Annotated in this window: 65 protein-coding genes, 4 tRNA genes and 1 pseudogene (2 of these 70 only partly in view); 27 read left to right on the top strand and 43 right to left on the bottom strand. The window is 47.5% G+C overall.

What is annotated here, in order from left to right:
* Positions 1–42 carry the 5' portion of a helix-turn-helix domain-containing protein gene (locus tag LPQ35_RS05555; RefSeq protein WP_193807682.1) on the bottom strand. 693 nt of this gene lie to the left of the window's left edge, so only the first 42 of its 735 coding nucleotides appear in the window; it begins with the start codon at positions 40–42; the stop codon falls past the left edge of the window.
* 175 nt (positions 43–217) lie between these two features.
* Here LPQ35_RS05555 and LPQ35_RS05550 point away from each other — a divergent pair.
* Positions 218–288, top strand: a tRNA-Gly gene (locus tag LPQ35_RS05550).
* A gap of 243 nt (positions 289–531) precedes the next feature.
* Positions 532–1,344: a radical SAM protein gene (locus LPQ35_RS05545; protein WP_346297710.1), complete on the top strand. Its 813-nt coding sequence runs from the start codon at positions 532–534 to the stop codon at positions 1,342–1,344.
* A 126-nt stretch (positions 1,345–1,470) separates the two neighbouring features.
* On the opposite strand, the gene LPQ35_RS05540 is transcribed toward LPQ35_RS05545, so the two are convergent.
* A complete protein-coding gene (locus LPQ35_RS05540; protein WP_193807680.1) occupies positions 1,471–2,211 on the bottom strand; it encodes a ZIP family metal transporter in 741 nt (246 codons plus the stop codon).
* Positions 2,212–2,276: 65 nt separating this feature from the next.
* Positions 2,277–2,717, bottom strand: coding sequence for a rubrerythrin family protein (locus tag LPQ35_RS05535; protein WP_346297709.1), 441 nt, complete (start codon positions 2,715–2,717; stop codon positions 2,277–2,279).
* 159 nt (positions 2,718–2,876) lie between these two features.
* Here LPQ35_RS05535 and LPQ35_RS05530 point away from each other — a divergent pair, with 159 nt between their 5' ends.
* The gene (locus LPQ35_RS05530; RefSeq protein WP_193807679.1) at positions 2,877–3,299 is read left to right on the top strand and encodes an AsnC family transcriptional regulator; all 423 of its coding nucleotides are present in this window, start codon (positions 2,877–2,879) and stop codon (positions 3,297–3,299) included.
* A gap of 65 nt (positions 3,300–3,364) precedes the next feature.
* On the opposite strand, the gene prs is transcribed toward LPQ35_RS05530, so the two are convergent.
* Complete coding sequence (gene prs / locus LPQ35_RS05525; protein ID WP_193807678.1) at positions 3,365–4,204, bottom strand: ribose-phosphate diphosphokinase; 840 nt, start codon at positions 4,202–4,204, stop codon at positions 3,365–3,367.
* A 38-nt stretch (positions 4,205–4,242) separates the two neighbouring features.
* Positions 4,243–4,950, bottom strand: coding sequence for an ATP/GTP-binding protein (locus tag LPQ35_RS05520; RefSeq protein ID WP_346297708.1), 708 nt, complete (start codon positions 4,948–4,950; stop codon positions 4,243–4,245).
* 193 nt (positions 4,951–5,143) lie between these two features.
* Here LPQ35_RS05520 and LPQ35_RS05515 point away from each other — a divergent pair, with 193 nt between their 5' ends.
* The gene (locus LPQ35_RS05515; protein WP_193807677.1) at positions 5,144–5,776 is read left to right on the top strand and encodes a hypothetical protein; all 633 of its coding nucleotides are present in this window, start codon (positions 5,144–5,146) and stop codon (positions 5,774–5,776) included.
* A 1-nt stretch (position 5,777) separates the two neighbouring features.
* Here LPQ35_RS05515 and LPQ35_RS05510 read toward each other — a convergent pair whose 3' ends face one another.
* The 5 genes from LPQ35_RS05510 to LPQ35_RS05490 all read right to left on the bottom strand — a co-directional run bounded on the left by LPQ35_RS05510 (position 5,778) and on the right by LPQ35_RS05490 (position 8,042).
* Positions 5,778–6,329: a TMEM165/GDT1 family protein gene (locus LPQ35_RS05510; RefSeq protein WP_193807676.1), complete on the bottom strand. Its 552-nt coding sequence runs from the start codon at positions 6,327–6,329 to the stop codon at positions 5,778–5,780.
* An 18-nt stretch (positions 6,330–6,347) separates the two neighbouring features.
* Complete coding sequence (locus LPQ35_RS05505) at positions 6,348–6,956, bottom strand: TIGR00296 family protein (protein WP_193807675.1); 609 nt, start codon at positions 6,954–6,956, stop codon at positions 6,348–6,350.
* Positions 6,957–7,121: 165 nt separating this feature from the next.
* Positions 7,122–7,469 (bottom strand): type II toxin-antitoxin system VapC family toxin, encoded by a 348-nt coding sequence (locus tag LPQ35_RS05500; RefSeq protein ID WP_346297707.1) that lies wholly within the window; start codon positions 7,467–7,469, stop codon positions 7,122–7,124.
* A gap of 81 nt (positions 7,470–7,550) precedes the next feature.
* Complete coding sequence (locus LPQ35_RS05495; protein ID WP_193807673.1) at positions 7,551–7,772, bottom strand: antitoxin AF2212-like protein; 222 nt, start codon at positions 7,770–7,772, stop codon at positions 7,551–7,553.
* A 24-nt stretch (positions 7,773–7,796) separates the two neighbouring features.
* Positions 7,797–8,042 (bottom strand): hypothetical protein, encoded by a 246-nt coding sequence (locus tag LPQ35_RS05490; protein ID WP_193807895.1) that lies wholly within the window; start codon positions 8,040–8,042, stop codon positions 7,797–7,799.
* 76 nt (positions 8,043–8,118) lie between these two features.
* Here LPQ35_RS05490 and LPQ35_RS05485 point away from each other — a divergent pair, with 76 nt between their 5' ends.
* The 8 genes and pseudogenes from LPQ35_RS05485 to LPQ35_RS05450 form a co-directional block, all read left to right on the top strand.
* Entirely contained in the window at positions 8,119–8,859 is a 741-nt protein-coding gene (locus tag LPQ35_RS05485; protein ID WP_193807672.1) for an ROK family protein, read from the top strand.
* A complete protein-coding gene (locus LPQ35_RS05480; RefSeq protein ID WP_193807671.1) occupies positions 8,850–9,791 on the top strand; it encodes a ribose 1,5-bisphosphate isomerase in 942 nt (313 codons plus the stop codon). The genes LPQ35_RS05485 and LPQ35_RS05480 overlap by 10 nt, the downstream gene beginning before the upstream one ends.
* Positions 9,792–9,951: 160 nt before the next feature.
* A complete protein-coding gene (locus tag LPQ35_RS05475; RefSeq protein ID WP_193807670.1) occupies positions 9,952–10,548 on the top strand; it encodes a hypothetical protein in 597 nt (198 codons plus the stop codon).
* Entirely contained in the window at positions 10,549–10,842 is a 294-nt protein-coding gene (locus LPQ35_RS05470; RefSeq protein WP_193807669.1) for a transcriptional regulator, read from the top strand. It abuts the gene before it with no gap.
* 196 nt (positions 10,843–11,038) lie between these two features.
* Positions 11,039–11,239 (top strand): DUF2283 domain-containing protein, encoded by a 201-nt coding sequence (locus LPQ35_RS05465; protein ID WP_193807668.1) that lies wholly within the window; start codon positions 11,039–11,041, stop codon positions 11,237–11,239.
* A gap of 38 nt (positions 11,240–11,277) precedes the next feature.
* Positions 11,278–11,508 (top strand): ribbon-helix-helix protein, CopG family, encoded by a 231-nt coding sequence (locus LPQ35_RS05460; protein WP_203218997.1) that lies wholly within the window; start codon positions 11,278–11,280, stop codon positions 11,506–11,508.
* The gene (locus LPQ35_RS05455; protein WP_193807667.1) at positions 11,483–11,935 is read left to right on the top strand and encodes a PIN domain-containing protein; all 453 of its coding nucleotides are present in this window, start codon (positions 11,483–11,485) and stop codon (positions 11,933–11,935) included. The genes LPQ35_RS05460 and LPQ35_RS05455 overlap by 26 nt, the downstream gene beginning before the upstream one ends.
* Before the next feature lie 51 nt (positions 11,936–11,986).
* Positions 11,987–12,034 (top strand): annotated as a pseudogene (locus LPQ35_RS05450) (hypothetical protein); the annotation flags it as partial.
* A gap of 245 nt (positions 12,035–12,279) precedes the next feature.
* Here LPQ35_RS05450 and LPQ35_RS05445 read toward each other — a convergent pair.
* From LPQ35_RS05445 to LPQ35_RS05430, 4 genes are all read right to left on the bottom strand, one after another.
* A tRNA-Gln gene (locus LPQ35_RS05445) sits at positions 12,280–12,352 on the bottom strand.
* A 55-nt stretch (positions 12,353–12,407) separates the two neighbouring features.
* Positions 12,408–13,079 (bottom strand): DNA/RNA nuclease SfsA, encoded by a 672-nt coding sequence (gene sfsA / locus LPQ35_RS05440; RefSeq protein WP_193807666.1) that lies wholly within the window; start codon positions 13,077–13,079, stop codon positions 12,408–12,410.
* Positions 13,080–13,099: 20 nt separating this feature from the next.
* A complete protein-coding gene (locus LPQ35_RS05435) occupies positions 13,100–13,567 on the bottom strand; it encodes a hypothetical protein (protein WP_193807665.1) in 468 nt (155 codons plus the stop codon).
* Positions 13,567–14,391 carry a radical SAM protein gene (locus LPQ35_RS05430; protein WP_193807664.1) on the bottom strand — a complete coding sequence of 275 codons (825 nt, stop codon included), beginning with the start codon at positions 14,389–14,391 and terminating at the stop codon, positions 13,567–13,569. Before LPQ35_RS05430 ends, LPQ35_RS05435 begins: the two co-directional genes overlap by 1 nt.
* A gap of 312 nt (positions 14,392–14,703) precedes the next feature.
* Here LPQ35_RS05430 and LPQ35_RS05425 point away from each other — a divergent pair, with 312 nt between their 5' ends.
* Positions 14,704–14,868 (top strand): hypothetical protein, encoded by a 165-nt coding sequence (locus LPQ35_RS05425; RefSeq protein WP_193807663.1) that lies wholly within the window; start codon positions 14,704–14,706, stop codon positions 14,866–14,868.
* Between the two features lie 110 nt (positions 14,869–14,978).
* On the opposite strand, the gene sdhC is transcribed toward LPQ35_RS05425, so the two are convergent.
* The 8 genes from sdhC to LPQ35_RS05385 all read right to left on the bottom strand — a co-directional run bounded on the left by sdhC (position 14,979) and on the right by LPQ35_RS05385 (position 22,077).
* Positions 14,979–15,329 carry a succinate dehydrogenase, cytochrome b556 subunit gene (gene sdhC, locus LPQ35_RS05420; RefSeq protein WP_193807662.1) on the bottom strand — a complete coding sequence of 117 codons (351 nt, stop codon included), beginning with the start codon at positions 15,327–15,329 and terminating at the stop codon, positions 14,979–14,981.
* A gap of 1 nt (position 15,330) precedes the next feature.
* Complete coding sequence (locus tag LPQ35_RS05415; RefSeq protein ID WP_193807661.1) at positions 15,331–15,708, bottom strand: succinate dehydrogenase; 378 nt, start codon at positions 15,706–15,708, stop codon at positions 15,331–15,333.
* Between the two features lie 5 nt (positions 15,709–15,713).
* Positions 15,714–16,430: a succinate dehydrogenase iron-sulfur subunit gene (locus LPQ35_RS05410; protein WP_193807660.1), complete on the bottom strand. Its 717-nt coding sequence runs from the start codon at positions 16,428–16,430 to the stop codon at positions 15,714–15,716.
* 9 nt (positions 16,431–16,439) lie between these two features.
* Entirely contained in the window at positions 16,440–18,146 is a 1,707-nt protein-coding gene (locus LPQ35_RS05405; protein ID WP_193807659.1) for a succinate dehydrogenase/fumarate reductase flavoprotein subunit, read from the bottom strand.
* Between the two features lie 2 nt (positions 18,147–18,148).
* Entirely contained in the window at positions 18,149–19,021 is an 873-nt protein-coding gene (gene sucD, locus LPQ35_RS05400; RefSeq protein WP_193807658.1) for a succinate--CoA ligase subunit alpha, read from the bottom strand.
* A gap of 2 nt (positions 19,022–19,023) precedes the next feature.
* On the bottom strand, positions 19,024–20,181 hold the full coding sequence (gene sucC, locus LPQ35_RS05395) for an ADP-forming succinate--CoA ligase subunit beta (RefSeq protein WP_193807657.1): 1,158 nt from the start codon (positions 20,179–20,181) through the stop codon (positions 19,024–19,026).
* A 212-nt stretch (positions 20,182–20,393) separates the two neighbouring features.
* Positions 20,394–21,587 carry an acyl-CoA dehydrogenase family protein gene (locus tag LPQ35_RS05390; RefSeq protein ID WP_193807656.1) on the bottom strand — a complete coding sequence of 398 codons (1,194 nt, stop codon included), beginning with the start codon at positions 21,585–21,587 and terminating at the stop codon, positions 20,394–20,396.
* Positions 21,588–21,732: 145 nt separating this feature from the next.
* Positions 21,733–22,077 carry an SCP2 sterol-binding domain-containing protein gene (locus LPQ35_RS05385; protein ID WP_193807655.1) on the bottom strand — a complete coding sequence of 115 codons (345 nt, stop codon included), beginning with the start codon at positions 22,075–22,077 and terminating at the stop codon, positions 21,733–21,735.
* Between the two features lie 133 nt (positions 22,078–22,210).
* Here LPQ35_RS05385 and LPQ35_RS05380 point away from each other — a divergent pair.
* A tRNA-Glu gene (locus LPQ35_RS05380) sits at positions 22,211–22,285 on the top strand.
* 29 nt (positions 22,286–22,314) lie between these two features.
* Positions 22,315–23,367: an SLC13 family permease gene (locus LPQ35_RS05375; RefSeq protein WP_193807654.1), complete on the top strand. Its 1,053-nt coding sequence runs from the start codon at positions 22,315–22,317 to the stop codon at positions 23,365–23,367.
* A 254-nt stretch (positions 23,368–23,621) separates the two neighbouring features.
* On the opposite strand, the gene dnaG is transcribed toward LPQ35_RS05375, so the two are convergent.
* Positions 23,622–24,860, bottom strand: coding sequence for a DNA primase DnaG (gene dnaG / locus LPQ35_RS05370; RefSeq protein ID WP_193807653.1), 1,239 nt, complete (start codon positions 24,858–24,860; stop codon positions 23,622–23,624).
* 82 nt (positions 24,861–24,942) lie between these two features.
* On the opposite strand from dnaG, the gene LPQ35_RS05365 reads away from it, so the two are divergent.
* The gene (locus tag LPQ35_RS05365) at positions 24,943–26,130 is read left to right on the top strand and encodes an MFS transporter (protein WP_193807652.1); all 1,188 of its coding nucleotides are present in this window, start codon (positions 24,943–24,945) and stop codon (positions 26,128–26,130) included.
* Here LPQ35_RS05365 and LPQ35_RS05360 read toward each other — a convergent pair.
* On the bottom strand, positions 26,104–27,105 hold the full coding sequence (locus LPQ35_RS05360; protein ID WP_193807651.1) for a radical SAM protein: 1,002 nt from the start codon (positions 27,103–27,105) through the stop codon (positions 26,104–26,106). The genes LPQ35_RS05365 and LPQ35_RS05360 overlap by 27 nt on opposite strands.
* A gap of 220 nt (positions 27,106–27,325) precedes the next feature.
* Between LPQ35_RS05360 and LPQ35_RS05355 the strand changes: the two genes are divergently transcribed.
* Positions 27,326–27,408, top strand: a tRNA-Leu gene (locus tag LPQ35_RS05355).
* A gap of 5 nt (positions 27,409–27,413) precedes the next feature.
* Here LPQ35_RS05355 and LPQ35_RS05350 read toward each other — a convergent pair.
* The 7 genes from LPQ35_RS05350 to LPQ35_RS05320 all read right to left on the bottom strand — a co-directional run bounded on the left by LPQ35_RS05350 (position 27,414) and on the right by LPQ35_RS05320 (position 36,101).
* Positions 27,414–27,866, bottom strand: a complete 453-nt coding sequence (locus tag LPQ35_RS05350) for a hypothetical protein (protein ID WP_193807650.1) — start codon at positions 27,864–27,866, stop codon at positions 27,414–27,416.
* Positions 27,847–28,545, bottom strand: a complete 699-nt coding sequence (locus LPQ35_RS05345) for an ATP-binding cassette domain-containing protein (protein WP_203218996.1) — start codon at positions 28,543–28,545, stop codon at positions 27,847–27,849. Before LPQ35_RS05345 ends, LPQ35_RS05350 begins: the two co-directional genes overlap by 20 nt.
* A 5-nt stretch (positions 28,546–28,550) precedes the next feature.
* Positions 28,551–29,681, bottom strand: a complete 1,131-nt coding sequence (locus LPQ35_RS05340) for an FtsX-like permease family protein (RefSeq protein WP_193807649.1) — start codon at positions 29,679–29,681, stop codon at positions 28,551–28,553.
* A 12-nt stretch (positions 29,682–29,693) separates the two neighbouring features.
* Positions 29,694–31,133 (bottom strand): hypothetical protein, encoded by a 1,440-nt coding sequence (locus LPQ35_RS05335; protein WP_193807648.1) that lies wholly within the window; start codon positions 31,131–31,133, stop codon positions 29,694–29,696.
* Between the two features lie 75 nt (positions 31,134–31,208).
* Positions 31,209–33,602, bottom strand: coding sequence for a heavy metal translocating P-type ATPase (locus LPQ35_RS05330; RefSeq protein ID WP_203219006.1), 2,394 nt, complete (start codon positions 33,600–33,602; stop codon positions 31,209–31,211).
* A gap of 113 nt (positions 33,603–33,715) precedes the next feature.
* Complete coding sequence (locus LPQ35_RS05325) at positions 33,716–35,761, bottom strand: heavy metal translocating P-type ATPase (protein WP_428832253.1); 2,046 nt, start codon at positions 35,759–35,761, stop codon at positions 33,716–33,718.
* A 16-nt stretch (positions 35,762–35,777) separates the two neighbouring features.
* Entirely contained in the window at positions 35,778–36,101 is a 324-nt protein-coding gene (locus tag LPQ35_RS05320; RefSeq protein WP_193807646.1) for an SHOCT domain-containing protein, read from the bottom strand.
* A 273-nt stretch (positions 36,102–36,374) separates the two neighbouring features.
* On the opposite strand from LPQ35_RS05320, the gene LPQ35_RS05315 reads away from it, so the two are divergent.
* A complete protein-coding gene (locus tag LPQ35_RS05315) occupies positions 36,375–36,770 on the top strand; it encodes a rhodanese-like domain-containing protein (protein WP_193807645.1) in 396 nt (131 codons plus the stop codon).
* Between the two features lie 59 nt (positions 36,771–36,829).
* On the opposite strand, the gene LPQ35_RS05310 is transcribed toward LPQ35_RS05315, so the two are convergent.
* On the bottom strand, positions 36,830–37,303 hold the full coding sequence (locus LPQ35_RS05310; RefSeq protein WP_193807644.1) for a DUF411 domain-containing protein: 474 nt from the start codon (positions 37,301–37,303) through the stop codon (positions 36,830–36,832).
* A gap of 52 nt (positions 37,304–37,355) precedes the next feature.
* On the opposite strand from LPQ35_RS05310, the gene LPQ35_RS05305 reads away from it, so the two are divergent.
* Positions 37,356–37,961 (top strand): class I SAM-dependent methyltransferase, encoded by a 606-nt coding sequence (locus LPQ35_RS05305; protein WP_346297706.1) that lies wholly within the window; start codon positions 37,356–37,358, stop codon positions 37,959–37,961.
* Between the two features lies 1 nt (position 37,962).
* Here the strand turns inward: LPQ35_RS05305 and LPQ35_RS05300 are convergent, their stop codons facing one another.
* On the bottom strand, positions 37,963–38,475 hold the full coding sequence (locus LPQ35_RS05300) for a c-type cytochrome (protein ID WP_193807643.1): 513 nt from the start codon (positions 38,473–38,475) through the stop codon (positions 37,963–37,965).
* A 28-nt stretch (positions 38,476–38,503) separates the two neighbouring features.
* Positions 38,504–39,004: a DUF7343 domain-containing protein gene (locus LPQ35_RS05295; protein WP_193807642.1), complete on the bottom strand. Its 501-nt coding sequence runs from the start codon at positions 39,002–39,004 to the stop codon at positions 38,504–38,506.
* Positions 39,005–39,139: 135 nt separating this feature from the next.
* Here LPQ35_RS05295 and LPQ35_RS05290 point away from each other — a divergent pair, with 135 nt between their 5' ends.
* Genes LPQ35_RS05290 through LPQ35_RS05275 form a run of 4 tightly spaced genes read left to right on the top strand, consistent with a single transcriptional unit; the run spans position 39,140 to position 42,382 of the window.
* Entirely contained in the window at positions 39,140–39,529 is a 390-nt protein-coding gene (locus LPQ35_RS05290; protein ID WP_193807641.1) for a thrombospondin type 3 repeat-containing protein, read from the top strand.
* A gap of 37 nt (positions 39,530–39,566) precedes the next feature.
* Positions 39,567–39,998 carry a cytochrome c-type biogenesis protein gene (locus tag LPQ35_RS05285; RefSeq protein WP_048093193.1) on the top strand — a complete coding sequence of 144 codons (432 nt, stop codon included), beginning with the start codon at positions 39,567–39,569 and terminating at the stop codon, positions 39,996–39,998.
* Positions 39,999–40,010: 12 nt separating this feature from the next.
* A complete protein-coding gene (locus LPQ35_RS05280) occupies positions 40,011–41,966 on the top strand; it encodes a cytochrome c-type biogenesis CcmF C-terminal domain-containing protein (RefSeq protein ID WP_193807640.1) in 1,956 nt (651 codons plus the stop codon).
* Positions 41,963–42,382: a cytochrome c-type biogenesis protein CcmH gene (locus tag LPQ35_RS05275; RefSeq protein ID WP_193807639.1), complete on the top strand. Its 420-nt coding sequence runs from the start codon at positions 41,963–41,965 to the stop codon at positions 42,380–42,382. Before LPQ35_RS05280 ends, LPQ35_RS05275 begins: the two co-directional genes overlap by 4 nt.
* Here LPQ35_RS05275 and LPQ35_RS05270 read toward each other — a convergent pair.
* Entirely contained in the window at positions 42,379–43,026 is a 648-nt protein-coding gene (locus LPQ35_RS05270; RefSeq protein WP_193807638.1) for a hypothetical protein, read from the bottom strand. The genes LPQ35_RS05275 and LPQ35_RS05270 overlap by 4 nt on opposite strands.
* A complete protein-coding gene (locus LPQ35_RS05265) occupies positions 43,023–43,376 on the bottom strand; it encodes a BlaI/MecI/CopY family transcriptional regulator (RefSeq protein ID WP_193807637.1) in 354 nt (117 codons plus the stop codon). The genes LPQ35_RS05270 and LPQ35_RS05265 overlap by 4 nt, the downstream gene beginning before the upstream one ends.
* 104 nt (positions 43,377–43,480) lie before the next feature.
* On the opposite strand from LPQ35_RS05265, the gene LPQ35_RS05260 reads away from it, so the two are divergent.
* From LPQ35_RS05260 to LPQ35_RS05245, 4 genes are all read left to right on the top strand, one after another.
* On the top strand, positions 43,481–44,764 hold the full coding sequence (locus tag LPQ35_RS05260; protein WP_193807636.1) for a bifunctional L-myo-inositol-1-phosphate cytidylyltransferase/CDP-L-myo-inositol myo-inositolphosphotransferase: 1,284 nt from the start codon (positions 43,481–43,483) through the stop codon (positions 44,762–44,764).
* A 69-nt stretch (positions 44,765–44,833) separates the two neighbouring features.
* The gene (locus tag LPQ35_RS05255) at positions 44,834–46,087 is read left to right on the top strand and encodes a hypothetical protein (RefSeq protein WP_193807635.1); all 1,254 of its coding nucleotides are present in this window, start codon (positions 44,834–44,836) and stop codon (positions 46,085–46,087) included.
* Positions 46,084–46,770, top strand: coding sequence for an ATP-binding cassette domain-containing protein (locus tag LPQ35_RS05250; protein ID WP_193807634.1), 687 nt, complete (start codon positions 46,084–46,086; stop codon positions 46,768–46,770). Before LPQ35_RS05255 ends, LPQ35_RS05250 begins: the two co-directional genes overlap by 4 nt.
* On the top strand, positions 46,748–47,863 hold the full coding sequence (locus LPQ35_RS05245; RefSeq protein WP_193807633.1) for an ABC transporter permease: 1,116 nt from the start codon (positions 46,748–46,750) through the stop codon (positions 47,861–47,863). Before LPQ35_RS05250 ends, LPQ35_RS05245 begins: the two co-directional genes overlap by 23 nt.
* On the opposite strand, the gene LPQ35_RS05240 is transcribed toward LPQ35_RS05245, so the two are convergent.
* The 7 genes in view from LPQ35_RS05240 to LPQ35_RS05210 are tightly spaced (at most 35 nt apart) and all read right to left on the bottom strand, a layout consistent with a single transcriptional unit that may run on beyond the window.
* Complete coding sequence (locus LPQ35_RS05240) at positions 47,864–48,262, bottom strand: PspC domain-containing protein (protein ID WP_193807632.1); 399 nt, start codon at positions 48,260–48,262, stop codon at positions 47,864–47,866.
* A gap of 35 nt (positions 48,263–48,297) precedes the next feature.
* Positions 48,298–49,134, bottom strand: coding sequence for a shikimate kinase (locus LPQ35_RS05235; protein WP_193807631.1), 837 nt, complete (start codon positions 49,132–49,134; stop codon positions 48,298–48,300).
* A complete protein-coding gene (cofH, locus tag LPQ35_RS05230; protein ID WP_346297705.1) occupies positions 49,124–50,146 on the bottom strand; it encodes a 5-amino-6-(D-ribitylamino)uracil--L-tyrosine 4-hydroxyphenyl transferase CofH in 1,023 nt (340 codons plus the stop codon). Before cofH ends, LPQ35_RS05235 begins: the two co-directional genes overlap by 11 nt.
* Positions 50,134–51,117, bottom strand: coding sequence for a 7,8-didemethyl-8-hydroxy-5-deazariboflavin synthase subunit CofG (gene cofG, locus LPQ35_RS05225; RefSeq protein WP_346297704.1), 984 nt, complete (start codon positions 51,115–51,117; stop codon positions 50,134–50,136). The genes cofH and cofG overlap by 13 nt, the downstream gene beginning before the upstream one ends.
* Positions 51,114–52,097: a DUF1464 family protein gene (locus tag LPQ35_RS05220; protein ID WP_193807629.1), complete on the bottom strand. Its 984-nt coding sequence runs from the start codon at positions 52,095–52,097 to the stop codon at positions 51,114–51,116. The genes cofG and LPQ35_RS05220 overlap by 4 nt, the downstream gene beginning before the upstream one ends.
* A complete protein-coding gene (locus tag LPQ35_RS05215) occupies positions 52,091–53,233 on the bottom strand; it encodes an RNA ligase (protein ID WP_193807628.1) in 1,143 nt (380 codons plus the stop codon). The genes LPQ35_RS05220 and LPQ35_RS05215 overlap by 7 nt, the downstream gene beginning before the upstream one ends.
* A gap of 4 nt (positions 53,234–53,237) precedes the next feature.
* Positions 53,238–54,026: the 3' portion of a CBS domain-containing protein gene (locus LPQ35_RS05210; protein WP_193807627.1), read on the bottom strand. Its footprint extends 96 nt past the window's final position; the window shows 789 of its 885 coding nt (coding positions 97–885); its start codon lies beyond the right edge, outside the window; it ends in the stop codon at positions 53,238–53,240.

Raw genomic sequence — 54,026 nt, 5'->3', positions numbered from 1 at the left:
ATCTGGATGCCAGAGCCTTAAAATTACCTTCTTCAGATTCATTTTCCCTTCCCCACAAACTTTCTCAAGTATACTATGTTTCTGCAACTATTAATCATTAATTGGTGTCAAATATAAAGCAGCTTTCGACCATGTGCTAACTGCAGCGATCAAAAAAGGACAGGACTCTGAGACCGAAACTTTTTTTAAGCAAATCACTGAAAGGGATTTTGCTGCTGCGCGGGTAGTCTAGTGGTAGGACAACGCCCTTCCGAGGCGTTAGCCCGGGTTCAAATCCCGGCCCGCGCACTGTGCAATTTTGTTTTAATGCCACACAAACGAGTTCTGTTCGGGAGTGGTGCATGAATTACCGCTCAATTTTCAATAAGCTGAAACCGTACAAGGTAAAACATCCCTTAGCTTAAAATATACCTTCTGCGAAAATTACAACCAATGATCGAATTCCCACCATACAGACCACCAAGTGAAGCCCGCAGCACACTAATAAGGGTTACTCGTGGCTGCCCCTGGAACAGGTGCGCATTTTGCGGGATGTACAAAACCGAGAAGTTCTCTATAAGAGATACCGGGGAGATAAAAAAAGATATATCCGTAGCTTCGGAGTTTTCAAAGTCGAGAACAGTATTTTTTGGAGATTCCGACAACCTTGTTCATCCCGACCTCATCGAAATCACAAAGTTTGCAGTAGAAAAGCTAAATCCGGAAAGAATTACAAGCTACGCAAGGCTGAAAACAGCAAGCTCGATGAGCCTGAAGGGTCTCAAAGAAATACGGGAATCGGGTTTGACAAGACTTCATTTCGGCCTTGAGTCCGGAGATGATGAGACCCTCGAGATGATAAAGAAGGGCATAAGCTCTAAAGAGGCTATCGAAGGAGGGAAGAAGGCAAAAAAGGCCGGATTCGAGGTGTCACTGTACATTCTGTCCGGCATAACTGAGAAATGGGAACAGCATGCACTGAACAGTGCCAAGGCGATCAGTAAAATAGAACCCGATTTTGTCAGATTGAGAAGTATCACAGTTATACCCAACACAATCCTCTGGAACAGAATGAAGAAAGGAATTTATAAGCCCCTTGATCCCGTACTCAGGCTGAAAGAAGTGAAGCTCTTAGTCGAGAACGTTGAGTGTGAGACAATGCTGTTCTCAGACCACGTATCAAACTACCTCTGGAGTGAAAACGGACCGCCCTTTTACACGGGAGTTTCAGGAAGGCTACCTGAAGACAGAGAAAGAATTCTGGAAGTACTTGAAAGAGCAATCAAAACTGCTGAAGCTCTGAAGAACAGTGGAAAACTCGTAGATTCCAATATGCTTGCTTCTGCTGGAAAAATTGTCCTTTAAGACGGTATCTGCTTGGTAAAATTTTGAGATATATAAGAGCGTTCCTCGCCTACCAGAACTGCCAGGAAAACCGAAAAGAGAAAATTTTCAGACAATACTCCTGTGCGAAGTTCTCTGAAAGGCTTTTCAGTGTGCATGGAGGTTTCCCATGGCATAAACGAGGAGAAGTCCTGCGATAAAGATGACGAAGCTGAGCAGAGATTTTCCAGAATCCGTTTCCTTATGCAGTTCGGGAATCAGATCACTTGTTGCAATGTATGTGAAATTACCAGCAGCGAAAGCCACAACAATCGGAAGAAATTTCTCCGCCACTGCGAAATATCCAAATACAGCCCCCAGCACCGCCGTAAGAGCCGTAAGAAAATTATAAACAAGCGCTTTCCTTACCGAAAAACCGCCAAAAACGAGTATTCCAAAATCTCCAAGTTCCTGAGGTATTTCATGTGATATGACTGCAATCGTGGTCAGTATCCCGAGATTTATGTCAGTAACGTAGGCCACAGCGATCACAACACCATCTATAAAATTGTGAATGCTGTCTCCAACAAGAGCAAGGTGAGACATGGGGTGGACATCGCATTCATTTTCATGACAGTGCCTCCACCTGAGCACCCGCTCAAGAAGGTAAAAAGACACGAATCCAACAAGGAAATAATCTATCGCACTTTCCACCCCAGAAAGTTCTATCGCCTCTGGCAACAGATGAAGAAAGGATGCTCCGATCAAAACTCCTGCTGCAAAGCTCACAAGAAGAAAAACAAGATTCCAGAACGAATCTCTTTTGAGAATCAATGTAAAAATTCCGACAAGTGAAAGCAGGCTTACAAGGATTGTGCTGGCAATAGAGAGATAGAGAGCATCCTGCATAGGATTAAATCAACTATGCGTAATAAAAAACCTTCCAGCGAATGACAGAGGAGAGATCACCGGAGTCAGAATTTTCTGAACCTTTCAGAGCCTGCACCACAAACTGGACACCTCTCCACTTTCAAATCTGCCATATAGCTATACACCTCGCAAATGTATATTTCTCCGATCTCAATGTCCCTGCCACTCTCCACTGCCCGCTTAGCCCTTGCATAAAATTCCGAGTGGAATTTTTCTGCCTGGAGTGCGAAATCGATACTTCTTATTGCCATGCTTTCATTCTGAAGCTCCGCAACAGCCCGGTAGGCTGGATACATTTCCTCACTTTCCCAGTCCTCTCCATCTATTGCAACCTGCAGATTTTCTGCCGTATCTTTTACACTGCCAAGCGCTTCAAAATGGTTTCTGGCATGCACGAACTCCGCAAAAGCTATTGCCTCGAAAAGTCTTTCAACATTTTCAAAACCCTCTTTTCTTGCCCTGTTTGCAAAAATCAGGTATTTCATGTGAGCCTGACTCTAACCAGAAAAGGCATCGCTCAGGAATTTTTCCGTCATTCTCCCCACATAAACCACCATACAGAACTGGTTCGAAGATGTTAAAAATGTTTTTCTCACAATGTATCTACGGGAAAAGATTTTATACTAAGCCAATAAAATAAACGTATGGATGACAAGGACAGAGTAATAATCGACATGCTCACAAAGGATGCCAGAACACCTCTCACAAAGATAGCCAAAAAGCTTGGAATTACTGAGGCAGCCGTCAGAAAAAGACTGAAAAATCTTGAGGAAAGGAACATAATCACCGGTTATACTGCTCTGGTCAACCCTTCCGCTCTCGGGTATAATACCGTTTCTCTAACAGGAATAGACACGGAGCCGGAAAAACTCCTTGATGTTGCAAGCAAAATGAAGGAGTACGATTTTGCAAAGAACGTTTTCATCACCACTGGAGACCATATGATAATGGTCGAGATATGGGCAAAAGATGGAGACGAGCTTACCAGAATAATTTCAGACGTCATAGGTAAGATTGAGGGTGTAAAGCGAGTCTGTCCAGCAATAGTGCTGGAAAAACTTAAATAATTGGCCCAATCAGGATAAAGAGCTTGAAAGAATTTTATTTACACATTCCAGTGGAAATAAAGGGGTCAGAAATTTACCCTGTCTGCTATGATTTCGGACACAGATACCCTTGAAGTGAAGTTGAGGACAGTATCGGTTGAGATGACGTCTTCAACACCTGCTTTCAGTATGTCTGCATAAACCTGCCTGCTGAAAAGTGCATGAGTTGCTGCAACATAGATTTTTCTCGCACCAAGGCTCTTAAGCTTCTTTGCAGACTGTACAACGGTTGAGCCGGTCGCAACAATATCGTCCGCTATTATCACGTCCCTGCCATTCACATCCGCATTGACCCTGCTGACAACAACATTCTGAGCATCCACCCTGATCTTGGAAATGAATCCATAATCCGACTCAATAATGTTTGCAAAATACCTTATCCATTCCTTGGAAATCTCATCGGGACCGAGAACAACAGGATCAACGAGGTCGCACTCCTCGCTTATGTACTCTGCAAGGAGAGGCATCGCTGAAACGCTCTCGACTTTTTCAGTGTTGCCGTAAAAGTCCACAGCAATTATTCTGTCGTAAACATCAAGAATGTTCATGAGCGTTTCAAAAGTTCTCGCCTCACCAAATATCGAAGCGATGCCTCTTGAATAGGACAGATATGGGGCGATAAGAACGAGTTCTTCTGCTCCCCTTTCCCTCAAAATATCTCCGATCAGCCGGCTCTCAAACAAAATCTCATCGGGGTACGGGAAAAAGGTATTAACAACGTATACCTTCCCCTCTGGTTCAAAAGGGATTCGGACATACTTCTCCCCGTAGGGAAGCTTTTCAACCTGAATGTAGGAGGGAGACACACCAAAAAACCTGGATATTTTCAAGGCCAGCTCTCCATTGGTCCCCGGAATGATGTTCATCAAAAAATGTTCTTGTGGAATTATTTAAACATTTACCTTCAGCTCAAATCCCCGCATGCACAGAAAAGTTCATTCAAAGCTGAAAAGAGGTCATCAAAACCGTATCCGTTTCTGGCCGAAATGAGAACTGGGCGGTAGACCATACTGGTCACCTCAATAAACCTAAGCAGGCATTCAAAAAACTCTCCAAGAACTCCTTCATTTTCAAGGTCGCTTCTATATTTCTCAATACTCTGTGGGACGTGAAGGTCCACTTTGTTGAAAACCGTTAGAGAGGGTATCTCCAGCATCAGAGAGATGGTTGCAGACTGAGAGACCATTGCCGAGAACCTTGCAGCATCCTTAATTCTTGAGGAATCCACGATGAACAGTCCTGCTGTGAATCCCTCAAGCCTTTCAATTAGCTCAATTCCGAAATCCGAAAACAGAAAAAGCTCAAGCTGTCCGGGAGTGTCGTAAAGAACGAAATCATATCCGGAAACAGCAAGTCTGTCCACATAACTGCCTGCAATTTCCATCGATTTAAGCAGGGCGCCATTTATCCCGAGCTGAAATCTGTCCATAACCTCCTCCGTTTTCACGTAATCCCTGATGTCTCGAAAAGCCTCATACCTCGGAGGGGATGCGGTGTCCAGGTTCACGGCAACGCTGCTATAGCCACGATCCCTCAGATATACGAGAAAATTTTCTGTTAGAAGGCTCTTTCCGCTGCCCGCCGGACCGAGAACTATTACGTTCAAGTCCATCCCCGCTCCAATTTTTTATAGTTTCAATTCAAAAAATTCACCCCCAAAATGCCATTGAGTCGGGAAATCAGGTTTGAGTGGTCCGTCCAGTACACGACTTGTGGCACATTTTGCAAGAGGTCAGAAACTCACTCCACCTCCTGAGACATATAAATCACGAAATTTATTTATCTGAAAGCCAGAAACCTAATTCGTGATAAAAATTGGAGACATAACAAGTTTTATATCATGCCCCAGACTCGCCTACTTCAGAATGCATCACGAAAAGGGGGTTGCAAACGAGTATCACGCTGTAAGAGAGATATTTCTCAGTCTGAGAAAAGGCTACGATTATGAATGGGCATACGAAAGGTTCTCCACACTGTACCCCGATTCGAAAGAGACCTTTACTCTCGCAGCCTCAAAGCTCAGATACTCTGAAGAGCTGGAAAGAATAAGACCCAGAGCATGGGAGGTCTACTTTGAATCAGAGAGACTGAGACTGAGGGGTGTGGTGGACGAAATAACAGAGAACGGACGATTCCTCGTGGTTATGCTGAAAAAGATATCCGACAAATTCACATTCAAAGAGAGAATGAGAATGACTGCAATATCAGCGATTTCAGGAATAAAAGAAGGATATGTTTACTACGCATACGACGGGGTTCTCGCAGAGTTTAAGGAGACAAGAAAAGACAGGTACAACCTCCTGAGGATACTCGAAAAACTGAGAAAAATCGAGAAGGGCTTTCTGCCAGAAAGAAGGGAAGGCAAAAGATGCGAAATCTGCGAGTACTCGGACGAGTGCAACACAAAACCCGAAACATTTGCATCGAGGTTTTTCTGAATTATAAGAATGCAAAGCCAATGCCAATAGCGATAAAAACAACTCCAGAAATCGTGGAGATTATTCTCCTTTCGACTCTTTCCGAAATCACCTTTCCGGCATACACTGCAACAGCAGTCAAAAGACCAAGAGATAGCATAACTCCTGCAAAAACAAGCAGGGGATCGTACCTGGTTGCAAGAATACCCGAGGCAATCTGTGTTTTGTCGCCCCACTCAGCGAAAAAGACGAGCGCAAATCCCGAGTAAAATGGATTTGCAAGCGATTTTGCCTCAGCCTCATCTTCATTTCCTTTCAGTAAAATCAAGATACCAAACAACATGAACAGCACGGCAGAAATGTACCTCATCAGATATTCAGGAATTGCATTTCCTGCCAAGTCCCCCACAGCTATGGCTGTACCGTCCACAACCATAAACGCAAGCAATACTCCCAAAATCAGCCGGAACCTATTTTCAGTTCTCGAAGATAATAGCAACACAGATAACTGAGTCTTATCTCCCAGCTCTGCAAGCCCTACTACAGTAAACGGAATTGCCAGGTCTTCAAGCATTGGATCAACCTGCTCAGCTCAGACATTGCATGATTTCATGTCAACCCCGACAACCCTTCCCCGGGGCTCTACCTCCCTGAAAATCTGCCCCTCAAAGGTGTAGACCTCCACTTCCTCCATCAGCCAGCAGTCAGGTGGCAGGCCAGCTTTCAGGCACGTGTGTGTCAAAAATTCTTCCTCATCCATTCCATACTCAACAGCCACCTGAGGCAAGAGCAGACCGCTGTATGGGCCGTAGATGACCATCAGCCCGTGCCTTCCGACCTCTATCGCCTTTGCTCTATCCTCTGGCGAAACTCCGAGCTTCTCAGGAGGGGTCAGCACGGTAACCTCAACCTCGATCTCGTCCATCTCCTCGAGCTTGACGGGAGGAAAGCGCGGGTCTTGGGTTGCGGCGGAGATGGCTGAGTCTATTATGGCCTCATCAAGCCTTTTAATCGGATACGGGAAACCTATGCACCCTCTGAGCTCTCCGTGCTTTGTCAGGGTTGTGAAAACCCCTCTCTTCTCAGAGAAGACACCTTCGAGTTTGTCTTTAATAACCTCTTCTTTGGAGATGTAGGTTTCTATCGCTTTTCTTGCAAGTCTGACGGCTTTATCACCCTCTTCGGGGGTCAGCAATCTCATTGAGATATATATCTGGGCGAGAGGATTTATTGTTTTTCTTGCGTTTCAATTGGAAATACTGTTGTGGAATTCGAAGAGACATCTGTCAAAAGTTTTGTGATCGTATATGATCGTTTGAAAACTCCAGAACAAGAATTCATACTGCCAGCAATAAACCGGATCTCGTTACTTCACTTCGTTTAACCGTTCTACCGCTCTGTCAAACTCTTCAATCAAATAATAGGCTTCAATACCAGCTTTTTTGGCATTGCTTGCCATGATTTTATCATTAGTGATTAGAATTGAGTTTGATAGTTTTGCAGTTGCAATAAAATATCCATCAACAGCTCTTGACCCTGCATTTTTACAAACTTTAAGAATCTCATCAAATATATCGCCCTCCTCAATCAAATTGAAGTTTTTAAGAACAAGATCATGACCTAAATCTGCCAATTTGATATTATATCTTACGAGAACACCATATATCCCAGCTAAAATCAACCTTGGACAGTATACCGATTTGCCTTTAGCCAATTTCAGAAATTCTTTTGATTTCTCATACCTTTCAGTATTTTCTTTTCGCGAAGAAATCGACCAAAATAGATGTGTCAATTGTCAATCCCATGCTCTCTTCCTCATTTTGAGCAAGACTTCTAAGGGATCTTCATCGATTTTTGTTTCTTTTAAAATTTCGTCGATCTTCTCCGAGAACTCTTCAACGTCGCCCATCACATTCTCTTCTACTATCACCTTTCCCTTAGTCTTTTCCGGTAAGGTTACCTTCCTTGCCGGTCTGAACACACCATCTTCATATACGACTTCGATAACCTTTGCCATTGGTGTTAAATTAGATTCGAAAATTCAAATACCTTTTGTCGAATTGAGCATGGCTTTGGCAATTTTAAGGGTTACGTTCGCTTCGATCCAAGCAGCTATTACGATCAGGATTATTGAAATTAAAGCCAAAGCCAGGTATTCCGTTATGTCTTCCTTTGTAAGGATTTGCTCCTTTTTGCCAGCCAAGTATCTGACGATGAAAATCCCTGCAGTCCTGCAGGGATTGTTTTTCGTGTGCCAAGTCGCGGTATCGGGGTCGTGCAGAGGCAAAACCATCTCCTGAAAACAACCGGTGCACTTCTCGAATATGGAAACATTAATACCCTTTCCCGCACGATGCAGAATGATGCACACCGGCATAGACGTTGGAGGAACATTCACCGACATTGTCTCGTTTGATGGAGAGAAGTTCACCCACATCCAGACCCTCAGAACCTCGGAGTTTCTGAAAAACCCCGGCATGGTTGAGAAATACAGTGACGCAGTCTTCGCGATAGCCGGGTGGGTTAGAGAAGGAAAGGTTATCAGAACGCCAAACATCCCCGGCTTCGATGCGAAGCTCTTTGAGGGCAGGAAGGTGGAGAACGACGCCAACTGCTTTGCCATCTACGCCCGTCACGTTACTGGCTTCAGCAACATTTTCGCAGTCACACTCGGTACCGGCATAGGCTCGGCAATAATTGCAGACTCGAAACTCTACAGGGGCAATGGTCTTGCATCCGAGATCGGGCATGCAATTGTTGGTGGAAATGATAGGTGTGTTTGCGGTGGAACTGGCCATCTGGAAACCTTCTTCAGTGGATGGGCGATAAAGAAGAGGTTTGGCCGGGAGCTAAGCAGGGAAGAGATTCTCAGACTGGACGGCTTCAAGGTGCTGTGTGCGGAGATCGCAAAGGCCGTCCTCGTCCTCGATCCAGAAGCTGTTGTCTTTGGGGGGCGAATCTCCACCCTGCTCGAGCCTGAGGATTTCGAGATCATCTACGATTTTCTCCCTACAGAATTCAGGCCGGAGATAAGGGTTATAAAAGATGCCCTCGCAGTTGCTAAGGGAGCGGCGATTCTGGCAGGTGGTGAGGAATGGATCTGATTGATGAGGCGGCAAGGAAGATTGAGAGCATGGAGGTCAGAGGAGCTGCGAGGATTGCGAGGTTTGCTGCAGAGACTCTCAGAGAGTACGCAAAAAGTGTGAAAACGAATTTTGATGAGGAGATGAGAAGAGCGAGCGAGAGGCTGATGAACACAAGGCCCACGGCCGTGAGCCTTTTCAATGCTATCAACTACGTGATGAGCTATTCCGGTGAGAACGACGAGGAGAAGAGGGAGAGCCTGATAAGGCGAGCTGAAGAGTTCATCGAGTGGGTGGACACAGCGAGAGAGAAGATTGGCAGGACGGGGGCGAAGAGGATAGTGGATGGTTCGACAGTCATGACCCACTGCAACTCCTCAGCAGCGCTGTCGGTGATAAAGCACGCCTTCGACGAGGGTAAGGACATCAGGGTAATCGCAACGGAGTCGAGGCCGAGGCATCAGGGTTATCTGACAACAAAAGAGCTTGCGGATTATGGCATAGATGTCACGCTCATTGTTGATTCCGCCGTGAGATACTTCATGAAGGAAGTGGATGTGGTTGTGGTTGGCGCCGACACGATCACGGTTAATGGTGCGCTCATAAACAAGATAGGCACCTCACAGATTGCTCTTGCTGCGAAGGAGGCGAGGGTGCCGTTCATGGTTGCCGCTGAGACATACAAGTTCAGCCCAAAAACCCTGCTCGGAGAACTGGTTGTCATAGAGGAGAGGGATGCGAGGGAGGTCATTGGTGGCGATTTGCTTGAGCATCCGAATGTGACGGTCAGAAACCCTGCCTTCGATGTGACGCCGAGGGACTACATAGACCTGATAATAACAGAGATCGGCGCAATCCCGCCCGAGATGGCGTACATCGTGATAAGGGATCACCTTGGATACAGGGAATTTGGAGGAGAGGAGATAACTCTGAGTCCGGAGCACTACGATTAAATTTTTATTCTCAAAAGCGCATGTTTTTACGCCCTTGCCCCTCCAAGCTTTGAAGCTTCGCAAGCTGTGAGGAGGGGTTCCCTTGACGGGGGACCATTACACATCCTCTGCACTTCAGAATTTGTCCAACGTATATATACCTTGAAGCATACCGTTTACCATGGAGGACACAGAAGAACTCCGGAAAATTCTGGAAAAGGTTGAGAGGAAAATTGTAGCTGTCGGAAAAATATACTCTGCGATTAACTTCGCCTACTGGCTGATGGTAATGAGCGTGTTTTATGTTGTCCTCGCCCTTTTCAGCCCATCCAGTATCATCTCGGCTGTTTACTGGATCGCAGCGATGATTGCGGGTGTTGCAGTGTCAGGGATCCTTTTCAGAAGGATCATGCACATAGCGAAGATGAGTGGTGAAAAGAGAGAGAGCAAGACCATGGCAGCTCTCATATTTCTGTCATGGGTAGCCGGAGCAATAATTGGATTCATTGTGCTTCCCGCAACTCTTTCAGCCGGTTTCGGCGCTGCGCTTCTGAGCTTCCTCTCAATTTCACTGTTTGGAATGTGGGCTGTGCTGTCTCACCTCGAGGGTTCTGAGCTGGAGATGGTTCCGTCATTTCTGATTACGGCAATTGGAGCGGTGGTCGCATTCACGTCCGCAGAGAACCTGTCTGTGTGGGCGGGCTTCGTGATTGCAGCGGCCTTCTCGATTACGATACTGCTTTATCTCTACAGCGCGTTCAGGATAATCGGTGATTGAATGGAGCCTCTCAGCAGGCTCAGACATGAAGCCCTTGGAAACCCCGTACGGCTTGGAGTTATGCTGTATCTTCTCTCGAGGGGTAGGGCAGCATTCAGCGAGATCCAGAAGGTCCTTGAGCTAACACCCGGAAACCTCGACTCACATCTGAAAGTGCTCGAAAGGGCAGAGATGGTTAAGGTGAGGAAGGTCATTGCCGACAGGCCGAGGACGGTGGTTGAGATAACTGAGAAAGGTGTAGATGAGACGTGGGATTACGTCAGGAGGCTAAAAGAGGCGCTTGACGGGCTGTGAGCCTTTGGCAATTTGCTCGAGGTTATGGTGTTTCTTCGGGCTGAATGGAATTGGTTGTGCATTGTGGGCGTGGATTTGCAAGTTTGGAGTAATGGTTGGGCTGCACTGCGTGGATTGATTCCGGGAAAAGATTAAAAGAGCTATTGAGGAGTTTTGCAGAGCGAACAGGGTTCTAAGATAGAGAGGTTGATAAGGTATGGTTTCGGTGGAGTTTGATCCTGAAGTCAACGCCATGTTCATAAGGTTCAAAAAGGGGAAGGTGGCGGAGTCGGAGCCTTTAGCTGATAATGTCATCGTGGATTTGGATGAGAACGGAGAAGTTATTGGGATAGAAATTCTCTTGCCGAAGTTTGAGGAAGACCAAAAGAAGATCGTGGAAAAGTTTGCAACAATTTGAACAAAAAGTATTTACTTTCTATTAGCCCACTAACAGACATGAACATTAGTGTTGAACTGACTCCAGAGTTGCTTGAATACATCGAAAGGAAAGTCAAGAGTGATAAGTACAAGAGCAGAAGTGAAGTTGTGCGGGAAGCGATCAGAATGATGATGAAAGCTGACTTAGAGAAGCTTCTAGAAGAGAAAGGCATAGATTTGAAAAAGTTCGAAGAAGAGAGGGGGAAAATTTCAGGTGAACTGATTGAAAAGAAATACGGAAAGCTTTAGACTTATCCTCGACACGAACGTTTTATTTTCCGCAATAAGGTATAGAGGTAAACCGTTTGAACTACTTGAAGAAGCTGAAAGAAGAGATGTTGAGATATTAATACCCGATTACGTCCTTGATGAGCTTATAGAGGTTTTTGAGAGAAATAAAATTGACTTCACACTTGTGAGAAGCTTTCTATCTACATACACGAACATCACAATCGTTGAAAGAGAGTTTAGTGATGAACTCATTGAATTGGCGAAAAAGGTTGTTGCAGACAGAAAAGATCGCCCAGTGTTCATTTACACCTTAATACTGCGCAAAGAGAAACCATCCACATACTTAGTTACTGGAGATAAAGCTCTAAGAGACGCATTGAATAAGATCGAAGAGAATTCAGCCATTACAGTTGATGGGGCTTTAAAATTGATTAAAAGGAAATGAGGTGTCGGGAAGATATGGCTTCAGTTAGAGTTTGATCCCGAAGTTAATGCAATGTTCATAAGGGTTCAAGAAGGGGAAATTGCAGACTCTGGGCCTTTAGCCGATGACGTCATTGTAGATCTGGACGAGAACGGAGAAGTGATCGGGATAGAGATTCTTCTGCCAAAGCTTGCGGAGGAGCAGAGAGAGTTTGTGGCGAGGTTGATGAAGGCCAAAGTAGGAGTCAGGAATTCTGAGAACTTACGCTCTCGATCCATAGACATAAAAGCTGACAAAATGATATTGCCCGGAGTGCTTCTCAACCTCCCTGAGCTTCCCAGAATAAAGAGAATCTTAAAGGAGAGTAGCCCCGCCCGGATTCGAACCGGGGTCGCGGGATCCAGAGTCCCGCAGGATTGACCACTACCCTACGGGGCTTCATGGCTCATTTTGACATTCGATTTATGAAGGTTGCGGTACTGGACTGGAGCCTTTAAATCACGTCGGGAAACTCCACAGGAAGGTAACGCTCGAACTCTATCGTCAGACAACCGCTCCGCAGCTCAGGACGGAGTAGCGCAGCCCTCACATCAACTCCGTTTTCATAAGCTTTTCTGAGAACCCTCGCGAATTCCGGATGTGTCTCGTGATTTGGCATGAAAACCCTTGCATCACTCCTCATTACCAGAAAGAGAATCATTCCACCCCTTTCCGTTATCTCCCTGACGTGCTTCACTCCCCTCTCCGTCGGAGCGTCTGGAAAGAGGGCGACTCCATCTCTAACGAGCGTGCATCCCTTGACCTCGACGAGCCACCTGGTACCACCCTTGCTCACCAGAAGGTCTATCCGGCTCTCGCCGACCTTAACCTCTCTGCCCTCGATCCTGCAGCCCTCACCTTCAAGAATTTCGACCGCAATTTCTGAGTGGAGGGAGGAGTTAACAACTACCGGGACATGGGCGTCGTATATCACGAAAACCTCGTGGCTCGTATTCTCCCTTTTCTTCGGTCTCACGAGCACCCTGTTTCCGGGCTTCATCAGCTCTGTCAGCCGTCCCGAGTCCCTCAGGTGGGCCCTCTCGACCCTACCGGCAACATCCACCTCAAGAACGAACCTGTTGGCTCTCCTGACAAGCCTGCCCTCCACCAGATTGCAGATCTCCACCATCTGCCTTTTGATGAGAATTACTTAACCCTTTGCTCTAAAAACCTTTCAAGGTCTTCGAAAAACCCGTCGTCAGACAGAACGCTCTGAACCTCGGACCTCTTTACCAGCCTAATGCCCCCCACCCTCGCTCCGTGCCTTTCCAGCATCTTCGCATAGCCCCTCAGGTACGGCTCACCCCTCCACCCGCCGTAAGTGACGATCAGAAACACCGTTCTGCCTTTCAGCACCCCCGACTTTATTGTAGCCGTCACGGGTGGACAGTTGAAAGTCCACTTGGGGAAGCAGAGGATGACCTTTTCGCAGGTGCTGCTGACCACTTTTACCGGCACGCCGAGGTTTGGCATGAACGACAGGAGGAGCCATGCGGGATAGGGCAGGCTGAGTTTCGGGACTATCTCGCGGGCTTCCAGGCCCAGTCTCTCAGCAACAGCCTCAGCAATCCGCCCAGATGTCCCGGTGTACGAGAAAAAGAGTACCTCCGCCATCACAGAACGAACTTCCTTTCCCTCTTCATCTCCGGAACTTCGGCCAGCGCGTTCCTCCTGATGAGCTTCAGGTACTCCCTTCCGAAGTCCCTCTCTATCCTTCTCACGTTGACAATGAAGCACCCCGGGATTCTCACGTCTGCTATTTCTCTGAGCTTCTCAGTCACATCAAGAAATTCCACAATGTCCTCGGTCCTCTCCATATCGAGCCCGTGGCTCTCCATCAATTCTCTGTCATAGACCGAGAGGGGCTGGAGGAACACCTCCATGTCCAGCCTGCGAGCAAGCTCTGCAAGCTCGAAAACATCCTCATCGTTGATTCCGGGCATGTAGATTGTTCTGATAACGCCCATGATCGAGGATCTGCTCAGTGCTTTGAGGTTCTCCATCAGAATGTCGAACCCGTCGAAGCCCGTTATTCTCGCGTACTTCTCCTTTGAGGAGACGTCCAGGCTCACCATCGCAAGCTCAAAGTACTTCTCAAGCCTCTCTATTGCCTTCTCATTCAGAAGAGTTCCGTTGGTCTGCAAATCGAGCCTTGCCTGGGGGAACATGTCCTTCAGCTCTTTCGCTATCCTCTCGACCTCATCTACCCCGGCAACGAGAGGTTCACCATACTGGGAGAGTGTAACTGACCTCACGTCCTCTGTGTCTCCGTAGTACCCGGGCAGCGGGGCTTTCCCCTTCTTCAGGGCCACGTTGGAGTAGCAGTAGATGCAGTTCAGGTTGCATTTGGGTGTGATTTCGTAGGTTGGGTGGTGAACGGGATTTTCTATGCTCTCGTCACTCCCCTGACAGTGCGTGCAGTGAGTCGCGGGAAACATAAAACGGTGTTAAGGTGGGGGGTTTAAAATGGTTGCTGGCTACTGCCTGTCAGAAAAATGATGGATTCTCGAGAAACCTTCGAGTTAATCTGTCTCAGACTATACAGTAGAGTTTTTATAAAAATTTCGAGAACGTCAAACGAATTTTTTACTAAATCGGTGTTTTTAAATTGTCTGGTGGCATCCTACATACTGGTAGTAACTGTGATCGATGCGAGGGGGTGAGAATCTGATCCTCGATTTAATTTTTTACATTCTGGGCAAGATTTACGCTTACATGTTCTGGGGAGCAATTCCAACGGCGATTGCCGGATGGATGCTGAGAAAAAAGAGAGTGGGGCAAATCTGACTGTCAGGCTCGAGTATGAGGTAAGCACACCCTACAGTACGTGGAAGAGCCTGCTGGGATTCATTCTGCAGAACGGGCGCTATGAGGTAATGGGTGAGGTGAAGATAAGGTATCAGAGGATGTGGTAGTGTGAGCAATTTCGCTCCGTTACTCCCCCGGTGAAATCCTCTTTTAATTCTGGAAACGAGTATCTTAAATTTTGTTCTGCAAAACTGGAAAAATAGAGGGTTCTGAAAATTTAAAAGGTAATCAATAACAGCCCGCCGTAAACCACTGCCACAACGAACAGCAGCATCGTTATTGCATTTACTGCCCTCTCGTTTCTCCCACCAAAGTCAGTGTCCAGCAGTATGGCTCTGAGACCGTTAAAGGCGTGGAATGAAGCTGAAGCTAAAAACAGCCAGTAGAAGGCCTTTATCGCCGGGTTGGACAGCCTCTCCACGACCTTCGCGTACTCTAAAGCATCATGGGATGTGAGGTGTGTGATGTACAGGTGGAATATGACGAAAGCAAATAGCAAAAGCCCTGTGATCATCTGGAATATCCAGCCGAACGGCTCCAGAACCTTTCTCGTGTGTGACTCGCTCATTTTACCACCCCGTGAGGAACAAATACATTACGTACGTGCTGTACAGCCAGAATAACAGTCCAAGCAGGGTCATCAGATATATCAGCGCCTTTCTTGCTTCATACAGCAGACCAAACTCGTTCAGCACAACCCTCAGGCCGTTGAAGGCGTGGTAGAATGTGGCCAGAAACAACAGCGAATCTAAGGGCAGGGTTTCCAGCCTCACGGTTGTGGATATGAATGCCGTGTAGGTTTCCTCTCCAATCCTGAGGCTCGTCAGGAAGCTGAGGTGAGCTATGAGGTAAAGCAGAAGCACTATGCCCGTGAGCCTGTGGAATGAGTAGGCCAGGCTGTTCAGCGATTTCCCCTTCAGCGTAAACCATCCCGAAACTCCCTTCATCTCAATCACCTGAAGATGCTCTTAATCATGTGAATCGCGCTCATCAGTCTCATCCTCTGCACGGCCTTTGCCGGCTCTATGCTCTTGGGGCAAACTTCGCTGCACTCCGCATTGAAATGACACCTCCACACACCATCCGAGCCTGAAACGAGGTTGAGTCTGTCCTCCCTCCCTTCATCCCTGCTGTCCGCGCAGAACCTGTAAGCTGCTGTTATCGCAGCAGGCCCGAGATAGTCACTCCTCGTTGCGCTTGCGGGGCATGCTGAGTAGCAGGCACCACATTTTATGCAGAGCGAGAAGTCATAGTAAGCGTGCAGCTCCTCCGGAGTTTGCAGGAGTTCCTTAGGGTTCTCATAGTCATCATCTCTTCTGATCAGGTAGGGCTTAACTGCTTCATGCTTCCTGAAAAATCCATCCATGTCCACGATCAGATCCTTCAGGACGGGCATGTTGTCGAGCGGTTCGATCTCGAGAGTGCTGCCAATATCAAATATCTGCGTCTCGCATGCAAGCCTCGGTCTGCCATTGATCTTGACCGCACAGCTCCCGCACACCCCCATTCTGCACGAGGCTCTGAAGGCCAAGGAGCCATCAAGGTTCTCCTTTATGAAGTAGAGCCCCTCCAGCACGGTCATCCCTTTTCTGGCTGTGAAACGGAAATCCTGCCAATATGTCTTCTCTCCATCGAATCTCCTTATCCTGAATATGACTTCCCTCTCCATGCCCTCACCTCAGTACTTTCTCTCAACGGGCTGCCACTTGGTTATTGTAACAGGAATGTACTCCAGCTTCGGTCCTTCTGGAGCGTAGTATGCGAGGGTGTGCTTCAGCCAGTTCTCATCATCCCTCTTCGGATAATCGAGCCTGTAATGGGCACCTCTGCTCTCCGTCCTCGCATAGGCTCCAACAGCAACAGTCTCAGCCAGATCGAGCATGAAGCCGATCTCCATGGCCTGCATGAGGTCAGTGTTGAATCCTCTCTTCTTGTCCACAATCTCGATATTCTCATACCTCCTCTTCAGCTCCTGGATCTTCTTTATTCCCTTCTTCATCTCCTCTCCAGTTCTGAATATCCAGAAGTACCTGTCCATGGCCTCGTTCAGCTCCTTCTTGATCTCGTACGGATTTTCATCTCCGCTCCGGCCAAGGAACTCGTCGAAGAGCCTCTTCTCCTCCGCAAGCATCTCCTCCCTTGTTATCTCCGAGAATCTCTTCCCCTGCACAAATTCCACTGCCTTCTCCCCAGCAACCCTGCCAAAAACTAAGCATTCAGCAGTTGAGTTGCTTCCGAGTCTGTTTGCTCCGTGGATGCTGACAGCCGCAACCTCTCCTGCCGCGTAAAGGCCTTTCACCGGCGTCTCAGTCCACATGTTTGTATGAATTCCACCCATGGTGTAGTGAGCGACAGGCTTTACAGGAATGGGCTCCTCGACCGGGTCAATTCCTGCAAACTTCCTTGCAGCATCTCTTATTAATGGCAACCTCTCCTCGATCTTCTCCTCACCGAGGTGGGTTAAATCCAGAGCGATGTATGGGCCATACGGCCCCTCAAAACCCCTCCCCTCAATGATTTCAGTCCACATAGCTCTTGCGACAACATCTCTCGGGGCGAGCTCCATTCTCTCCGGTGCATATTTCTCCATGAACCTCTCGCCGTTCCTGTTCCTCAGGTACCCTCCCTCACCTCTGCACGCTTCAGTCATCAGAATTCCGGACGGAATGAGGCCAGTAGGGTGGAACTGGACGAACTCCATGTCCTTTAAGGGCACACCTGCCCTGTAGGCTATCGCCAGACCATCCCCAGTGACCTGATGGCTGTAGGTGGTGAAGCCGTACAGCCTTCCAGCTCCTCCGGTTGCGAGAATCACAGCCTTCGCATTGAAAAATACAAGGTCTCCAGTCTTGAGGTGGATTGCTGAAACGCCCTTGACTGCGTTATCCTCAATAAACAGATTGGTGACGAAGTATTCATCGTAACGGGTGATGTTCGGGTACATCAGGCTCCTCTCGTAGAGGGTGTGCACCTCATGGAATCCCGTTCTATCGGCTGCAAAAACGGTTCTGTTGAAACTCTGGCCTCCAAAGGCTCTCTGGGCTATCTTCCCGTCCTCTCTCCTGCTCCAGGGGCACCCCCAGTTGTCCAGCCTCAGAATCTCCTTTGGAATCTCCCTGACGAAGAACTCGACAGCATCCTGATCAGCAAGGAAATCTGCTCCCTTAACAGTATCCCAGCCATGCAGGTCGAAGCTGTCTCCCTCGTCCTCTCTCAGCACCGCTGCCGTGCCACCCTCAGCACATACAGAGTGGCACCTTATCGGGTAGGTCTTGGAGATCAGGGCTATGCTGACCTCTCTGCTTTTCTCAGCCGCAGCTATCGCAGCCCTCAAGCCGGCAAGCCCAGCACCAATTATGACGATATCGCTTTTTATAACCTCCATAATCATCCCTTCAGCGTTCTTTTCACAATCTCGGCAACCTCCATCGGCGTTCTGCCAACCTCAACGCCGACCTCGTTTAAAGCTTTAATTTTCGACTCAGCAGTTCCCTTTCCTCCCTCGATTATCGCCCCCGCGTGTCCCATCCTCTTGCCCGGAGGGGCAGTTATGCCTGCGATGTACCCAACTACGGGCTTTGACATTCGCTTTTCAATGAACTTCGCCGCCTCCTCCTCATCCGTGCCTCCAATCTCTCCGATGAGCACCACAAGATCAGTCTGGTCATCGTTCTCGAACATCTCCAGCACTTCAACGAAGCTCGTTCCAATTATCCTGTCCCCTCCAATGCCAACGACCGTTGACTGGCCTATTCCGAGCTTCGTCAGGTTGTATGCGACCTGATACGTCAGAGTCCCGCTCCTGGAAACAATTCCAACATTGCCCTCACTGAATATCTGGGGCGGCATTATGCCGAGGTGAGATTTTCCGACACTCATCACTCCGGGGCAGTTGGGGCCGATGAGAATCCTGCCCTCAGCCTTAACCTTCTTGTAAACCTTCAGCTCGTCGTAAACGGGGATGCCTTCGGTTATCGCCACAATCGCCTCTATTCCCGCATCAACGGCCTCCATTATCGCATCTCCCGCAAATGCTGCGGGGACAAAGATCACGCTCGCATTGGCACCTGTCTCCTCAACAGCCTCTTTCACAGTGTCAAAAACTGGTACTCCAAGAACTTTGCTGCCCCCTTTGCCGGGAGTAACTCCACCAACGATTTTTGTTCCGTAGGCAATCATCCTCTCCGCGTGAAATCTCCCCTGTGAGCCCGTAATGCCCTGAACTATCGCTTTTGTGTTCTCATCAACAATTATCGCCATATTCACACCTCCCCCGCAAGCTCAACCGCTTTCTTAGCTCCTTCCTCCATGGTCTCGACAAGATGGATGCTTTCGATGGCCCTCTCCCTGATGAATTCCTCTATGAGCTTCCTGCCCTCCTCCTCGTTTGTTCCTGCCAGTCTGAGAACGACAGGCACGGGAATCTCCATTTCCGAGAACGCCGTGATCAGACCTCTGGCAACCTCGTCGCACCTTGTGATTCCACCAAAAATGTTCATGAAGATGACCTTCATGTTCTCGTCCATCAGAATGATGCTCACAGCTTCCTTCACAACCTCACTGCTCGCTCCACCGCCAACGTCGAGGAAGTTGGCCGGCTTTCCACCCTCTAAGTAGATCAGATCCATCGTCGCCATGCTCATTCCTGCACCATTCGCTATCACGCCAATGTTGCCGTCAAGCTTGACGAAGTTCAGGCCCTTTTCCTCGGCTATTCTCTCAGTCTGATCCACCTCTGTGTAATCCTTCAGCTCCCTGAGATCGGGATGCCTGTAGAGTGCGTTGTCGTCTATGTTCAGCCTTGCATCCGCAGCTATAATCTTTCCATCTTTCGTGACAACAAGCGGGTTGATCTCAGTCAGTTCTGCCTCATTATGAACGAGAATGCTGTAGAGGATTTTGATTATCCTCGTGACCTCTTTTTGGTACTCTTTCGGCATGCTGGACCTGTAGAGCACCTCCCTTATCTGGTAATCCCACAGCCCGTAGATAGGGTCAACTGTCACTCTCGCGATTCTGTCCGGGTGCTTCTCGGCTATCTCCTCAATGTCCATCCCGCCCACACTGCTCACGATCAAGGCAAAGCCCTTGCTCGCCCTGTCTATGGTAAAGCCCACGTACATCTCCCTTGCGATCTCAAGCTGCTCCTCAACGTACAGCTTTTCCACCTTGTGGCCTTTGATAACCATCCCGAACATCTGCTTTGCAAGCTCGCAGGCCTCATCAGGACTGTTGGCCAGCTTTATCCCTCCAGCTTTCCCTCTCCCACCGACAAGAACCTGTGATTTCAGCACAACCTTTCCTCCAAGCTTTTCCGCGATTTCCTTAACCTGTTCAGGAGTCAGCGCGAGCTCCCCTCTTGCAGTTGGAATCCCGTGCTGTCTGAAAATCTGTTTAGCCTGATACTCGTGCATCCTCAATCTACCACCTTCCGTAAAATGTTTTTTCAACGCTCATTATTATTGATAAAAAAGTTTCCGCTTTTTCGTGCAATCTGTTTATTCAGCCTTATGAAATGTTATTACCCGTTGTTACTGGAAAATAGGCGGTGCATGGGAATTTGAGCATGGTAGAACTTTCGGCCAGGCGTGGTGGGTGATACCTCATTCAAAAAATACAAAAAATTGGGGGGTCACATGAATGGATGCTTTCTGACGTTTCCAAGCACTGAAGGGACCTTTCCGTTCAGAGACCTCGCAATGACTTCCAGCTCGACCTCTCTTGTTCCCTCATATATTTCAAGAATTCTTGCATCCCTGAACATTCTCGATATTGCCTGTTCACCCATGAAACCGTAACCGCCGTAAATCTGCAGGGCTTCGTGAACGATGTCCTGGGCAACCCTCGCGGTGTAGTATTTCGCCATTGCGGTAAGCCCCGGATCAGGCATACCCACCTTGTCCTGGAAGTATGCGGCCTGATATGCAAGCAGTCTTGCCGCTTCAAGCTCGGTTCTCATCCTGGCAAGCTTTTCCTGGGTTGCCTGGAAGTCCATCAGCTTCCTCTCGAACAGCTCCCTGTTCTTTGCGTAGTTGAATGCGAGTTCAAAAGCCCCAGTTGCAAGGCCCACAGCCTGGAATGCAACAGGAATTCTGGTAACGTTGAAGAACATCATGGTCTGGTAAAAGCCCTGACCCTCCTGACCGATGAGGTTCTCCTTTGGCACCCTCACGTTCTTGAACACAACCTCTGCAGTATCACTTGCCCTGATCCCGAGCTTGTTGGTGAGCTTCTTCGCCTCAACTCCCGGAGTGTCCTTTTCGACAATGAAAACGCTCATGCCAAGGTGCCTCTTCGGAGGGTTTGGATCCGTTCTGGCGAGAACAATGTAGTAATCTGCGATTGTTCCATTCGTTATGAACATCTTGGTACCATTTATCACATATTCATCTCCATCTTTGTCGGCTCTCGTCTTTATTCCGGCAACATCACTCCCCGCGTATGGCTCTGTGTAGCATGCGGCGCATATTGCCTTGCCCTGGGCAATTGGCGGAAGATACTTCTTTTTCTGCTCCTCATTGCCGAACATCAGAATCTGTTCAGAACCGAAGGTTGATGCCATTATCATTCCAAGCCCGCCATCTACCCTCCAGAACTCCTCCACGACGAGGCAGGTGTCGAGGATTCCCATTCCCTGTCCGCCATATTCCTCGGGAATGCTCATACCAATGAAACCAAGCTCTGCAGCTTTTTTCCACAACTCAAACGGGAACTTCTCCTCTCTGTCACATTCTTCTGAATAATTCGGAAACTCTTTCTCAGCAAATTCTCTCGCCGCTTCCTTAATTGCCTTCTGTTCTTCATTCAAAAGATTTTCTGCCAGCATATTTGGTTTTAGTCTAAAAAATGTATAAATCTTTCGGTTTTTCTTATGAATCCTATTCAACCAGCTTCGTTTCCAGATAGAAACTCTTATAAGCGTTTTTTCAATTCAAAACAATCAATAATTATGTATTGTCCCGAAAAAATAGTTATAATTTCCCTGCAAACTTTTTCAGAATCCCTGCTAGCCTCTGAGCCTCCATTATGTTGCCCTCAATCCTGTATTTCTGCATCATGAACCCCATAATTGGGTCTTCCTGACCCTTAACAACCGATACCCAGTATTCCGGCGATGCAATAATGGTAAAATTCGGAGACTCGTGAACGCCCTCTCCAAACTCGCATGACCCATCCGCGTTGTAAACAACATAGAATTCCTCATCTCCAAGTCTGTACTGCACCACTCCTCTCCATCCGGCCAGCTCTTTCTTTATATCTTCTGAATTGTTCTGGAGCTCGCACATCTTCAAAACAAGGTCTTTTGCCTCGCTCACACTATCACCACATACAATTTGATCTTCAACCCTTAAAAATCTTACAGTAGTCAAGAAACATCACGGCCAACCATGCTCCCATAATCTGCACGGCAAAAATATTATAAACTGAATCCAAAGTTGCTTAGATTGGGCTCCGGTGGTGTAGCCCGGCCAATCATTCCGGCCTTTCGAGCCGGCGACCCGGGTTCAAATCCCGGCCGGAGCATTAACCCTTTATTTTGGAGGATGCTGGGGGTGAAATACACATTTGAAACGGTAACACTACTCATTCTTCTTGCCATGCTTGCAGTTTTGGCAGCGGTTTTCCCTGATGAAGCGGCAAAGTTTAGTGATTACACAGACTGGAGAGCCATCCTCTCTCTGGCTGGATTGCTTCTTGTATCAGAAGGAGCCAGAGAAAGCGGATATCTTTCCAGTCTCGCATATTCGATTGCAGGATCATCAAAAACTGAACGCACACTTGTGTTCAAGCTTTGCATGCTGTCAGCGACCCTCGGTGCATTCATTACAAACGACGCCGCAGTCATGGTTGTGGTTCCACTCACCATGAGCCTGAAGGATCACATTGATGTCAGAAAAGCGGTGGCACTTGAGGTCATATCGGCAAATGCCGGATCAACTCTCACCCCGATTGGAAACCCCCAGAATCTGTTAATATGGCATGTCTGGGGAGTATCTTTCGTGGAGTTCACAGCGACCATGGCGAAGTTTGTTCTTGTACAGCTCGCGGTCCTTTCCATTATGGTGTTGCTGGTTGAAAATAGGCCCGTATCAGCTTACAGCAAGAGCTTCAGGGTGGATGAATTCCTGAAGATGCTGTCTCTGGCTCTTCTCATTCTCCTTGTGATCGCACTGGACTTCGGGGCACACTGGTTTGTCGCGGTGGTTGTTTCCATTTACCTCATCTTTTTCAGAAGGGTGGTTATGAATGCCAACTGGCTGCTTGTCGCGATTTTTGCCCTGATGTTTGTCGATTTTCGTACGATTGCATCTGTTTTCATTCACACCGCAAATCTGACAGGGGCGAATGTATTTCTCGCGTCCATCGTCACATCGCAGATCATCAACAACGTTCCTGCCGCCCTGATTATGACTGGAATCGGCAGCAACTATCCTGCAATCGCAGCTGGAGTCAACATAGGTGGTAATGGTCTCCTCACCGCTTCCTTTGCCAATCTCATCGCATACGGAATCGTCAGAGATAGCAGATTTCTCCGAGAGTACCATCTTTTTTCGTTTACGTACCTCCTGATGTGCGTGCTGCTCGTCCTGTGGCTGTTTTTCTGAAATTCTGTGTGAGATTACAAGCTCGAATAATTTCCGCAGGTCAGAGCAATAATATTGGTAGCCTCACTTCTTCTTATCCGCCGGGAGATCTTTAAATTCTGGTTTCCCCATCGGCCGTCAAATTAGGCATTCATCATGCACCTTTTCATTTTCTGCAGTTTCGGGAAAACTCCTTAAATGAAAACGTGGCCCTCCTTCATTGCAATCCTGGCATAGCATGCCTGGTTTGAAAAATTAAAAAATTAACAAAAAAATTAAATCTGGTCAAATGTCATGATATTGACATTTGAGGGAACTTTCACAACACTTCCAACCTTAACGCCGACCAGCAAGTTTATGTTCCTCTTTGCGGCCAGATCGACAACTCTCTGAGTTATGACTCCATCAAACACGATTCCATGAGCCTTGACGTTGTTTGACTTCAGAAGCTTAACCAGGTCTCTGACCGGGATCTCTCTGACCACTTCAAAATTGCTGTCAATGAGTCTCGCCTTCAGATTTCCTTCGATTTCCTGCTTGTGCTTCCTGAGCATTTCAATTACATTTGCCCTGTCCCTTGCATCTTCTTTCTTCTCTTCTTTTGGTTTTTCTACAGCCTCTGCCTCTTCTTTCTGTTCAACCTTGGTTTCCCTGACATCCTTCCTCTCCTCCTTCTTCTCATCCTTGTGTTTCAGCACGTGAACCTGCTCAACCGGAATCTTATTTCTCAGAGACTTAACAATCTCCTTCTGGGTAAGGTCTTCAACTCCCTTGCCTTCTGGTGCCCTCGCCACGTAGTCAATATCAGCAACCTGAAGCAGTTCTTTGAGTATCAGATCTCCACCCCTGTCCCCATCAAGAAATGCGGTAACTGTTTTTCTCTTGCTCAGGTCAACAATAGTTTTCGGAATATTTGTACCCTCAACAGCTATAATATTCTTTATCCCGTGTTTAAGCAGGTTAAGCACATCTGCTCTCCCTTCGACGACGATTATTGCATCGCTCTCATCTATAGCCGGCCCTGCCGGAAGTCTGTCCTCTCCATACTCTATGATCTCCTCTGTCCTGATTGCCTGTCTAACAAGGTCCGCAATCTTTTCGCTTTCGATCTCTGGCTCCTCAAACAGCTCTCTCAGAATGTCCTTTGCCCTCTCAACGATCTTCTTTCTCTTGCTCGCCCTTACGTCCTCAATCTTTATTACCTTGATTTTTGCAGCACATGGCCCAACTCTCTCTATGGTCTCGAGAGCCGCCGCAAGTATCGCTGTCTCTATCTTGTCAAGGCTGCTCGGAACCTTTATCTCCCCAAAACTCTTGCCGCTCTTGCTCTCGATCTTGACCTCGATCCTGCCTATTCTTCCGGTTTTCTGAAGCTCTCTGAGATCGAGATCATCGCCAAGAAGGCCCTCTGTTTGCCCAAAGATGGCTCCTACGACGTCTGGCCGCTCAACAACACCTTCTGCAACTATTTCTGCGTGAATGAGATACTTTGTTGTATCGCTTGGTGCTTTCATTGACATCACCTCTTGTAGCCACTGTTTCTGGCAAACTACTTTGTATGGAAACCTTATAAATACTTTGTTGATGGGAGAAACGATGGGGAGAGAGATGGGCGAAAAAGCGAAATACACGCTTTTTACATCGTCACTTGTCCTTTTCACACTCACAATAGGCGTCGGAATAATCTCCCCAATTCTGCCAATCATAGCGAAAAACATGGGCGCAGGAGGTGTGGTGATAGGCCTCATATTCTCAGCATTTTCGATCTCGAGACTATTATTCCTTCCCATGTTCGGGAAATTTTCTGACAGATACGGGAGAAGGCCACTTATAACTGCTGGTCTGTCTCTGTACACACTGCTTGCCCTGCTCTACGCACTTGCCAGAAATCCGGAGGAACTGATAGTGATCAGGTTGCTTCACGGCATGTCTTCAGCCATGGTGATGCCAGTCATTCTCGCCATGATAGCCCAGATAGCCCCAGAAGGGGAGGAAGGGAAATACATGGGCTTCGCAAATCGCTCCATATTCCTCGGAATGTCATTCGGTCCACTCATTGGAGGGTTTCTTTCAGACTTTCACAGCGAGAAGATGGCATTCTTTGCCATGGCCCTGATGAGCCTGATAACCCTCATAATTGCAATCCTGACTCTTCCGGAGATTAAACCTCCGCAGAAAAACGAAAACGGTGGGAAAGAGTTCAGCAGGAGAATTATCTCGGTCCTGATTTTCAGAATACTGAACTCAATAGGCAGAGGAAGCATGATGTCCTTTCTTCCAATATATGGATACCTCATCGGTCTGAGCTATACAGAAATTGGCATGCTCGTCTTCACAAACCTCTTCGTTTCAGGAATTATACAGCCGTACGGTGGAGCTTTTTCAGACAGGAGGGGTTTCATCTTTCCGGTCATGCTGTCAACAATCATCTCAGCCATAATTTACGTCTCCATCATACAGTACACCTCATTTCACATTCTACTTGTTTTTTCTGCATTCCTCGGCATTTCGAGCTCTCTTTCTCTCCCGGCAGTTAGCGGACTTGTCGCAGTAGAGGGTAAAAAAATGGGAAATCTTGGAGGACTGATGGGCTATTTCTCCGCATCCAAAAGCCTTGGAAGGGCAATAGGGCCTATGCTGGCGGGAGTGTTTTACGATCTCGGCGGTCAGGGCCACAGTGGAATAGCAGCAGTTTTCACCGCCTCAGCAATAGCAACAGTGATTGCAGGCATGCTTTTCTGGGCAGGAGTCAGAGAATCACACCAGATTATCGAGATGGACTGAAGTCACTTTTATTGCTTGTTTAATTTCTCCTCTGTTGAGCCTTCTTGAGATCTCTGGAAACTCGTTCGCTCTGTAAGCGGGCCAGTACTGGAACATCAGGTTGAATCTCGTATCTCTCCCGAGGTTCTTTGAGACCCACTTTACAATCCTTTCGGTGCAGCATTCAACGTGGCCGGGCATGACGAGGTGCCGTATTAACAACTCGCCGTGCTTTTTTGCCCTCAAAAAGTTTCCAGTTACAGTTTCGAAGTAGTTTCCTGCGTTAGAGTATTTTGCTGCACAATCGTCATTTCCGTATTTGAAATCTCCCAGCCACAGGTCGATGACATCCTCAATAACCCCGGCCAGCTCGACACTGTGGTACATGTTCGAGTTCCAGACCACCGGCAGGCTCGAATTCACATGAATGAGGACTTCAAGAATCGTGTGAGCATGCTGATCAGGGTTCCCGCCAACAAAATTCACGTTTCTGCTACCCTGCCTCCTTCTGATATCGATCAGATACGCAAGCTCTTTTGGATTCACAGGGGTATCGTCCCTGCAGACAATATCCCAGTTCTGACAGAACACACAGGAGAATGTACATCTGTTGAAAAAAATCGTGTGCGATGGAACAAGCTCTGGCTCCTCACCAAAATGAAGGAATTCGCTGCTGTAGTAACTCTCCGCGCCTGTTTTGCAGTATCCCCTCCTTTCATACCGGTTTACCCTACACTTCCTCTGACAGAAGACGCATTCTTTGAGCATCTCATTCAGCAGATCCACTTTCAGATGCAGAAAGGAGTAATCTGCAGGTTTTTCTTCAAGGATGCTGGCATCAACCTTTTTCCAGCATTTCAGAAATTCTTTTTTCAAATCTCTGTGAGCATCGTACAGACTGTCAGTTTTATCAGCCGGAATCCTCTTCGCTATCTGAAACTTTGCAGGCAAATTCCCTGCATTTATCTCAGCATATCTTTCAAGCCCTTTTACCACAACCACATCTATGTGCTGGATGGTAAAATAAATTGCTCCAAATCAGGTCGAAGTTTAATGAATTCATGCCAGATCCCATATCCGTAAAAAAGGACTTGGCACCAGCATCAGACAGTAAATTTTTTCAGGACTGCCAAAAGTCCTGAGCACTCACAAATTCACGTTACCGCAAAACTTAATATCCTCTTAACAATATCTCGCAGGACTGCCTGCAAACTTTGCGGGGGTTGCCGAGCGGTCAAAGGCGCTGGATTTAGGGTCCAGTGGCGCAGGCCTTCGTGGGTTCGAATCCCACCCCCCGCATGGTTTTACAGCACTCCAGCAATTACAGCAATCGCAGGAAGCAAAACTGCTGTAACGATTAAAACCCAGTAAATGACCGCAAACGGGTGAAGGTTCTCTCTGTAAACCTCAGAGTATCCATCAAACTTCACAGCCACATAGGCCTCGGCAAGAATTTCCCAGAAAAGCAGCATTCCTGCGGTAACAATGGTGAATTCCCACCACCCCGAGATTCCGAGAAACAAAAACGGCAGATAGTAAATCAGAACGAGTGGAAACATCTGCACGTGGCCGAATTCGTGGAGAACCTCCATTCTGCCCCTGACACTCTCCGGAAGGCCGTACCTCATCATGAAGTTGGCCACCTGAGGGTGAAGCATGAACCCTATTTTTGCCCACCAGTTACTCCATATGACTATTTCAAATTCAAGCCCGTGCCAGGACCTCACCCGCCTTTTTTCAAGGACCCTTGCGCTCATCACTCTTCAACCTCCCGTCCTCCATTCTCAAAACACGGTCCGCGAAATCTTCAACCCTCGGATCGTGGCTTGCAATTATTGCCGCCTTTCCATCCCTCACCATTGAGTGTATGAGTTCCATGACTTCTCTCCCCTTCTTGGAATCCAGGTTGGCCGTGGGCTCATCTGCAATGATCAAATCCGGATCGCTTATCACAGCTCTCGCTATCGCCACCCTCTGCTGCTCCCCTCCAGAAAGGTCTTCAGGTTTGTGGTGCATTCTGTCCTTCAGTCCAAAATCCGCAAGGATTTTCTCGGCCCTTTTCCTCGCTTCCCTCTCCCCAACACCCCGGATTATCAGCGGAATCATCACATTCTCAAGGGCAGTTAAAGCTGAGAGAAGATTGAAGTGCTGGAATATGAAGCCGATCTTCTCGAGCCTTATCCTTGCAAGCTCCTTCTGGCTCAGTTCGGTTATCTCAACCCCATCTATTTTCACGCTCCCGGAAGTTGGCTTCAGAAGGCCGCTTATGAGGGTGAGCAGAGTGGTTTTGCCAGAGCCAGACGGACCCATGAGGAGAACAAGTTCGCCCCTGCTGATGGAAAAGGAGATATTATCAACGGCCTTTACGGCAGTTCTTCCAGAACCGTAGATTTTAGTCACGTTTCTGACTTCCAGAATCGCCTCATCCACATCCATCACCCTCACGCCTGGAACACGGTTGCTGGCTCTATCCTTTCAAGCCTCCTTATTGGTATGAGTGCGGCAACCAGGCTCATGACCACAATGGAACCGAATGTCATGACCACGTTCTGCAGGTTGATTTCCACATAAAACTCGGGAGCGACATTTGGGATTAGGTTTGCCGCCAGAAATGACAGAATTGAGCCCGCAGCAAATCCAAGCAGGGCGATTGTAAAAGCCTGTTCCAGCACTATTCGCATCATGAACGTCTCATCCGCCCCGATAGCCTTCAAAATCGCATATTCCTTCATCTTCTCCAGAGTTGCGGTGTACAGCGTTAATCCTATAACCGTGACACCTATGAAAAACCCTATGAAGACCAGAGGAAGGAGTATCGCGCTGAAACTCTCATCTATCACCTCCTTGTGATTGTCTATGAATTTCTGCTTTGTGAGAACGTCCACCTTAACCCCCAGACTTTCGAGCCTGCTCTTTATGTTATCTGCTATCTTTTCAGCAAAGAACGGGTTATCGACCTCCACCATGTAGTAATTCAGGAAATCTTCAGCCCCAAATATCTTCTCCGCATCCTCCTTTGTAACAAAAGCATAGGAATAGACAAGAACAAATGTATCTTTGGAGATGCCAACCACTGTTAGCTCGACTCCACCAACCTCGATCTTATCTCCAATATCGATACCGTTTCTTGTTGCGAAAACCCTGTCCACTATCACCTGGCCATCCCGCGGTATCTTCTTGCCCTTCACGATTTCCCACGGTCCTCCAACGCCGGTTTTCGTGTCAAAGCCGATGATGTATATCGTCTCCTCCTTGTCCACCACCTTGGATACCTTTGCCCTCACGGCCCTCCCAATAAATTCATGAACGTCCTTAACTCCACCAACCCTCCGTATCTCCTCATCAAGCCCTCTCGGCAGCAGAGAGTATGTGTGCCAGGTGTCATGTATGCCCTCCTGTCCCACCCACAGGTCTGCGTTAGTCTTCCTCAGATACATCGTGCTTTCGGTGAATATTCCGTAATACACGCCCATCAGAACCATTATCAGCATGGTTGAGAACGCAACACCTCCTATACTTATCACCAGCCTTCCCTTTTCATGGAACAGATTTTTTCTCGCTATGGAAACCATTTTCACTCCCCGCTACCTTTTCCTGATATACCAGACAGCCCCAAGGACAAGTACCAGAAGTAAAGCCCCACCCAGAAGGTACGTAGACGAATAACTCTCTCTGAAGTGGTGAACGTTCACTTCACTGACTTCCGAATACCTTTTGCCGAAAACATCTCTGTATTCAAGCTTCAGCGTGATGTTGTAAGGCTTGGACGTGTCGACATTTTTCTGGTCAACCTCAATGATCTCCTCGTCACCCGGAGCCATGTCGCCTATAAACACCTCACCCTTTCCGTATTCGGAACTTGCATAAACAACCAAATTCTTCGCCGGGGCATTTCCGGTGTTGGCAACCGAGATGAACACCTTGTCATTCTCAGCCCTGAAGAGCGTTGCGGTTAGAGAAATATCCCCGGTAACCATAACTGAGAACGACTCTTCCGACTTGACTTTCATCCCCGAATAATCGTATTCCACCGCCACCTCAACAGGATAATAGCCGGGCTGAACGCCTTCATTGACGAAAACATCAAATGTAACGGCCTTTTGCTCTCCGGGTTGAATTGAATCTATGAACCTGGAGTTGGATGAAGATGGCATGATCGCCTCGCTCCTCCAGCTGATCAGAACGTTTTTCAGCTCGTCAGTCCCCTCTGCAGCGAGATTGAAAATGAGCTTTCCACCACTTCCAATCTCAAGTACGCTGGGCGTGAGAGTGACGTTCAGAAAGCTCTCATTTTTCGCAACAACGTCCAAGGCCAATGTTCTGGCCTCCCGGATAACATTGCCGGTAACATCAGAGTAAGTGATGTTGAAAACCAGAACGGCCGTCCCCTGTTCCAGAGCTTTCACCCTGAGACTGAACTCCTCCACATCGCCTGGACCCATGGAAGGGATTAGCAATGGAGAGCTTTCAGACAGCGGGATTAGCCCATCGCCCGACCAGAATATCCTGAGGTTTCTGATCTCTCCACCAGCATTTTCAACCCTGAGCGTGAGATTGACAGGTGTGTTCGCCTCGATCTTTTCGGGAGATATGCTGAGACCCACGAGACTCTCTTCTCGAACTTCAACAGGTATTTGAAACACATACCTTTCTGATGAGCCTGCAACTCTCATCCTGAGGTCCACATCAACCAGATAGTATCCTGCCTTCGCAGTTTCGGGCACCGAAAACCTCACTATCAGGGTTCTCGACGTTCCGGGAGATAGATCACCAACATCCTTCCGGTAGTCCTTGATAACCACCGGCCCCTCGGCATCAACCCTGAAAACGTAAATGTCCTGTATGGGAGTGGTTCCGGGGTTGGTGAGCATTATTTCCACATATCCCTCAACACCGGGTTTGACGGTTGAAGGCGTTATGGTGTAATCAACAGCAAGCGGATTTGAGGCCATGGCAGGCACAGTCAGGATGAGCAGGATCAGCAAAGCCAGCCCCATCATTCCGGCACCATTCATCTTCAGCATCAAGACACCTCCAGTAAAGTATTAAAAAACCAATTTATAAACCTGTGGATTTCAAAAAAATTTAATGTTGTTGAATTACGATTTCGCTCTTCTATTAACCGGCGGGATATAGTTCTTCATCAGCAGCGAGTTTGTGACCACGCTCACACTACTCATCGCCATTGCCAGTCCAGCCCATTCAGGCCTGAAGACTATGCCGAACACCGGATAAAGAACTCCCGCGGCCACCGGAATCAGTATGGTGTTGTAGATCATAGCCCAGAACAGGTTCTGCTTTATCTTGTTCAGAGTCTTCTCACTGAGCTGTATTGCTGCAACAACATCGCGCAAATCGTCCCTCATAAGCACAATCTCTCCGCTCTCTATGGCCACGTCAGTTCCACTTCCAATCGCTATGCCAAGATCTGCCTGAGCTAAAGCTGGGGCATCGTTTATGCCGTCTCCAACGAACGCAACCACTTCTCCATTTTTCTGAAGCCTCTTTACCTCCTCAGCCTTCTGGTGTGGGAGAACCTCAGCAAGAACGGTGTCGATGCCGAGCCTTCTTGCGATAGCTTCGGCAGTTCTCCTATTATCCCCGGTAATCATTGCAACTTTCTTGCCGATTCTGTGAAGTTCCTCGATTGCTTCCTTCGCAGACGGTTTTATGTTGTCCGCGATGCCTATTGCACCTATGATCCTGCCGTTGTGTGACACGAGTACGGCGGTCTTCGCCTCGCTCTCAAGCCTCTGAAGTGTGTCCTCAATCTCGCTGCTCACCTCCATTCCATTTTCCGCCATCAGCTTCCTGCTTCCAACCAGTATTTTCTCTCCGTTAAGTGAAGCAACTACTCCCTTTCCTGTAATGACCTCAAATCTCTCTGGCTCGTCAATCTGCGCTCCTGTCTCCTCTGCTTTCCTAACAACCGCCTCAGCCAGAGGATGCTCACTCCTCTTCTCTGCTATTGCCGCAATCCTCAGCACCTCCGTCTCATCGCCTTCAAAAGCAACGATGTCCGTAACCTCCGGCTTACCCTTCGTCAGTGTTCCGGTTTTGTCGAACACGACGGTCGTTACTCTCCTCGCGATCTCAAGAGCTTCTCCATTCTTGATGAGTATTCCAAGCTCCGCACCCTTGCCCATTCCCACTGTCAGTGCAGTCGGCGTCGCAAGCCCAAAGGCACAGGGGCAGGCTATCACAAGCACGGCAACGAGAGTCGTGAATGCAAAGATTTCCGGTACGCCTGCTATGAAGTACCAGTAGATGAACGAGGTTATTGCTATTGTCAGCACCACGGGTATGAAGTAAGCGACAATCTTGTCGGCCAGCTTCTGAATCGGCGGCCTGCTCCCCATTGCCTCCTCAACGAGCCTTATTATCTGGGCAAGCAGCGTGTCGCTACCAACCCTCGTGGCTTTGACTTTCAGCACGCCATTTTTGTTTATGGTCGCTCCAACAACCTCATCTCCCTTCTTTTTAAGCGCTGGAATCGGTTCTCCGGTGATCATCGACTCGTCAACGTAGCTCTCTCCCTCGATGACAACACCATCAACAGGTATCTTCTCCCCAGGCTTTACTATGACAATGTCCCCAACTCTGACCTCCTCAACTGGAACCTCGATCTCCCTGCCATCCCTGACGACGACGGCGGTTTTTGCCTGCAACCCGATCAGCTTCTTGATTGCCTCGCTCGTCCTTCCTTTGGCTATCGCTTCGAGTGTCCTGCCAAGGAGCAGGAAAGCGAGAAGCAGAACTGCCGTCTCGTAGAAGAGGTAGTCCTCGGGCAGAAGCCCTATTGTTGACAGGACGCTTGCGGTGTATGCCGAGCCGACACCCATCGAGTACATCACATCCATGTTGAGCATTCTGTGTCTGAGGGCTCTCACTGCGGCAAGGAACATCTCCCTGCCCGAATAGAGCATGACAGGTGTAGCGAGAATGAACTGGATGATGCTGTTGTAGGGTATTTCGGGAAGGCCAACATACTTTCCATACTGCATGACAAGAAGAACTGCACCGAATACCGACGCAAATGCGAGTTTTTTCTTCATCTCCCTGACGTGGTCCCCCTTGGCCTCCTCTTTCAGCTCTTCACCTTCAATACCCAGAAACTGATAACCGACTTCCTCTATGGCCTTTCTGATGTCCTCAATTTCGGTAACCGAAGGATTGTAGACAATCCTGGCACTTTCGGTTGCGAGGTTGACGGTAATGCTCTTTACCCCATCAAGACTGCCAACCGCAACTTCAATGGTTTTGGCACATGAAGCACAGGTCATCCCGCCTATTTTCACCACAACTGCTTTCTCCTCTTCCGGGATTCTATAGCCCACCTCTTCGATTGCCTTTTTTATCTCCTCGATTCTTGCCTTTTCGGGGTCCAGTTCAAGCTGAAGAGATTCCGTGGCCAGATTGACGCTCGCTTTCCTGACTCCATCTACCTGCATCGCTGCTGTCTCGACTGTCCTTGCACAGGATGCACAGGTCATCCCCTCTACCTTAAGCTTAATTTTTTTGCTCACACACTTACATTGTAACCATAAAATATAGCATTAACTCCTGACGCACTGTAAAAAAAATGAATTGGAAAAATAACAGAAAGTTATTTCAGCAATCTCGCATTTATTGCAACTATCACCGTGCTGAGGGACATCAGAGCAGCACCTATGGCGGGAGTCAGGAGAATTCCGAGGCCGTAGGCCACACCAGCTGCAAGAGGTATTGCCACGCTGTTGTACCCTGTCGCCCAGATCAGGTTCTGAATCATCTTGGCGTATGTTTTCTTCGAAAGTTCAACTATTTTGACAACATCCCTCGGATCACTTCTGACAAGAATTATGTCAGCGGTCTCAATGGCCACATCCGTGCCTGCACCTATGGCTATACCAACGTCAGCCTGAGCTAAAGCTGGGGCATCGTTTATGCCGTCTCCAACCATGGCAGTTACGTACTTCTCCTGAACCTTCGCCACCATCTCTGCCTTTTCATGTGGCAAAACCTCGGCAAAGTACTCATCGAGGCCAAGCTCTTCAGCCACCCATTTCGCCACAAGCTCGTTGTCTCCGGTGAGCATCATGCACTTTATGCCCATCTTCTTCAGCTTTTCCACAGCTTCTCTTGACTCGGGCTTTACTCTGTCGGCAAGAGCAATCACTCCCGCAAGCTCCGAGTCTTTCAGCAGATAAACCACTGTCTTACCCTGAGCCGCAAGTTTCTCGGCCTCTTCTCCAGCCTCAATGCCCTTTTCCCTGAGATATCCCGGACTGACCACCATGTATGTCGTACCACCAATCTGCGCCTCGATGCCCTTTCCGGGGATTGCCCTGAAGTTCTCGACTTCTTCAAGCTTCAGGCCCCTCTTTTCAGCCTCCTCAACTATGCTCCTCGCAATCGGATGTTCTGAATGCATTTCCATGCTCGCCGCAATCCTCAGCACCTCATCCTCACTGCCTGTGAAGGCGATTATGTCTGTAACGCCGAATTTTCCTTCCGTCAGCGTTCCGGTTTTGTCGAACACAACCGCCTGAAGCTCCTTTGTCCTTTCGAACGCCTGTCTGTTTCTTATCAGCAACCCGTTCTGGGCTGCGAGGGATGTCGAGACCGCAACGACCAGAGGGACCGCAAGTCCCAGAGCGTGCGGGCATGAAATAACCATCACGGTAACCGCTCTTTCAACCGCAAACGCAAGGTCCTTGCCCAGGAGGATCCATGCCGCAAACGTGATTGTTCCCGCACTGAGAGCGATGATTGTCAGGTAGAAGGCGGCCTTGTTCGCCAGGTCCTGAGTTCTCGACTTGCTCTCCTGAGCCTGCCTCACAAGCTCGATAATCTGGCTGAGATAGGTTTCCTTTCCCGTTTTCTTAACCTCGACTTTCAGCGACCCTTCCATGTTCACCGATCCGCCTATGACCTCGTCTCCCGGTTTTTTCGTTACGGGTCTGCTCTCTCCGGTAAGCATTGACTCGTCAACGTAGCTTTCTCCCTCGACGACGATGCCGTCAACGGGTATCTTCTCTCCCGGCCTTATGAGCACCACATCCCCTGGGTTAAGCTGCTCAACCGGAACCTCCTCAACCTCTCCATTCCTGATCAGGTGAGCGGTGGAGGGCATTATTTTGACGAGCTCCTCGAGGGCCCTTGATGCCCCAAGAACAGACTTCATCTCTATGTAGTGTCCGAGCAGCATGATGTCTATCAGAGTTGCAAGCTCCCAGAAGAAGTACTTGCCCTCAAGCCCGAACACCACCGCCGAGCTGTAAATGTATGCCGCCGAAATGGCAACCGAGATTAAAGTCATCATTCCGGGGCGGGTCTTTGTCAGCTCTTCGAAGAATCCCTTGAAAAACGGATATCCGCCGTAGAAGTAAACAAACGACGAAAGAGCGAACAAAACAAGGCCATCCCCTGGAAATGCTATGGATATTCCGAGAAGGCGCTGTATTAAAGGTGACAGCAGAAGTATGGGAACAGTGAGGGCCGTGGAGATGTAGAATCTCTTTTTGAAGTCCTCCATCATCATCTTGTGGTGGTCATGAACATGGGGCTTGCCCCTGTCCCCGTGACCCCCATGTGCTCCTTGCTCGCCCATATCCTGCTTTTCCTCATGCATCCCGTGGCCGTGTTCACCACCGTGATCCATCTTCTCCATTTTTCCGACCCCCCGTCTATTCCTCAAGTTCCTTTTTCATTCTCTCGTACTCCTCGTGGCTTATCTCCCCTTTCGCATACCTCTCCTTCAGTATCTCGAGGGAAGACTTCTTTTCCTCCTTTGCCTGAGGCTGGGTCTCCCTCACGATCAGGTAGATTATCAGTGCAATTATTCCAACCATCGGTATCAAAACGAGGATAAACCACAGCAGTCCGTTCATTCCTCTCTTTTCCGCATCCTGGTAGACAAGGTAGGCTATGACGACCCAGAGGATCCACCAGAAGAGCATACCGAAACCAAAGAATCCAAACCCGAAGGGGGTCATCCCAAATCCGTTCATGAAATTAATTTATACATTATGTCACATATATATTTTTATCTGCCCGGCTAAGCTTTTTTGAAAAAACGGATGAACATTCGTTCAAATGTTGCTCAATTTCACGATCACAAATCACCGCCCGGAAAAGGGAGCACAAGTTAAGAACGCCAAAAAATTTTGAATGGCATCAAAAGATTATTATTCACTGAAGTATAGAATATAACCCATGGTATATAAAAAAGCCAACGAAACCTCAGACTGTGAGATCATACCAGATTCACGTGGAGTGATGCCATGAATCCGAAGATTCTTGTTGCTGTCGGAATAGTCCTTGTAGCAGGAATCATAATCTACAGTGTTCTCACTCTCTTCGCCGGGGAAAAGGAGTATCATTCTGTATTACCCGAGGAGTTTTACCGCATGATGCAGAACGAGGACGTTTTTGTGATAGATGTGCACATTCCAGAACAGAAGCACATCCCTGGAACTGACGCCTGGATACCCTACAATAAGATAGAAAGCTCAGAAGACCTGCTGCCAAAGGACAAAAGCACAAAAATACTTGTTTACTGCAGGAGTGGATTTATGAGCAAAATTGCTGCATCCAAACTAACAGAAATGGGTTACAAAAACGTATATGAGCTTGATGGAGGAGTTATCGCCTGGAAACAAGCAGGATACGAGATATAGTACCGACACCGCACCATACACCAGATCTCAGAAAAATAAATAAGGGGTGCTATCACGCCTCAAAGAGTTGTGAAGACTTCGGCATTTCCGTCTTTCAGCGCATAGACCACAAAGGGTTCTTCCTTGTTGCCCGGCATTCCCGGAGAGCCAGAAGGCATTCCCGGGAGAGATATGCCGTCAATTGCTGGATGCTCTTTCATCAGTTTATCGATTGCCTCTGCTGGTATGTGCCCCACTGCAAAGTATCCTCCCAGATCAGAGATGTGACAGCTACGCATATCGTCCGGAACCCGGTATTTATCGAAAAGAGCTGGCAGATCATCAACATTAACAACCTCGACATTATAGCCATTCTCACGCAGATAGGCTATGTACTGCTCGCAGCAACCACAGTACTGCGTTTTGTAAAGAGTAATAGCACGGTTCCAGTCATTCTCTGAACTTTCAGGAGTAGAATTCTGGCTAAAAGCATTAATCGCAATGACAGCTGAAAGAACCACAATTCCTGCAATCAAATAGAATGATTTCCTCATATCAGTTATCAGGGTGAAAACTATTTAAAGTTTTGCATCAAATGTAAAGCTGATGAAGAAAGGTATTGACAAAAAGAAGTACGACAGAATAGCAAGAGTTTATGATCTCATGGAATCTCCTATGGAGATTTTTGCCCTTTCAAAATGGAGAAAGGAACTCATGGAAATCGTTGACGGTAAAAACATCCTGGAAGTGGGAATTGGTACGGGCAAGAACATTCCACATTACAAAGACTGGAGAGTCGTCGGAGTGGACATCAGCAGGAAAATGCTCGAAAAAGCAGCCATAAAGTCAAGACACATTGGAAGGGAATTAGACCTGGTTGTGGCAGATGTGGAGGCTCTCCCGTTTAAAGACGAATCATTTGACGGAATAATATCAACATTCGTTTTCTGTTCTGTTGAAAACCCTCTTGCTGGATTGAAAGAACTTCACAGAGTCCTTAAAAAGGGTGGAAAGGCCTATTTTCTCGAGCACATGAGGTGTGAAAACGATTTTGCAGGCAGAATCATGGACTTCATCAATCCGATTTTCAGAGCGATAGGTCCGGAGATAAACAGGAAAACCGCAGAAAATATAAGAAAAACGGGTTTCAAAATTCTTGAAGAAAAATATCTAAGGACATCGGTTTTCAGAATTATCGTTGCTGAAAAGTAAGTCAGCCAAGCTCTTTGAGATACGCTATCAGGTCGTTCAGGTCGTCCTCGCTCATCTGCCACCTCGGCATGCAGTAGTCCAGTTCCTCCCCCTCATCGTCAACACCCTGGGTTATCGCCTTTTTTATATCATCCACACTCATACCGTGCTTCTCAGTTAGGGTCGAGTACCTGATGTCTGGTGTTTTCACCCCGCACATCATGGGATATATACCACCTTTGCCGTCGGCACCGTGGCAGCTTGCACAGCCACCTCCGTGCATGTATAGCCACTGTGGTCCCCCAACAAAGGGAATCCTCTCCCCATTCTCATTCACTCCAGTAAGGAATATCCTTTCGCCATTGGTCTTGTACTCTGCCGAGTATGGCGTTGGAGTGTACTGCATCCCGGGCATGTACTGCATTCCCGGCATCCAGCCAGGATAGGTGCTGTAAGTCAGACCGACTATGAACGCCCCTGCAACCAGACCGATGGCAAACCCCATCAGCAAAAATACAATCTCTTTTCTCTCCATACATTACATATTACAAACGTATAGATATTTAACTTTTCACCCAGTCGCTCAGATAGAGCCTGTAGGTCTTTCCAAACCTCTCACGGTAGATCAAATCCTTTTCCTCGAGCTTTTTAACAATCATGGATACCTTTGATGTGGAGAAGCCTGTTCTGAAGTGCAGGCTGTCCTGTGTGACGCCCTCATTTTCCGCAATGATTTTCAGTACCTTCTTTTCGTCCTCCTCGAGGAGTTTTTCCGCAACTGCGAGTGTTTCCACACAGTTCTTAGCTTCATGAGGTTCCTCTGGCGTTATCTCTTGACGCTTCAAATTTTCCTTGTCTTCCGTATTCTCACAGCGCTCTGATTGGACGGCAAAAATGATGGGTATCACCACGAGCAGTATCCCTGCCACTGCAAGAATGGATGGCAGAGTGCTGTAGTACGGAGAGTACATCATCATGTGAGGGGTCGCCTGCGGGATGAGAGTATATGAGAGTACAAGCATTACGAGACCGGCAATGATCGAAATGAGATGTTCATTTTTCATAAAACAACTTCCACCTGCTGAAAATAAAACTTATCCCCCCGGAATGTTAAAAATCCAATATACTCATTAACATTCTGGCACCGGAAAGACTTATATTTCTCGATTTACACCTGCTGTAAACAGGAGGATGAGCAGATGAGTGTGTGGAAACGCTGGAGAAATATAACGGCGGTGATTCTGCTGGTGTCTCTTCTACTCTTAACACCGGTGGATGCAAGACCAGAGTACATGAAGGATTTCAAAGAATACAGCGACAGTATCAAAAAATGCACCCTCTGTCATGTCCAGAGTTCTGGATACGGAGGAGTGAACAGTTTTGGGGCGGACTATGCCAAACTCGGAAAGGGAGAAAAGCTCCTCTCCAAAGACAGTGATGGAGATGGATATACAAACCAGCAGGAACTCAGTTCTGGCACGTTTCCAGGGGATCCAGACTCCAAACCGGGAAAAGAAGCTCCAGGAATGGAGGTGCTGGCAGCTCTGTTCGCCATCTACCTGGCAATGCTAATAGTTAGAAAGGTTTAAATACTGTTTTTCACTGACTGTAAAGTAGGGTGATAGGATGTTGAAAAAACTGGTCAAACTGGTAGCAATCCTGATAATATTCTCTGGAGTGGCAAGTTCAGCATACTCACCGCTTGACGTAGAAACAAAGATATACTGTCCATGCGGTTGTGGAGAGATTCTGTACAGCTGTGAATGCGAAACAGCAGTTGCAGCAAAAACAGAGATATCGAGAGAGCTTACGTCAGGAAAAACCCCCGACGAGATCATCCAGAAATTCGTGAACCAGTACGGTAGCGCCATTCTCGTAAACGCTGAACTGGAGGCGATAAAATCTGCCTCAAGAAACAACAACGTGAACCCTCTGCCATTCTATCTGGCCGCAATTGTTATAACGGGAATAATCGCATATCAGCTCGGAAGCAGATCCAAGAATAAAGGCAGAAAAGGCGGAAAGAAGCCAGGAAAGGATAACGACTGGGAATTATGAGGAGGTGAAATCGTGGATATAGGATATATTTTTCTGTTTATCGCATTTATCAGTACGCTTTACTCCACCGCAGCGTACTATTTCGGTATAAAGGAAAAGAGAGCATCATACCTCAAAAACGGAGAGAAAGCCATCTATCTGTCTGCTGCTACGACGCTGGTCAGCTCAGCACTGCTTGTTTATTACTTCCTCACAGATAACTTCCGAATAGAGTACGTGGCATACCATTCGAACATAGCACTTCCTGCAGCTTACAAGATAACTGCGTTCTGGGCCGGTTCTGAAGGTTCTCTTCTGCTATGGACTATCCTGATAATGGGTTACGCGGTTGCGTATGTAAGGATGGAGAAAAAAGACCTTCTCTCTGCATACACACTACTGATCGTGAATATAATTGCCCTGTTCTTCCTCTCACTACTGATTTCAATTCAGAATCCGTTCCGGGATCTCGGATTTATGCCCTCAGATGGAGCCGGGCTTAACCCTCTGCTCCAGACCCCCGAAATGGCTGCCCATCCACCAACACTGTTTCTGGGATACGCTGGCTCGGCAATAGTGTATGCACTGGCACTTGCAGGTGTGATGACGGCCAACGACACATGGGTGTACAGGGGGAGAAAATGGATAGTGTTCACGTGGATCTGGCTTACTCAGGGCATATTCTGGGGAGCACTCTGGGCGTATGACGTCCTCGGCTGGGGTGGATACTGGGCATGGGATCCTGTGGAGAATTCCTCCCTCCTCCCGTGGCTAACGCTCTCTGCACTGATGCACAGCGTTATGATTCAGGAAGCCAGACGGGGCATGAAGCTCTGGAACATAATTCTGGCATTCATGACCTTCGAATTCGTCATCCTCGGGACATACATTACGAGGAGCGGAGTGATAAGCAGCGTTCACGCATTCGGGCAGAGCAACCTCACTCCCCCGTTCACGTTCATGCTCTTTGCCGTATTCGCAATAACGCTGTACATAATCTATGAAAGGAAGGATTACATAAAAAGCAAGGACATAATCGAGGCTGCTGCCTCGAAAGAGGCCACATTTCTGTTCAACAATCTGATACTCGTTACCTCAGCACTCACGGTATTCTGGGGAACAATATTTCCGCTGATAAGCGAGGGTATCACGGGATACAAGGTCACAATCGGTCCGCCATTTTACAACACGGTGATCACGCCCCTTGCGTTCTTCCTCATAATCCTGCTTGGACTGTGCATAGCGTTCCCCTGGAGACGGACTTCAGGTAAAGAACTTCTGAAGAGGCTCAGACTACCAGCAGCCGCATTCGTTGCAGGGCTTGTATACTCAATCGCAGTAGGACACAGGTTTGAGATGGTGATAGCAATTTCCTCATTCCTGTTTGCGATAACCACTCACCTTCAGCAGTACATCTGGGACACAGCAAGCTTCAGAGAACAGTACGGCAACCTGAGTCTGATCAAAATCGTTCTCAGAAGAAGGAGAAGATACGGCGGTTACACCGCCCATCTGGGACTGCTCCTGGTTTTCATCGGCATTGCGGGTGGGATTTACGCCCAAGAATACGAGAACGTAAGGCTCCAGATACACCAGCCAGCAAACTTTGGGGAATACACCCTGATATATTCCGCACCGGACTATGAAGATACTCCGCTGAAAACAACGTGGGCGGCAAAAATTGAAATTTGGAAGGATGGAAGGCTGCTCGGTGTGGCCAGACCTGCAATAGAGCAGTATAAAGCAGGCAATGGAGAACAGATAAGGAAGGTGTACATCCACACGGAATTCCCGAAAGACCTGTACCTCATCCTGAACGGAATAGATGAAAATTCGGCTCTACTGACAGTCAAAATCGAACCTACCGTGAACCTGATATGGCTCGGAAGCTGGGTTTTAACCGCAGGAGGTGTCTTTGCACTGATACCGAGGAGATTCGTCAGGGGGTTGTTTGAAGGTGCAAAGAAAAAAGAAGAGGTGGTTTCATGAAACTGAAAGCAGTGATAGTTCTATTTTTACTTTTAATCGCAGGTGGCAAAGCTCTTGCAGTGACTCTCGATGACATTCAGAGCGATGTTCTCTGTACGTGCGGTTGCGGCATGATACTGAAAAGCTGTGAGTGCGGAACTGCAGCCAAACTCAGAGAAGAGATAAACCAGATGATCAGTTCAGGCATGACAAAGGAAGAGATTATAGCCGAACTTCAGTCAACATACGGTAAGGAGATTCTGGCCAATCCTCCCAAAGAAGGTGTTTTTGCGGGACTCTGGTACTATCCGGTGGTCCTCATCTCAGCAGGACTGATCGTTCTATACGTCATCCTGAAGAGAAGAAGGTCGGAGTGGTATGCAGACCCCGACGAGATCATCAACGAAGATTATGAGGACCTGGAACTCGAGCATTAGCCGTAGAACTCTTCCAACTTTTTCTTTGCTCTTTCCAGTGGATCTCTGCCGATCATCCTGATCGCATACTCGTCTGCCATTTTCTCGATTTTTTCCTGTGAAAACGGCAAAAACGTGAGAAACTTCAGCTTGTTGAGAAATGGAGTCTTGTTCTCGAGTACATGGAACTTTTCATGATACAGCACAGCCATCAGCTCGGACTCGTCCAGGATTTCAAGCATTCCTGCAGATATGAAAACATCTCTGCCCATTGTAAAAGCTCTTGGAAATGAAGTATTTAGAAGATACACCCTCTCAAGGCCTGCGAGCCTCTCAAGCTCTACATCTCTCTCGTAACCATATTTCTTTTTCAGATAATACCTGTAAAGGTGTGGAGAAATGAAAATTCCGGTCAGAACCAGAAAAGCATACGTGATATACAGTTTAAGGAAGAACAGCATGTCACATGCCATAGAAAAGTAAACAACCGGAGCGTTGAACAGAGCGAGTACGTTCGCCATCCAGTAGAATCTGAGTTTCTCAATATTGTCTCTGACAGCAAAATAGCCTGCCAGAGAAATGAGGACACCGGAAGTGATCACCAGAATCGGAAACATCATTCCTGACTGTTTGAAGCAGACGATCGTGCACTCCAGAGTGTTCATTGCCTAATGCCTCTCCTGTGGAAATACTCCACCACCACATCCCCAAAATTCTCAACAAGCCTGTCCAGTATGTTTTCCACAAACATTTTCACCATATCGTTTCTGGATAGCAGGGGATAATAAACAAATTTTCTTCTACCACCTACTTTTTCCTGCCTTCTTTCGACAATTCCATTTTTCACAAGCCTGTCGAGAGTTGCGGCGACACTCGACATTGTGACGTTTAAACTTTCGGAGATGACTCCAATGGGAGATGGACCATTGGTCCACAGAAAGTCCATAATCCTTTCTTCCAGTGGTGATAGAGGAGATATGTTTTCATCAAATTCTATTCTTTCCTTTTTCACCATTGATATAACTTTACATCAAATGCTATATAACTCTTTCCTGAGAAGGCCTTGCAAGCAGCATTTCTGTAGTTCAATTTATATTCATAAAACCCCAACATTTTCGCATGACCTCCGGAAATGTTCCCAGAAAGGCGGTGATACTCACAGCCGGTCTGGGGACACGAATGGGAGGTCGCCCGAAAGCATTGCTGAGGGTGGGGGGCAGAGAAATAATCTGGAGAAACATCAAAATGCTCCAAGAGTGCGGTGTTCAGGAGTTCATTCTCGTCATCAATCCCAAATTCGGACCTCAGATCATGGAGTTTCTTGAAAGAGAGGGTTTCAAATTCAGACATGTCACCAATGCCCATCCTGAAAAAGGCAATGGATATTCCCTCTACCTGGCAAAAGACTTCATCAACGAGGAGTTCATTCTGATAATGGGCGACCATGTTTACGAAGAAGAGTTTATAAAAGAGGCTGTGAGAGCAAAGGGCCTGGTTGGAGATCCCGAACCGGAATTCGTGGATATCAGCGAGGCCACAAAAGTCAGAGTAAAAAATGGCAGGGTGGAGAGAATAGGGAAAGAGCTGACAGATTTCGACTGCATTGACACCGGATTTTTTGTACTGACACCTGAAATTTTCAGGCATGCTGAAGAAATTGTAAGAGAAAAGGAAGAGGTGTCCCTTTCCGAAATTATGGAAAAAGCGAGAGTGGAGGTCACACTGGTTTCGGGCAAATTCTGGATGGATGTTGACACTGAGGAGGAGCTTGAAAGGGCCAACAGGGAGATTATAAGGAGGAGCATAAAGTCTGGAGAGGACGGATTCATTTCAAGGCACCTGAACAGGAAGATATCGATCAGGATTACAGAAAAGGTCATTAATAGCCTTACTCCAAACCAAGCATCCCTCATAAGCTTTCTCGCAGGAACAATGTCCTTTTTACTGATATTTTTCTCCAAACCTGTTGCGGGCATATTTTTTCAGCTGAGTTCAATTTTAGATGGCATTGATGGAGAAATTGCACGGGCGAAGATGATGGGCAGTCCGTTTGGCGGCTGGATAGATTCAAATCTGGACAGAATCGTCGATTTCCTTTTCCTGCTTGGCCTTGCCTATACCTCCAGCCTCGACACGACCGGATGGGTTCTCTTCTCCCTTGCAGCGTTTGGCAGCTACATGGTGAGCTACACCTCAGAGAGATACAGAGGGGCGTTTGGCAGGAGCATTTTTCAGGATTACCCGGTTTTGAGAAAAATTCCCGGAAAGAGGGATGAAAGAATATTTCTCATAATGCTATTTCTGATATTCGACGCGGTTTTGGAGTTGTTCGTATTGCTGGCCGTTCTGTCCCTTACCAGGGTTGTCCTCACACTGATATTGGTGTGGAGAAAGCCCATTTAAGCCCTTTACTCAGCCCGTGCATTCCGTCCAGCAGAAAATATTAAATTCAATGCATCACTCCACACAAATATGAAAAAATTGATTTTCTTTATCGGTCTCCTCATATTAATCGCCCCTGCTGCCGCCCAGGTGTCGGTAACCTACGAGATCGGCCAGGACAGAATACTCGTGGGCGACGAGGTGGAATGCTTCCTGATAATAAAAAACCCTAATCCAATTCCGGAGAATCTACGAAGCATTGTATTCTTTTCAGACCTCATTTCACCGAGAATATTCTCTGAAGTGGGAGTGATACCTCCCAACTCAGAATATCGCCTCCCGTTCATCTTCAAAGCCGAAAAAGAGGGGACACACATTGTTGAGGTGAGTGTGAAAACATATAACGGAATAATAAGGACATACATACCCTTCACAGTCGAAAGCGCTGAACCGGAACTGGTTCTAAGGACCAGCGAGGTGTATCTCGGAGAGAAGAACATAATTTCTGTTTCGGCTATCTGGGATTCTGCGGTAAGGATTAAACCACTATTCAACGCTTCTCCTTCAGAAAGTTATGGAAACGACTTTGAATTCGTTTTCACACCAGAAAAACCGGAAAAACTCCGTTTTGAGATTGAATACAACAACGGAGATAACATCCACAGTGTTGTAAAGGAGGTAAATCCGGTATGGGTCACATCATCGGGGGTTACCCTTTCCGTTACATATAATCGTAACGCATACTCAAATGAGGCTGTTGAAGTTACCGTCAAGGTCGCCAACCTTAAAAAATCGCCGATAAATTCTCTGACCATAGCCATCGGAGAGAATGAGAAGTTCATTCCGGAGCTGAAGCCAAACGAGACCTGGGAGGGACATTTTTACATTCAGCCGGAAAAAAGTACAGATGTTACGCTGAAATACAGAGATGAACTTGGAAAAGAGCATGAGATGACAAAAAAGCTCGAATTCAGCACAATTAACGAAAGTGCAGTACAGATATGCGGATATGAATTCGAGGACAGCACACTTACAGGAGAAGTGTGCAATCTCGGTTCAACCGAGGTTAAAAACGTCATAGTACGCTTTGGAGGTAAAAGCTATTTTGTCGGTTCTATTCTTCCAGAGGATTACGAAGTGTTCTCGTTCAAGGCAAAGGGCAACGGAACAATTGAGGTGAGCTGGAAAAACCTGGCAGGTAACGTGCTGACAATCTCATCATTTGCTGAAGAGAGAAAGGCCGAAATAAAAAGCACCGAAGGAGGTAGAGAGATTCTCTACGCTTCCGCAATCGTATCGGTGGCAATAATATTGCTTGCAATTCTGGCGTTCAGGAGAAAATGAAGGTCGTGGTATTCGACAACGTCAAAAAAGTGTACAGGACGGAATTTTACGAAGTGAGGGCACTTGACGGTATAAATCTGGAAATAGAGAAGGAAGAGTTTCTGACAATCATGGGGCCGTCAGGCAGTGGAAAAAGTACAATGCTCAACCTGATTGGCTGCCTTGATAAGCCAACTGAAGGAGAGATTTACATAAACGGCGTCGCCACATCCGGGCTCAATGATGACGAGCTTACCGATCTGAGGAGAGACACCATAGGATTTGTATTCCAGCAGTTCAATCTGATTCCGACTCTGACAGCCAGAGAAAACGTGGAGCTACCCATGATTTTCAGGGGCAAGAGTGAGCAGGAAAGGAGTGAAAGGGCAATGGAGCTTTTGAAGCTGGTGGGGATTGAAAAAGAGGCAGACAGAAAACCGGTGGAAATGAGTGGGGGGCAGCAGCAGAGGGTTGCAATAGCAAGAGCTCTTGCCAACAATCCCGAAATCCTGCTCTGCGATGAACCGACAGGTAACCTTGACTCACAGACCGGGAAACAGGTTATGGAAATCCTCAGGGTTCTCAACGAAGAAGGGGTTACGGTCGTCCTCGTAACGCACGATGAGTCGCTGAAAAGTTATGCAGATAGGGTGGTTAGACTGAGGGACGGGAGGATCATAAATGTATCTTCAGCTGGCAATTAGGAATCTGAGCAGAGCGAGAGTGAGGAGCGTTCTGGCAATAATCGGGATTATCATAGGTGTTACTGCAATAACGTCCATAGGAATTTTCGGAGATAACCTGAAAAAAGCCGTTCTCCAGAGTTTTGGAGATATAGCCAATGAGATTATAATTTCCCCCAATCCCAAAGAGGGATACAGATTCATTGACGACAGAGATATAGAAACAATACAAAAGTCCCCGTTTGTTTCTCAGGTAATTCCCGTTAAAGCTGATGCTTTTGAGCTTTTATTTCGGGGAGATAAACGAGTCGTAACGGTTTACGGTCTTGATGAACAGAATGTGGCTGATCTTTTCAAGGCGGAATCGGGAGTTATAAATCTAAAGGCAGGAAGAGCAATAATAGGGAAGTCCCTCGCAGAGGACCTTAAAATAAGGCTGGGAGACAAGATAACCCTGAACGGAAAGATATACAGAATTTCCGCAATTCTCGAAAAAGAAGGAGCAAGATTTGATATAAATCCAAATAATGCAGTAATAATTTCTCCGAAGGAGCATCCCGCAGAGTATTCTGCAGTGATTGTAAAGGTCAAGAACATTGAGGACATTGAACCGTTCAAGAAGTACATATCAAGGACAGTCAACATGAAAGACGAGAAAGTAGAGCTTCTTGAGATGAAATCCATACTTAACAGAATAGATGAAGCGTTCGCACAGATGAACCTGTTTCTAATGGCAATAGCCGGAGTGTCCCTGCTCGTGGCTGGAGTGAGTATACTGAACATCATGCTCATGTCAACAATCGAGAGAACAAAGGAGATAGGCATAATGCGTGCAATAGGTGCGAGGAAAAAGATCATCATGAAAATCTTTCTGCTCGAGGCATCGATCCTGGGAGTGTCAGGAAGTTTCGTTGGGGCAGTCTTGAGCATTGCCGGGGGCTACCTGATAACAAAGCTCATACTGGGAGATGTTGCGACGATCTTCAACCTCACAACAGTAATATTTTCTCTTGAGGGTTTCTTTTTCGGCATTCTCACAGCAGTAATCAGCGGACTGTATCCTGCATGGAGAGCCAGCAACCTTGAACCGATTGAAGCCCTGAGATACGAATGATTACTTCTTTATGAGAACGTAAACACCAAGCGCCACCATCAGCAGCCCTGCCAGCTCCCTGACGCCGAAGGGGAAAAAGACATACTCCTCAAGGAGGACATATGCCCCTATGGCAACAAGCACGATGCCTATGAAGTTTCTGTTCTTCCGTTCATCTGGCGCGTAGTTAAAGGCCGGCGTTTCGACATCATCAAAACCTTCAGGAGTGTTTGCAGCTTTTTTCTCAGGAATCGCAATGGCCATTAAAAAGTATCCGAGAATGAAAACGGGCTGAACAAGGCAAACAAGGATGAAGGCAATCCTGACAATGGCAGGATCAAGTTCCAGATATCTTGCAATGCCTGCAAGCACCCCGAAAAGTATCCTGTCCTCCCTTTCTCTGTAAAGCCTTTTTTCCATAGCATCTGTTCAAACAGTCAGGTAGATATAGTTTTTCAGTAAAACAGATTTTCAGGAATTTCAATCAAATCTGCAGGCACATTAACCATCTTCCTCCGTATCACCTTCCCGAAACTGCACCATATCTCCTCTGCTGCATCAATATCATCTCCAAAAGCAACATAGCTCGGACCGTTGCCTGAAAGACCTGCAGATACGTTCAGGTTCTGAAGTGCATAAACCGGTTCGAGGGGAAGATTCAGCTTCGGACAATAATGCATCGAGTTGATAAGCATTGCCTCTTTGTATTTGCCCTCCATAGCAAGGTTAAAAGCCCTCTCAACGTTCTCTGAGCCTTCTTTCATGACGTCCGGTTTCACATCACCCCTCTGCCATTCCGGGATGAGTACGAGAACCTCACCCTCAGGCTCGACCCTTCTGTAAAGCTTCATTCTCAGGTTATCCGAGAAAACAAAACCTCCAAGCAGTGAAGCAGAGGCGTCGTCGAAGGCTCCGGTATAGCTCATCCCGAACTCGAGACTCATTCGCGCATTCAGCCTGAGAATTTTCCCTGCATTAAGTTCCTGTTCCTGCGCTTTGAGGGTGGCAAGTATGATGGCATTCATAAATGCACTGCTGCTGCCCAGACCACTCCTCTCCGGAATTTCGCTCTCTACTCTGAAAACCCCACCTTCAAAGTCCGAATTGCGCATGAGCTTTTCAGCGATGGCACTCCTCTCAAGCCTGCCTTTCTGAAATATGTAAAATCCCCTATCATCAGTTTCAGAAAAAACAACCCTCGTTTCAAGGTCTATTCCAAATGCCACTCCCTTAAATGTGGCGAGGGCATTGATCACCGTCCCGGCAGCATAACTTTTAGATTTAACCTTCATACATTCTCAAAATCCCATATAGAGTATCTCTCTGGGCAGGAATTCTGTTCGCAGACTGTATGGCATCCCTTATCTCTTCAGGGCTCATGAATTCACCACTTGTCGCGCCTGCCGACCTGGATATATTTTCCTCCATCAGTGTGCCACCAAAATCGTTCGCTCCGGTATGAAGAGATGCCTGAGCCAGTTTCTTCCCGAGCTTAACCCATGAGGCCTGAATGTTTTCGACGAGCGGATACAGATATATCCTCGCTATGGCAATCACAAGCAGATCCTCAAAGCCATTAGACGGTTTTGCAATTTCCCCGAGCCTGTTGTTCTTGTTCATAAATGGCAGGGGGATGAATTCGGTAAACCCGCCTGTCTCCTCCTGGATCTCCCTTATCAACCTGAGATGCTCAAGCCTGTCCTCCCAGGTTTCAATATGCCCGTACATCATTGTCGCTGTCGTAGGGATGCCGAGGTTGTGGGCAGTAGTAATCACCTCCCTCCACTCATCCGTCGTAAGCTTATCAGGGCATATAACTTTCCTGACCCTATCAACAAGAATTTCTGCTGCCGTACCAGGTATAGAGTTCAGACCCGCCTTTTTCAGCTCACGCAGAACATCCTCAACATCAATGCCCTCATTTCTGGCAGCATGATAGACCTCCATGGGCGAGAAGGCGTGAACATGTATGTCTCCTGAAACATCCCTTATCGCTCTCAGAATCGAAATATAGAAGTCCAGCCCGGCCTCCGGGAGCAAGCCCCCCTGAACCGTTACCTCAGTGCATCCGTAATCCACAGCCTCTCTGACCTTTTTCTTTATCTCTTCCTCACTCAGCACGAACTTTTTTCGATTCCTGTAAGAGCAGAAGAGGCAGTTGTTGATGCAGAGGTCTGTAAAATTTATGTTCCGGTTTATCACGAAGGTGACGACATCTCCTTTAAGTTCATCTCTCAGCCTGTCGGCCAGCTCAAATGAGCGATACGGGTTTTTTATCAGCTCTTTTACGTTCATTTCGAGCATCGGTATCCCTCTTTATCGGCATAACGCTCTATCAGATGTGCAATTCTCTCACTATACCATCCCATCCTGACGTACTTCGGATGTATGGGTAATCTTTCTCTGAAGGTGTATTCACCATTTAAGCTTTTTTCGATTTTTTTCAGACTGGGCCATGGATGCTCGGGGTTAATATAATCAGGAGTAACCTCAGATATCCCGCCTATGTCCCTCGCACCTGCATCAAGACAGGCTTTCAGATTTTCGATAAGGTTAGGAGGGATCTGAATGACCACATCATCCGGAAGTGCTTTTTTTGCATACTCTATCGCATCAAGCAGCTCAGCAATGCCAGGAGCTTTCCAGCATTCCATGGGGGTTCCTTTTTTGGGTGAAAAGTTCTGAATTATTACCTCCTGAATGTGATCATAGTTCTCGGCCAGATCAGCTATGACCTCAATAGAGTAGTATCTGTCGTCTCTGCTCTCCCCAATTCCTATGAGTATTCCGGTAGTGAACGGAATTTCGAGCCTTCCTGCATCCTTTATGGTTTTAATCCGCACCTCTGGATTTTTCCCTGGACTTTCCTTATGGCATTCAAGCTCGACCGCCTGCTCAAGCATCAGTCCTATGCTCGCATTCCATTCCTTCAGCTTTTTCAGCTCGCTTCTGCTCAGAACACCAGCATTTGTGTGTGGGAGAAGGCCATGCTCGACGGCAAGTTTGTTCAGATGCACCGTGTAGTCTATCATGCTATCAAAACCCATTCCCCGGAGCCAGTCCCTCACCTTTCCGAATTCATCCGCCCTCTCGCCAAAGGTGAAAAGAGCTTCGGTAGCAGAGCTTGCCCTTTTCAGCAAGTTCTCGACCTCATCTTCACCCATAACCTTCCCATCGTTGATCCTGAAACCGCAGTAGTGGCAGTTATTCCGGCATGTCCTTGTGAGGGGGATGAAAACATTCATCGAGTAGGTTACAATCACATCCCCAGTCATTTATTATGGATATTAAAGGTTATGTTTTCTCTCAGAAATCCCGCAACGTCAGAGGTGAGGTGGTCCAGCACGGTGCCGCTCGCTTTCAAAATTTCGAGAGATTCCACAACATCCCTGCCATCCTTACCTGAAATTCCACTCGCGATTACTGACGCCCCAATCGCAGAAATCTTCCTGCCAATTCTGCCAAGATTGACTGCATTGAACTCCTCGGAGACCCTTTTATGGACATGGTCTGCAAACCTGCCAGAGAGATAGACATTATCAAAATCCACAACGGCTTTCAGCGAGTAAATTCCCTTCATAACCCATTCAGAGAATATGTCGGCATTAAATCCCATGTTTCTATCTTCAAAATAGCTCTTAAGCCCCCCCGAAAACACGAGGTCCTTATTTATGTCTTTCAGGAGATATGCAAGCTCTGCATCTATCGAAGAAAGGCTTGAGAAACCCGGAAAACCGGACGTGCCTCCGAGGCCATCAACTATCTTTCCATTCTCAACAGCAATGAACGCATTGAATCCATATCCAAGTTCTGCAAGAACAAAACTCTGGTCAATTCCAAACTCGTGAAGAACAAACGCCACAGAACAGACCTTGTCGTACGTGCCCATGTCGATCCGATTGATTTTCCTGTGATCCGGTACTGTGTTCAGGTGTATGACTGCCGGGATAGTATAGATCTCAAGCTTCTTTTCCCTCACGAGGTCTATGACCTTCCTCATCCCCATGGTGGCGGTTTCATCGAAGTTGAGAGTCATCATCCGCAAATCGTGATCGTCAACCTCATAAATCCGCTTCACGGGCAAACCGTAGCCAGAAAGTCCAGCTCCTGTTTCAATTTCAAGTGAATCGAGAAATTCAACAAAGTCCTCAGGATTCGCTTTCACTGCCGAAGTATCAATCTCAAAGTACCTGCCATCTTCAAACACATACACTGCATAGCTTTTCGTTCCGGCATCGATCCCAGCGCTTACCAAGGTATCCCCTCCAGATGTGCTTTGATTTTGTCGGTCGTGTTTCTCATTGTCTTGTTGACGAAAACGACAATATCTTTTCCGTCCTTTTTGATGTCGGTTATCTCAAAATCCACCTTGCTTCTCTTCCACTGCTCAAAGAACAGGTTCATAACATCGAGGCTGCCGAACCTGAGTCTTAGTTTCTCCGACACCTTGCCACCCAGTGCAACCTCTCTTATGCTCTCAACCATGGGCTTCAGAATTGCCATGCCCAGCCTGAGACACCTTTCCCGGAACTCTTTATCACCCTCATTGAATTCAAAGCTCTGGAAGCCTTCCCTGACTATCCTGGAAAACATGAAATCTTTACCGTAATCGTTGAAAAACCTGAAGGCATACTTCAAATCCTCGGCGTTGGTTTGGGAAGTGGTGTACTTCAATGGCGAAAGTTTCATTTCCGGATCCTTAATGACCACGCCTTCTCTCCCTTTTCCGGCCAGATCTGAGATTATATCCTTTATTTCATCATGTGCAACATCAACATCATACGTCCCAAAATACGTGGCATGTCTGAGGCCATACTCTTCACACAGTCTCAGTTTTTCCTCCACAGGGAGAGGTCTGTTCGTCCGCTCCTCCCTTATGTCGAAGACAAAAAAGTCAAGACCCTCAACACCGTACATGCTTTTCGGGACGTAAGGAGATTCCTCGCCAACAGCCTCACAGCAGAGGACAAGGTCGCTGTGATCTTTAAAAAACTCCGGGTTTATGAGTTCCCTCGCCTTTTCAGTTGTGTAGGGGCAGATAATGCCCCTCCTCGTCATGGCATACAGATTCTTCCCGAATCTCGCTATCCTCACGTTATACCCGTTCATTTTTTCCTCAACAGCAACCTCATTCTCAAAATGCTTTTTCAGAGTGGGATTCAGAACAAGAGCTCTTTTTATTTTGGGGAAACCTCTCACAATGCGGACGCCATTAATCGTCTTAGCAACAACCGTGCCTTCCTCAATCTCCCCGAATTTTTTATCGAATCTAACCGCCTCAATAACATCAGAAAAGAAAGAATGCGAGATTAAAGCCTCTCTCAGGATTTTCCTTTCCTCGAGAGTTTCTCCCAGATGCTTTGAAAGGCCAAGACTCTCAGAGACAAACATTTTCTTATTTCGACGAACATAACGCTCTCATCAGGTCTCTTTCAGTTATGATGCCCACAAGCTCATTATCGACAACAAGCGCAGAGGACTGGTTGCTGTCTATCATTCTTCTCACAACATCCGATATCTTCGCATTAGGTCTGACGACGAGAGGTTCGCGGTATTTAAGCACGTTTTCGTTGTTCAGGATTGCGGTCAATGGCTGGGTGAGAACGTCCTTTGCATTTCCGGTTATGAGCTTTTTGAAAGCTTCGCCCGAAAAGTAATGAACCAGCGACGTGGCCGTAATGAGGCCTATGAGAACTCCATCCTTAACAACAGGAAGTCTTCTGAACTTCTTCTGGACCATCAGCTTCATTGCTTCCTCTATTGTCATCTTCGGCTCTGCAGTAATGACGCCCCTCGTCATGAACTCAGAAACCTGCCCATCGCATTTTGTCTGGGAGGCGAGGAAGGTCATCAGGTCTCTTTCCGTGATGATGCCCACAACACTCTCCTCGTCATCCACGACAGGTACGCCACCAACGTTGTTCTCAAGCATGGTGTTCAGGGCATCCTCCCAGGAACTTGACACAGGGATCGAGAGAACGTTCTTTTCCATAATTTCCCTGACCTCTTCATTTATGGCTGCAATCAGGTTCCCGAGGTATCTCTCCTTAACGAGCCTGTGTTTCTCTCCCCCTCCCAGAAAGTTGAGGATGTCCATGCTCGTTACAATCCCCTCGAGCCTCCGTGTCCCTGCATCGGCTATCGGGACCCTCCTGAAACTGTATTTAATCATGGTCTTCATGGA

Source organism: Geoglobus acetivorans (genome assembly GCF_039641995.1).
Lineage (GTDB): Archaea > Halobacteriota > Archaeoglobi > Archaeoglobales > Archaeoglobaceae > Geoglobus > Geoglobus acetivorans.
This window is presented reverse-complemented; position numbering and strand designations above follow the sequence as displayed.

Excerpts from the sequence above, each read along its gene's own strand:
- LPQ35_RS05535 (WP_346297709.1), bottom strand. The coding sequence starts at position 2,717 with ATGAAATACCTGATTTTTGCAAACAGGGCAAGAAAAGAGGGTTTTGAA.
- LPQ35_RS05540 (WP_193807680.1), bottom strand. The coding sequence starts at position 2,211 with ATGCAGGATGCTCTCTATCTCTCTATTGCCAGCACAATCCTTGTAAGC.
- LPQ35_RS05475 (WP_193807670.1), top strand. The coding sequence starts at position 9,952 with ATGGAGGACACAGAAGAACTCCGGAAAATTCTGGAAAAGGTTGAGAGG.
- LPQ35_RS05520 (WP_346297708.1), bottom strand. The coding sequence starts at position 4,950 with ATGGACTTGAACGTAATAGTTCTCGGTCCGGCGGGCAGCGGAAAGAGC.
- LPQ35_RS05430 (WP_193807664.1), bottom strand. The coding sequence starts at position 14,391 with ATGTTTCCCGCGACTCACTGCACGCACTGTCAGGGGAGTGACGAGAGC.
- LPQ35_RS05340 (WP_193807649.1), bottom strand. The coding sequence starts at position 29,681 with ATGGTTTCCATAGCGAGAAAAAATCTGTTCCATGAAAAGGGAAGGCTG.
- LPQ35_RS05300 (WP_193807643.1), bottom strand. The coding sequence starts at position 38,475 with ATGGAGAGAAAAGAGATTGTATTTTTGCTGATGGGGTTTGCCATCGGT.
- LPQ35_RS05485 (WP_193807672.1), top strand. The coding sequence starts at position 8,119 with ATGCACACCGGCATAGACGTTGGAGGAACATTCACCGACATTGTCTCG.
- cofH (WP_346297705.1), bottom strand. The coding sequence starts at position 50,146 with ATGCTCGAAATGAACGTAAAAGAGCTGATAAAAAACCCGTATCGCTCA.
- LPQ35_RS05260 (WP_193807636.1), top strand. The coding sequence starts at position 43,481 with ATGACCTCCGGAAATGTTCCCAGAAAGGCGGTGATACTCACAGCCGGT.
- prs (WP_193807678.1), bottom strand. The coding sequence starts at position 4,204 with ATGAACATCATTCCGGGGACCAATGGAGAGCTGGCCTTGAAAATATCC.
- LPQ35_RS05290 (WP_193807641.1), top strand. The coding sequence starts at position 39,140 with ATGAGTGTGTGGAAACGCTGGAGAAATATAACGGCGGTGATTCTGCTG.
- LPQ35_RS05530 (WP_193807679.1), top strand. The coding sequence starts at position 2,877 with ATGGATGACAAGGACAGAGTAATAATCGACATGCTCACAAAGGATGCC.
- LPQ35_RS05480 (WP_193807671.1), top strand. The coding sequence starts at position 8,850 with ATGGATCTGATTGATGAGGCGGCAAGGAAGATTGAGAGCATGGAGGTC.
- LPQ35_RS05460 (WP_203218997.1), top strand. The coding sequence starts at position 11,278 with ATGAACATTAGTGTTGAACTGACTCCAGAGTTGCTTGAATACATCGAA.
- LPQ35_RS05255 (WP_193807635.1), top strand. The coding sequence starts at position 44,834 with ATGAAAAAATTGATTTTCTTTATCGGTCTCCTCATATTAATCGCCCCT.
- cofG (WP_346297704.1), bottom strand. The coding sequence starts at position 51,117 with ATGACTGGGGATGTGATTGTAACCTACTCGATGAATGTTTTCATCCCC.
- LPQ35_RS05465 (WP_193807668.1), top strand. The coding sequence starts at position 11,039 with ATGGTTTCGGTGGAGTTTGATCCTGAAGTCAACGCCATGTTCATAAGG.
- LPQ35_RS05470 (WP_193807669.1), top strand. The coding sequence starts at position 10,549 with ATGGAGCCTCTCAGCAGGCTCAGACATGAAGCCCTTGGAAACCCCGTA.
- LPQ35_RS05505 (WP_193807675.1), bottom strand. The coding sequence starts at position 6,956 with ATGAGATTGCTGACCCCCGAAGAGGGTGATAAAGCCGTCAGACTTGCA.
- sucD (WP_193807658.1), bottom strand. The coding sequence starts at position 19,021 with ATGGCGATAATTGTTGATGAGAACACAAAAGCGATAGTTCAGGGCATT.
- LPQ35_RS05405 (WP_193807659.1), bottom strand. The coding sequence starts at position 18,146 with ATGGAGGTTATAAAAAGCGATATCGTCATAATTGGTGCTGGGCTTGCC.
- LPQ35_RS05310 (WP_193807644.1), bottom strand. The coding sequence starts at position 37,303 with ATGAGGAAATCATTCTATTTGATTGCAGGAATTGTGGTTCTTTCAGCT.
- LPQ35_RS05270 (WP_193807638.1), bottom strand. The coding sequence starts at position 43,026 with ATGAACACTCTGGAGTGCACGATCGTCTGCTTCAAACAGTCAGGAATG.
- LPQ35_RS05335 (WP_193807648.1), bottom strand. The coding sequence starts at position 31,133 with ATGCTGAAGATGAATGGTGCCGGAATGATGGGGCTGGCTTTGCTGATC.
- LPQ35_RS05410 (WP_193807660.1), bottom strand. The coding sequence starts at position 16,430 with ATGGAGAGGGAAGTCATATTCAGGATAAGGAGATTCGATGGAGAGAAG.
- LPQ35_RS05305 (WP_346297706.1), top strand. The coding sequence starts at position 37,356 with ATGAAGAAAGGTATTGACAAAAAGAAGTACGACAGAATAGCAAGAGTT.
- LPQ35_RS05350 (WP_193807650.1), bottom strand. The coding sequence starts at position 27,866 with ATGAGCGCAAGGGTCCTTGAAAAAAGGCGGGTGAGGTCCTGGCACGGG.
- LPQ35_RS05390 (WP_193807656.1), bottom strand. The coding sequence starts at position 21,587 with ATGCTGGCAGAAAATCTTTTGAATGAAGAACAGAAGGCAATTAAGGAA.
- LPQ35_RS05330 (WP_203219006.1), bottom strand. The coding sequence starts at position 33,602 with ATGACCTGTGCATCCTGTGCAAGGACAGTCGAGACAGCAGCGATGCAG.
- LPQ35_RS05315 (WP_193807645.1), top strand. The coding sequence starts at position 36,375 with ATGAATCCGAAGATTCTTGTTGCTGTCGGAATAGTCCTTGTAGCAGGA.
- LPQ35_RS05365 (WP_193807652.1), top strand. The coding sequence starts at position 24,943 with ATGGGGAGAGAGATGGGCGAAAAAGCGAAATACACGCTTTTTACATCG.
- LPQ35_RS05235 (WP_193807631.1), bottom strand. The coding sequence starts at position 49,134 with ATGAAGGTTAAATCTAAAAGTTATGCTGCCGGGACGGTGATCAATGCC.
- LPQ35_RS05545 (WP_346297710.1), top strand. The coding sequence starts at position 532 with ATGTACAAAACCGAGAAGTTCTCTATAAGAGATACCGGGGAGATAAAA.
- LPQ35_RS05295 (WP_193807642.1), bottom strand. The coding sequence starts at position 39,004 with ATGAAAAATGAACATCTCATTTCGATCATTGCCGGTCTCGTAATGCTT.
- LPQ35_RS05325 (WP_428832253.1), bottom strand. The coding sequence starts at position 35,761 with ATGGAGAAGATGGATCACGGTGGTGAACACGGCCACGGGATGCATGAG.
- LPQ35_RS05275 (WP_193807639.1), top strand. The coding sequence starts at position 41,963 with ATGAAACTGAAAGCAGTGATAGTTCTATTTTTACTTTTAATCGCAGGT.
- LPQ35_RS05285 (WP_048093193.1), top strand. The coding sequence starts at position 39,567 with ATGTTGAAAAAACTGGTCAAACTGGTAGCAATCCTGATAATATTCTCT.
- LPQ35_RS05415 (WP_193807661.1), bottom strand. The coding sequence starts at position 15,708 with ATGAAGGGAGTTTCGGGATGGTTTACGCTGAAGGGGAAATCGCTGAAC.
- LPQ35_RS05435 (WP_193807665.1), bottom strand. The coding sequence starts at position 13,567 with ATGGCGGAGGTACTCTTTTTCTCGTACACCGGGACATCTGGGCGGATT.
- LPQ35_RS05240 (WP_193807632.1), bottom strand. The coding sequence starts at position 48,262 with ATGGAAAAAAGGCTTTACAGAGAAAGGGAGGACAGGATACTTTTCGGG.
- LPQ35_RS05215 (WP_193807628.1), bottom strand. The coding sequence starts at position 53,233 with ATGTTTGTCTCTGAGAGTCTTGGCCTTTCAAAGCATCTGGGAGAAACT.
- LPQ35_RS05265 (WP_193807637.1), bottom strand. The coding sequence starts at position 43,376 with ATGGTGAAAAAGGAAAGAATAGAATTTGATGAAAACATATCTCCTCTA.
- LPQ35_RS05510 (WP_193807676.1), bottom strand. The coding sequence starts at position 6,329 with ATGCTTGAAGACCTGGCAATTCCGTTTACTGTAGTAGGGCTTGCAGAG.
- LPQ35_RS05425 (WP_193807663.1), top strand. The coding sequence starts at position 14,704 with ATGGATGCTGAGAAAAAAGAGAGTGGGGCAAATCTGACTGTCAGGCTC.
- dnaG (WP_193807653.1), bottom strand. The coding sequence starts at position 24,860 with ATGAAAGCACCAAGCGATACAACAAAGTATCTCATTCACGCAGAAATA.
- LPQ35_RS05250 (WP_193807634.1), top strand. The coding sequence starts at position 46,084 with ATGAAGGTCGTGGTATTCGACAACGTCAAAAAAGTGTACAGGACGGAA.
- LPQ35_RS05345 (WP_203218996.1), bottom strand. The coding sequence starts at position 28,545 with ATGGATGTGGATGAGGCGATTCTGGAAGTCAGAAACGTGACTAAAATC.
- LPQ35_RS05495 (WP_193807673.1), bottom strand. The coding sequence starts at position 7,772 with ATGGCAAAGGTTATCGAAGTCGTATATGAAGATGGTGTGTTCAGACCG.
- LPQ35_RS05320 (WP_193807646.1), bottom strand. The coding sequence starts at position 36,101 with ATGAACGGATTTGGGATGACCCCCTTCGGGTTTGGATTCTTTGGTTTC.
- LPQ35_RS05245 (WP_193807633.1), top strand. The coding sequence starts at position 46,748 with ATGTATCTTCAGCTGGCAATTAGGAATCTGAGCAGAGCGAGAGTGAGG.
- sdhC (WP_193807662.1), bottom strand. The coding sequence starts at position 15,329 with ATGAGCGAGTCACACACGAGAAAGGTTCTGGAGCCGTTCGGCTGGATA.